General features: G+C 71.8%; 42 protein-coding genes (2 of these 42 cut by a window edge). 20 read left to right on the top strand and 22 right to left on the bottom strand.

Annotated elements, in window-relative coordinates; translation table 11 throughout:
* A protein-coding gene (locus MUN78_RS02415) for a glycosyltransferase (protein ID WP_244728563.1) crosses the window boundary here: on the top strand, nt 1–586 show its final stretch. Its footprint begins 1,319 nt before the window's first position; 586 of the gene's 1,905 nt are visible here — the last part of the coding sequence; the start codon falls outside the window, past its left edge; the stop codon is at nt 584–586.
* Between the two features lie 48 nt (nt 587–634).
* On the opposite strand, the gene MUN78_RS02410 is transcribed toward MUN78_RS02415, so the two are convergent.
* From MUN78_RS02410 to glf, 3 genes are all read right to left on the bottom strand, one after another.
* Nucleotides 635–2,677 (bottom strand): acyltransferase family protein, encoded by a 2,043-nt coding sequence (locus MUN78_RS02410; protein ID WP_244728561.1) that lies wholly within the window; start codon nt 2,675–2,677, stop codon nt 635–637.
* A 74-nt stretch (nt 2,678–2,751) separates the two neighbouring features.
* Entirely contained in the window at nt 2,752–5,418 is a 2,667-nt protein-coding gene (locus tag MUN78_RS02405) for an S-layer homology domain-containing protein (protein ID WP_244728559.1), read from the bottom strand.
* A 118-nt stretch (nt 5,419–5,536) separates the two neighbouring features.
* Entirely contained in the window at nt 5,537–6,676 is a 1,140-nt protein-coding gene (gene glf / locus MUN78_RS02400; protein ID WP_244728557.1) for a UDP-galactopyranose mutase, read from the bottom strand.
* 86 nt (nt 6,677–6,762) lie between these two features.
* Here glf and MUN78_RS02395 point away from each other — a divergent pair, with 86 nt between their 5' ends.
* Entirely contained in the window at nt 6,763–7,257 is a 495-nt protein-coding gene (locus tag MUN78_RS02395; protein ID WP_244728555.1) for an META domain-containing protein, read from the top strand.
* A 43-nt stretch (nt 7,258–7,300) separates the two neighbouring features.
* Here MUN78_RS02395 and MUN78_RS02390 read toward each other — a convergent pair whose 3' ends face one another.
* A complete protein-coding gene (locus MUN78_RS02390) occupies nt 7,301–8,254 on the bottom strand; it encodes a Gfo/Idh/MocA family protein (RefSeq protein ID WP_244728554.1) in 954 nt (317 codons plus the stop codon).
* A 116-nt stretch (nt 8,255–8,370) separates the two neighbouring features.
* Between MUN78_RS02390 and MUN78_RS02385 the strand changes: the two genes are divergently transcribed.
* Entirely contained in the window at nt 8,371–9,273 is a 903-nt protein-coding gene (locus tag MUN78_RS02385; RefSeq protein WP_244728552.1) for an LpxD N-terminal domain-containing protein, read from the top strand.
* A 15-nt stretch (nt 9,274–9,288) separates the two neighbouring features.
* Here MUN78_RS02385 and MUN78_RS02380 read toward each other — a convergent pair whose 3' ends face one another.
* Nucleotides 9,289–9,963 (bottom strand): GCN5 family acetyltransferase, encoded by a 675-nt coding sequence (locus MUN78_RS02380; RefSeq protein WP_244728550.1) that lies wholly within the window; start codon nt 9,961–9,963, stop codon nt 9,289–9,291.
* Between the two features lie 99 nt (nt 9,964–10,062).
* Here MUN78_RS02380 and MUN78_RS02375 point away from each other — a divergent pair, with 99 nt between their 5' ends.
* The 4 genes from MUN78_RS02375 to MUN78_RS02360 are packed head-to-tail and all read left to right on the top strand — an operon-like array spanning nt 10,063 to nt 14,831.
* Complete coding sequence (locus MUN78_RS02375; RefSeq protein ID WP_244728548.1) at nt 10,063–11,295, top strand: glycosyltransferase family protein; 1,233 nt, start codon at nt 10,063–10,065, stop codon at nt 11,293–11,295.
* A complete protein-coding gene (locus MUN78_RS02370) occupies nt 11,279–12,451 on the top strand; it encodes a glycosyltransferase family protein (protein ID WP_244728546.1) in 1,173 nt (390 codons plus the stop codon). The genes MUN78_RS02375 and MUN78_RS02370 overlap by 17 nt, the downstream gene beginning before the upstream one ends.
* A 2-nt stretch (nt 12,452–12,453) precedes the next feature.
* Entirely contained in the window at nt 12,454–13,617 is a 1,164-nt protein-coding gene (locus MUN78_RS02365; protein ID WP_244728544.1) for a glycosyltransferase, read from the top strand.
* On the top strand, nt 13,614–14,831 hold the full coding sequence (locus MUN78_RS02360) for a glycosyltransferase (protein ID WP_244728542.1): 1,218 nt from the start codon (nt 13,614–13,616) through the stop codon (nt 14,829–14,831). Before MUN78_RS02365 ends, MUN78_RS02360 begins: the two co-directional genes overlap by 4 nt.
* Nucleotides 14,832–14,844: 13 nt before the next feature.
* On the opposite strand, the gene MUN78_RS02355 is transcribed toward MUN78_RS02360, so the two are convergent.
* Genes MUN78_RS02355 through MUN78_RS02340 form a run of 4 tightly spaced genes read right to left on the bottom strand, consistent with a single transcriptional unit; the run spans nt 14,845 to nt 18,031 of the window.
* A complete protein-coding gene (locus MUN78_RS02355) occupies nt 14,845–15,855 on the bottom strand; it encodes a 3-oxoacyl-ACP synthase III family protein (protein ID WP_244728540.1) in 1,011 nt (336 codons plus the stop codon).
* A gap of 37 nt (nt 15,856–15,892) precedes the next feature.
* Nucleotides 15,893–16,654 carry an SDR family NAD(P)-dependent oxidoreductase gene (locus MUN78_RS02350; protein WP_244728538.1) on the bottom strand — a complete coding sequence of 254 codons (762 nt, stop codon included), beginning with the start codon at nt 16,652–16,654 and terminating at the stop codon, nt 15,893–15,895.
* Nucleotides 16,651–16,869 carry an acyl carrier protein gene (locus MUN78_RS02345; protein WP_244728536.1) on the bottom strand — a complete coding sequence of 73 codons (219 nt, stop codon included), beginning with the start codon at nt 16,867–16,869 and terminating at the stop codon, nt 16,651–16,653. Before MUN78_RS02345 ends, MUN78_RS02350 begins: the two co-directional genes overlap by 4 nt.
* A 10-nt stretch (nt 16,870–16,879) precedes the next feature.
* Nucleotides 16,880–18,031 carry an acyltransferase family protein gene (locus MUN78_RS02340; RefSeq protein ID WP_244728534.1) on the bottom strand — a complete coding sequence of 384 codons (1,152 nt, stop codon included), beginning with the start codon at nt 18,029–18,031 and terminating at the stop codon, nt 16,880–16,882.
* A gap of 80 nt (nt 18,032–18,111) precedes the next feature.
* On the opposite strand from MUN78_RS02340, the gene MUN78_RS02335 reads away from it, so the two are divergent.
* Complete coding sequence (locus MUN78_RS02335; protein WP_244728532.1) at nt 18,112–19,197, top strand: glycosyltransferase family A protein; 1,086 nt, start codon at nt 18,112–18,114, stop codon at nt 19,195–19,197.
* Here MUN78_RS02335 and MUN78_RS02330 read toward each other — a convergent pair.
* Nucleotides 19,178–20,413: a cation:proton antiporter domain-containing protein gene (locus MUN78_RS02330; RefSeq protein WP_244728530.1), complete on the bottom strand. Its 1,236-nt coding sequence runs from the start codon at nt 20,411–20,413 to the stop codon at nt 19,178–19,180. The two genes, MUN78_RS02335 and MUN78_RS02330, sit on opposite strands and share 20 nt — an antisense overlap.
* A 108-nt stretch (nt 20,414–20,521) precedes the next feature.
* On the opposite strand from MUN78_RS02330, the gene MUN78_RS02325 reads away from it, so the two are divergent.
* Nucleotides 20,522–22,282: an alkaline phosphatase family protein gene (locus MUN78_RS02325; protein ID WP_244728529.1), complete on the top strand. Its 1,761-nt coding sequence runs from the start codon at nt 20,522–20,524 to the stop codon at nt 22,280–22,282.
* Between the two features lie 196 nt (nt 22,283–22,478).
* A complete protein-coding gene (locus tag MUN78_RS02320; protein WP_244728527.1) occupies nt 22,479–24,563 on the top strand; it encodes an acyltransferase family protein in 2,085 nt (694 codons plus the stop codon).
* Nucleotides 24,564–24,570: 7 nt separating this feature from the next.
* Here the strand turns inward: MUN78_RS02320 and MUN78_RS02315 are convergent, their stop codons facing one another.
* On the bottom strand, nt 24,571–26,364 hold the full coding sequence (locus tag MUN78_RS02315; RefSeq protein ID WP_244692835.1) for an ABC transporter ATP-binding protein: 1,794 nt from the start codon (nt 26,362–26,364) through the stop codon (nt 24,571–24,573).
* Between the two features lie 39 nt (nt 26,365–26,403).
* Nucleotides 26,404–27,516: a DegT/DnrJ/EryC1/StrS family aminotransferase gene (locus MUN78_RS02310; protein WP_244728525.1), complete on the bottom strand. Its 1,113-nt coding sequence runs from the start codon at nt 27,514–27,516 to the stop codon at nt 26,404–26,406.
* Nucleotides 27,517–27,688: 172 nt separating this feature from the next.
* Here MUN78_RS02310 and MUN78_RS02305 point away from each other — a divergent pair, with 172 nt between their 5' ends.
* From MUN78_RS02305 to MUN78_RS02270, 8 genes are all read left to right on the top strand, one after another.
* Complete coding sequence (locus MUN78_RS02305) at nt 27,689–29,809, top strand: acyltransferase family protein (protein WP_244728523.1); 2,121 nt, start codon at nt 27,689–27,691, stop codon at nt 29,807–29,809.
* Between the two features lie 48 nt (nt 29,810–29,857).
* Nucleotides 29,858–30,556, top strand: a complete 699-nt coding sequence (locus MUN78_RS02300; protein WP_244728521.1) for a glycosyltransferase family 2 protein — start codon at nt 29,858–29,860, stop codon at nt 30,554–30,556.
* Between the two features lie 7 nt (nt 30,557–30,563).
* Nucleotides 30,564–30,950, top strand: a complete 387-nt coding sequence (locus MUN78_RS02295; RefSeq protein ID WP_244692831.1) for a DUF2304 domain-containing protein — start codon at nt 30,564–30,566, stop codon at nt 30,948–30,950.
* Entirely contained in the window at nt 30,950–32,947 is a 1,998-nt protein-coding gene (locus MUN78_RS02290; RefSeq protein ID WP_244728520.1) for a DUF6541 family protein, read from the top strand. Before MUN78_RS02295 ends, MUN78_RS02290 begins: the two co-directional genes overlap by 1 nt.
* A 32-nt stretch (nt 32,948–32,979) precedes the next feature.
* Complete coding sequence (locus MUN78_RS02285; protein ID WP_244692829.1) at nt 32,980–33,717, top strand: LbetaH domain-containing protein; 738 nt, start codon at nt 32,980–32,982, stop codon at nt 33,715–33,717.
* 37 nt (nt 33,718–33,754) lie between these two features.
* Complete coding sequence (locus MUN78_RS02280; protein ID WP_244692828.1) at nt 33,755–34,621, top strand: ABC transporter permease; 867 nt, start codon at nt 33,755–33,757, stop codon at nt 34,619–34,621.
* Nucleotides 34,605–35,747, top strand: a complete 1,143-nt coding sequence (locus MUN78_RS02275) for an ATP-binding cassette domain-containing protein (RefSeq protein WP_244728518.1) — start codon at nt 34,605–34,607, stop codon at nt 35,745–35,747. The genes MUN78_RS02280 and MUN78_RS02275 overlap by 17 nt, the downstream gene beginning before the upstream one ends.
* A 78-nt stretch (nt 35,748–35,825) precedes the next feature.
* Nucleotides 35,826–38,168, top strand: coding sequence for an LGFP repeat-containing protein (locus MUN78_RS02270; RefSeq protein ID WP_244728516.1), 2,343 nt, complete (start codon nt 35,826–35,828; stop codon nt 38,166–38,168).
* Between the two features lie 46 nt (nt 38,169–38,214).
* Here the strand turns inward: MUN78_RS02270 and MUN78_RS02265 are convergent, their stop codons facing one another.
* From MUN78_RS02265 to MUN78_RS02250, 4 genes are read right to left on the bottom strand one after another with little or no spacing between them, the layout of a single operon-like run.
* Nucleotides 38,215–39,759 (bottom strand): polysaccharide pyruvyl transferase family protein, encoded by a 1,545-nt coding sequence (locus MUN78_RS02265; RefSeq protein ID WP_244692825.1) that lies wholly within the window; start codon nt 39,757–39,759, stop codon nt 38,215–38,217.
* Between the two features lie 11 nt (nt 39,760–39,770).
* Nucleotides 39,771–43,358: a bifunctional glycosyltransferase/CDP-glycerol:glycerophosphate glycerophosphotransferase gene (locus tag MUN78_RS02260; protein ID WP_244728514.1), complete on the bottom strand. Its 3,588-nt coding sequence runs from the start codon at nt 43,356–43,358 to the stop codon at nt 39,771–39,773.
* Between the two features lie 49 nt (nt 43,359–43,407).
* The gene (locus MUN78_RS02255; protein ID WP_244728513.1) at nt 43,408–44,973 is read right to left on the bottom strand and encodes a polysaccharide pyruvyl transferase family protein; all 1,566 of its coding nucleotides are present in this window, start codon (nt 44,971–44,973) and stop codon (nt 43,408–43,410) included.
* 20 nt (nt 44,974–44,993) lie between these two features.
* Nucleotides 44,994–46,355 carry a bifunctional cytidylyltransferase/SDR family oxidoreductase gene (locus MUN78_RS02250; RefSeq protein ID WP_244728511.1) on the bottom strand — a complete coding sequence of 454 codons (1,362 nt, stop codon included), beginning with the start codon at nt 46,353–46,355 and terminating at the stop codon, nt 44,994–44,996.
* A gap of 207 nt (nt 46,356–46,562) precedes the next feature.
* On the opposite strand from MUN78_RS02250, the gene MUN78_RS02245 reads away from it, so the two are divergent.
* A complete protein-coding gene (locus MUN78_RS02245; protein WP_244728509.1) occupies nt 46,563–47,981 on the top strand; it encodes a LicD family protein in 1,419 nt (472 codons plus the stop codon).
* 8 nt (nt 47,982–47,989) lie between these two features.
* Complete coding sequence (locus tag MUN78_RS02240; RefSeq protein WP_244728507.1) at nt 47,990–48,244, top strand: hypothetical protein; 255 nt, start codon at nt 47,990–47,992, stop codon at nt 48,242–48,244.
* Here the strand turns inward: MUN78_RS02240 and MUN78_RS02235 are convergent.
* The 6 genes from MUN78_RS02235 to galE all read right to left on the bottom strand — a co-directional run.
* A complete protein-coding gene (locus tag MUN78_RS02235) occupies nt 48,220–51,909 on the bottom strand; it encodes an FG-GAP-like repeat-containing protein (RefSeq protein WP_244728506.1) in 3,690 nt (1,229 codons plus the stop codon). The genes MUN78_RS02240 and MUN78_RS02235 overlap by 25 nt on opposite strands.
* Nucleotides 51,906–52,847, bottom strand: coding sequence for a glycosyltransferase (locus MUN78_RS02230; RefSeq protein WP_244728504.1), 942 nt, complete (start codon nt 52,845–52,847; stop codon nt 51,906–51,908). Before MUN78_RS02230 ends, MUN78_RS02235 begins: the two co-directional genes overlap by 4 nt.
* A 466-nt stretch (nt 52,848–53,313) precedes the next feature.
* Nucleotides 53,314–54,291 (bottom strand): glycosyltransferase family 2 protein, encoded by a 978-nt coding sequence (locus MUN78_RS02225; RefSeq protein WP_244728502.1) that lies wholly within the window; start codon nt 54,289–54,291, stop codon nt 53,314–53,316.
* Between the two features lie 49 nt (nt 54,292–54,340).
* Complete coding sequence (locus MUN78_RS02220) at nt 54,341–55,939, bottom strand: sulfatase-like hydrolase/transferase (RefSeq protein ID WP_244728500.1); 1,599 nt, start codon at nt 55,937–55,939, stop codon at nt 54,341–54,343.
* Between the two features lie 5 nt (nt 55,940–55,944).
* On the bottom strand, nt 55,945–57,378 hold the full coding sequence (locus MUN78_RS02215; RefSeq protein WP_244728498.1) for an LCP family protein: 1,434 nt from the start codon (nt 57,376–57,378) through the stop codon (nt 55,945–55,947).
* A protein-coding gene (gene galE, locus MUN78_RS02210; RefSeq protein ID WP_244728496.1) for a UDP-glucose 4-epimerase GalE crosses the window boundary here: on the bottom strand, nt 57,375–57,671 show its 3' portion. It continues 717 nt past the right edge of the window; the window shows 297 of its 1,014 coding nt (coding positions 718–1,014); the start codon falls outside the window, past its right edge — the gene reads right to left on this strand; the stop codon is at nt 57,375–57,377. Before galE ends, MUN78_RS02215 begins: the two co-directional genes overlap by 4 nt.

The following is a 57,671-nucleotide window of genomic DNA, read 5'->3' as shown; positions in this document are numbered from 1 at the left end:
GGACATCAAGAAGCTGCTGAACATGCAGTACTACGCGACGCAGCTCGCCGTCGACGGCATGCGCTCCGTGCTGCGGGGCCCCGACGGGCTCCACGACGCGATCGCGCGGGACATGCCGGCGGCCCGCGCGCGCGCCGCGGACTTCCCCGAGACCCGGGTCTACCGCTCCGGGGATCCCGACACCCCCGTCGCCCGCGGCGGCCGGGCCCTGCCTCGGCTGACGCGCGCGCGGGACTACCCGACCGGGCTGCGCCTCGGCGTCTTCACGGCCCGCATGGTGGCGGAGCACTGGCGTCGCGCAGAGAGCGAACGCGACGCGCTGACGCCCGAGCTCGAGTACGCCAAGCACGACGCGCTGTGGTGGAAGATCCCGGCGCACCGCAGCGTGGTCGTCGGCGCCGCCGACGGCAGCGGCAAGATGTGGTACCGCCACGACCGCGCGAAGTTCCGCCGGCTGCTGCGCGAGGCCAGGGAGCTCGCCGGGCAGATCGAGAAGAACTGGGATCGGCTCGCGGCGGAGTACCGCGCCGCGCTGCCCCGGATCACCTCGGTGGAGGAGTGGCGGAAGACCTTCGAGGGCCGCTGAACGGCCCCCGATGAGCCGGGCCGCCCGCCGGGCGGGTCCGGCTCGTGGTCAGCTCCGCGCGGGCAGGAGCGGCAGGAGCCGCTGCGCGAACCACGGGACCAGCGTGCCGGCGAACGATGCCGACAGATGGTCGTCGTCGAAGTACACGTTCGTGCCGCCGATCACGGCGTGACAGCTGCCCTCCGTGCAGAGCAGCTCGCGGAGGTCCACGACATCGACGCCGACCAGGTCCGCCGCCCGCAGCAGCCAGTCCTGCCCGGTCGGCGGCGTCCAGGCGCACGGATCGACCGCGCCGACGCCCGCGGCTTCGACGCACTCCGGGCCGTCGATGGCCTCCACGCCGTCCGCCGCGGTCCCCCGCGGCATGCCGGGCACGTCCCTGAGGACGACGACCTGCTTCCCCGCGTCGACGAGACGTTGCAGCCGGTCGACCGCGGCGTCGTTGTAGCGCGGGTTCGGCTTGATGCGGGAGGAGAGCAGCACGACGTCCACCGACGGATCCTGGACGATGGCCTCGGTGCGGTCGGCGCCCCAGTCGATGCAGCTGCGTCTCGCCGCCGGGTCCCTGACCACGTCGTCCCGCTCGAAGCCGGTGCACCCGGTGCGGCCCACGGCCCGGAAGTCCCACCCCTCGCGCTCGGCGATCTCGGCGATCGGCTGCATCAGGTGATTCGCGTGCGAGTCCCCCATGAGCACGACGCCGAGACCGGCCCCGGGGAAATCGCAGACGGTCTCGAGCCCGGTGCCCATCTCATGCGACGAGCACCGTTCCTCGCCGTCGATCCAGGTCCGATAGCTGTCGGAGCTCGCGCGCGTGAAGTCGATCTCCTCGGTGACGCGGTAGGGATCCGCGCAGCCGTTCATGACGGCGTACGCGCCGAAGCAGCCGTCGACGTCGGCGGTGCGCGCCGCGATCCGCTCGCGGTACCCGTGCTCCTGCGCGGCCGCCACCGCGTTCGGGGCGATCGCCAGTGCGCCGACGAGCGCCATGCCGACGAGCATGAACGCGAAGGTCGGCGCGCGGCGGGCGAGGGCGCCGGGCGCGCGACGGACGGGATCCTCGACGAGATGCTTCGTCAGCACGGAGAGCAGGAGGGTCGCCGCGAGGATCGCGCCCGCCCAGTACCAGCCCGGCGCTCGTCCGAGCTTCGCGGTGACGACGACGATGAGCGGCCAGTGCCAGAGGTAGATCGCGTACGAGGCGTCTCCGACGAACTGGACCGGGCGGAAGCGCGCGAGGCGCTGCGGCGTCCAGCTCAGGCCCGGATCGCCGAGCCAGATGAGCGCGGCGGCCGCGCCGACCGGGAAGAGGGCGATCCATCCGGGGAAGGGGCTCTCCCCCGTCAGCGCGAAGGCCGAGACCACGATGATGAGGAGCGCGAGCCAGCTCAGCGCGCCGTTCACGGCGCCGCGGAGGCGACTGGCGGGCAGCATCGCGACCAGGCCCCCCAGCGCGAACTCCCACGCCCGCGTGGTGGTCATGAAATAGGCCGAGGGCTGCGAGCGCGCCGTCTCCACGACGGAGAAGAGCAGGGAGAGCACGAGCACCGCGCCCAGCGCGTACGCCACGGCGCGGCGGCGGTCGATCCTCCGGGAGCGGCCCGCCGCCCAGACGGCGAGGACGATGAGGATCGGCCAGACGATGTAGAACTGCTCCTCGACCGAGAGCGACCAGTAGTGCTGCACGATCGACGGCGCGCTGTCGGCGCCGAGGTAGTCGACGGAGTTGGCCGAGAGGAACCAGTTCAGGCCGTAGATCGCCGCGAAGCCGATCTCGGCGAAGTTCTGGAGGCGCAGCGACGCCGGCATCAGCAGGTGCACCGCGAGCGCCGAGACGAGGAGCACGAGGAAGGCGGCGGGCAGGAGCCGGCGCACGCGCCTGGCCCAGAACTCCGAGAGCCGGACCCTCCCGGTCCGCTCGACCTCGCGGAGCAGGTGGCCGGTGATGAGGAACCCGCTGATCACGAAGAACACGTCGACGCCGATGTACCCGCCGGGGAGCAGGGACGCGCTCAGGTGGAAGACCACCACCACGCCGACGGCGAGGGCCCGCAGACCCTGGATGTCGGTGCGCATGCCTCGCTGCGCCATGCTTCCCCTTCTCTTCGCCCGACACGGAAGATCGCGGTGGGCCGGCGCCGCCGGCCCACCGCGATCCCGGGCGACTAGTGCTTCAGACGGTACAGGAACGCGGCCATCGCCGCGCGGCTCACCTTGTCCGAGGGCTCGTAGTAGCGCTTGCCCGACTTCACCGTGCCGGTCGAGAGCCCCGAGTCGTACATCCAGGAGATCTCCTTGTAGAAGCGGGATCCCTTCGGCACGTCCGCGAAGCGCGCGGTCGACGGCGCGGAGTAGCTCGGGGTCTCGAGGCGGAAGATGAACGCCGCCATCGCCGAACGGCTCACGCCGTCGTTCGGCTTGTAGTAGCGCTTGCCGCCCTCGCGCGTGCCCGTGGAGAGGCCCGAGGTGTACATCCAGGCGATCTGCCGGTAGAACTTATCGCTCGTCTTCACGTCGGCGAAGGGCGACTTGGCCGGCGGCTGGTACGTCGCAGGCACGTTCTCCATGCGGAAGATGAACGCGGCCATCGCGGAGCGGCTGACGTTCGAGCCGGGCAGGTACTTCTGCCCCTTGCTCGTCGTCGTGCCCGTCGAGATGCCCGAGGACTTCATCCAGTTGATCTCGGTGTAGAACTTGCTGCCGTAGAGCACGTCGATGAACGGCGGCGAGACGACCGTCCTCGCGCCGGCGGTCGAGCCCTTGCCCGACACCCAGCCCGAGGCCGTCGGCCGCACCTTCACCGTGATCTGCGCGCCGATGTCCGCGGTCTTCGTGCGGTACGTGGAGCCCGTGGCGCCCGAGATGGCCTTGCCGTTGCGCAGCCACTGGTACTTCTCGGTGATCTTCGTCGGCGCCGTGCCGAAGGTGACGGCCCAGCTGCCCGAGAGGTTCGCCTTGAGCTTCTTGCCCGCGATCAGCGAGCCGCCCTCGACGATCGAGGTCGAGACGGCCTTGCCGCCGTCCTTGAAGCCCTTGTACTCGACGCGGACCTTCGCGGTGCTCGCCGTGGTGGAGACCGCCGTGACGCGCACGGTGTTGCCGTGCGGCATGAGGTTCGCGCCGGCCTTGAGCACCTGCTGGCGGTTGCTGCCCGACCAGCGGGAGAGCACGGCGGAGCGCTTCGCGCCGGAGGAGGCCGAGACGGCGTAGCCCTTCATCACGCGCACGCCCGTGCTCGAGAGGTAGCCCTGCGTCGAGAAGTTGTACCACTGGCCGTCGGCCCACGGCACGGCGCTGTCGGTGCCGGCGCCGTTGCGGTACTCGACGAAGAAGGGCACGCCGGGGCTCGGGCTCGACACCCGGAGGCCGCGGAGGCCGCTCGTCGCGCTCGCGGCGTTGATGGTGAACTCCTGCACGGCGCCGCCCGAGGTCGTCACCGACTTGAGCGAGGAGCTCGAGGTCAGTCCGAGCATCTTCTTCTGGGGGATCGACAGGGCGCCAGCCTTCGAGCCGTAGTCCTTCCAGTACGGCCCCATGACGTCCCACGTGTCGCCGTACTCGCGATCCGAGCAGTTCGAACCGGAGACGGGGCGTCCCGTGGTCGAGCTCGTGCTCGAGTCGACCTTCGGGCTCGTCGTGCACACGCGGGCATCCGCATGGCCGAGGCCGAGGTTGTGGCCGATCTCGTGGGCGACGACCGAGTTCAGGTCGCTCACGGGCTTGCCGGAATTACGCGCGCCCAGGTCGATCCAGGTGGCACCGCCGCTGTGGAGGCTGCGGATCGAACCCATGCCGACGGCTCCGCCGCAGTTCTGGTTCACGAAGGCGACGAGGTGGCGTCCGCTGCTCAGGTACAGGTTCGCATCGTAATACCCCATGTCCCAGATGGCCTGGTTCCAGAGGCTGGAGTAGCTGCAGCGACTCGCACTCGGCGACATGCTCTTGTAACTCGCCACCGGCATGGAGCTGATCTTGCCGCCGGTCTGGCTCTTCCAGTAGCCGGAGGAGTAGGAGATCACGCTCTCGAGCTGCGCCCGCGTGGGCGCGGTGCGCGCCGAGCCGCCGAAGTAGCGCACGTCGACGGGGTGGCTCTTCGTCGCGACGGCGTCGGCGGTGACGTCGCCGGCGAGCCGCGCGAGCGACTCCTCGGTGTCGCTGCCCGTGCCGGTGGCCGCGAGCGGCGCGTCGGCGAGGTCGGCGGCCTCGTTCGCCACGCGGCCGAGCTCGCCGACGGTGAGCTCGCCCGGCTCGTCGAGCCGCGCCTGCACGGCGTCGACGGACGCCTCGGGCAGCGCGACCGTGCCGGTGAACGCCGCGCCCGGCTCGAGCGATCCGCCCGAGCTCGCCGCGTCGACCGCGATGAGGCCCGCCTGCTCCGTCGCGACGTAGACCGCACCGGCGGTCGCACCGTGGGGTTCGCCGACGGTGCCGTCCTCGTGCACGTCGACGGGGCCCGATTCCTCCGGTACGACGAGGATCGTCCCCGTCACCTGCAGCGACTCGGGGGCCTCCGTCACCGGCTCGGCCGACTCGGCCCCGGGCTCGACGGCCTCGGGCGCTTCGGCCTCGGGCTCCACCGGTGCGGGATCCTCGGCTCCCGGATCCTCAGCGCCCTCGGCGGAGCCGGTCCCCTCGGATCCTGCCTCGGCCCCGGTCTCGCCGGTCCCCTCCGCCTCGGAGTCCCCGTTCTCCGACGGATCGGCGCCGTCGGACGGATCGGTCGTCGGTGCCTCGACGGCGGGATCCGCCGGCGGCTCGGTGAACGCCTGCGCGGGCGAGGCGCTCAGGACGAGCAGCAGCGCGAGCGCGCCCCCCGCCAACGGTTTCAGCATGGATCGCACTGTGGCTCCTTCGGGCTCATGAATCGGCGATTTCCCCCCGCCACAGCTTAGGGGATGCTGAACGCCCGCTGGCAATCCGCTCCGGCTCCGGAGCGGCCTCATGCGCCGCTCAGAGCAGCTCCTCCAGCTTGTTGTTGAACATCGACAGCGCCGATCCGATGGCCATGTGCATGTCGAGGTACTGGTAGGTGCCGAGGCGCCCGCCGAAGAGCACCCGATCCTCGCCCTCGGCGAGCGCGCGGTAGCGCAGCAGCCGCTCGCGATCCTCGGGGGTGTTCACCGGGTAGTACGGCTCGTCGTCGCGGCTCGCGAAGCGCGAGAACTCCCGCATGATGACCGTCTTGTCCTTCGGGTAGTCCCGCTCGGGGTGGAAGTGGCGGAACTCGTGGATGCGCGTGTAGGGGTACTGCGCGTCGGGGTAGTTCATCACCGAGGTGCCCTGGTAGTCCCCCACCGGCACGACCTCCTGCTCGAAGTCGAGGGTGCGCCAGGAGAGCTCGCCCTCGGCGTAGTCGAAGTAGCGGTCCACGGGACCGGTGTAGACGACCGGCACCGTGCCGACGATCGCATCCTTGTTGAGGGGCTGCGACGCGTCGAAGAAGTCGGTGTCCAGCCGCACCTCGATGTTGGGGTGATCCGCCATCCGCTCGAGCCAGGCGGTGTAGCCGTCGGTCGGGAGGCCCTCGTGCGTGTCGTTGAAGTAGCGGTTGTCATAGGTGTAGCGCACGGGCAGGCGGCTCACGATGTCGCCCGAGAGCTGCTTCGGATCCGTCTGCCACTGCTTCGCGGTGTAGTCGCGGAAGAACGCCTCGAACAGCGGCCGGCCGATGAGGGCGATGCCCTTCTCCTCGAAGTTCTGCGCCGTCTTCACGTCGAACTCCCCGGCCTGCTCGCGGATGAGCGCCTTCGCCTCGTCGGGCGAGTACGCGGCGCGGAAGAACTGGTTGATCGTACCGAGGTTGACGGGCAGCGGGTAGACGACGCCGTCGTGGTGCGAGTACACCTTGTGCTGGTAGCTCGTGAAGCTCGTGAAGCGGTTGACGTACTCCCACACCGTCTCGTTGGAGGTGTGGAAGAGGTGCGCGCCGTAGCGATGCACCTCGATGCCCGTCTCCGGCTCGGCCTCCGAGTAGGCGTTGCCGCCGATGTGCGAGCGCCGGTCGATGACGACGACGCGTTTGCCCGCGCTCGCGGCGCGCTCCGCGATGGTGAGTCCGAAGAAGCCTGAGCCGACGACGAGAAGATCCATGGGATCCAGCTTAAAGGCTGCCGGGATGCCCGCGGCGCCGTCGCCTACACTGGGTCGCGGAGCCGCACGCCAGCGAAGGAGCGTCCATGCCACGGAATCTCGCGCACGCCGTCGGGGTGATCGCCGCCGGCGCCCTCGCATTCGGGGCGGTCGCGCTCGCCGCGGGGCTCAGCGGAGCGGGGCTCGGCGGAGCGGGAGCACCCGCCGACGACCCGGCGCGCCCGACGACGGCGCCCGAGGCGCAACCGCCGGGCGAGGACGCCGTCGTGCCCCAGGAGGGGGCGCTGCTCGGCACCTGGCGCGCCCCGCTGCCGGCGAACCAGGACGCCTTCGCGGAGTTCGCCTCCGACGGCCGCTGGGAGGCCTCGGACGGCTGCAACCGGATGGAGGGGACCTGGCGCCTCGGCGTCGACGGCGAGCTGCGGATCGACAGTTCGGGCGTCATGACCCTGATCGGCTGCGACAACGTGCCCATCCCGACCGCCGTCGCCGGCGCCGTCGCCGTGAGCTTCGTCGGCGACGACGGACTCGTGCTCATCGCCGCTGACGGCTCGGAGACGGAGCTCCTCCGCACCGAGTGACCGCACCGGCGGCGTCCGGCGCGCGCCGGACGCCGCCGCTGCGTCAGCCCTGCGCGAGCGCCGATGCGATGATGCGATGCGCGGGGAGGATACTCCGGCGCTCCTCATCGGCGTCGACCGTCCCCTCGACGAGATCGACGAAGTGATCGAACTGCGCCGCGAGGGGCTCGGGCCCCGAGACCTCCGGCACCTCCATCTCGGTCATCTGCCGGAATCCGACGCGCCCGTCCGTGCTCTCGATGTTCGTGTGGCGGTACTTCGTGACGCTGCGCAGCAGCAGGTCGACCTCCACCATGGAGTCGAGCGACTGCACGGTCATGCGGCGCACCTTGCGCTGGCCGATGCGGCTCGCCGAGGCCGAGGCGATGCCGCTGCCGGGGAAGCGCAGCGTCAGATCGATGACGTCCTCCGCTCCGGGAAGCGACTCGGGGTGGAAGTACCCGAGCTCGGCGCTCACGGACTCGGGCGTGGCGGCGCCGTAGAGGTTCGAGACGAGGTCGGCGTCGTGCACGAGCATGTCCCAGGCCACGCCCGTCTTGATGCGCGACCAGTACGGCGAATGCCGCTCGGCGCGGACGTAGACGGGATCCTCGATGAGGGCCTTCGCCGCGATCACGCCGGCGTTGTAGCGCTCGAGGAACCCGCACTGCACGGGCACCCCGCGCCGCTCGGCCGCGGAGAGGATCTCCTCGGTCTGCTCGAGGGAGGGGCAGACGGGCTTCTCGATGAGCACCGGCAGGCCCGCGTCGAGGATCTGCTTCGCGATGTCGTAGTGGTACTCGGTCGACGCGGCGACCACGACGGCATCGGCGGCGCGGAGCGCATCCTCGGCCTCGGGGTACCACTCGCCGCCGTACTGCTCGGTCGCCGCGCGTCCGCTCGCCTCGAACGGGTCGACGATGCCGACGAGGTTCGCACGCGCCGAGGAGGAGATGATCCGCGCATGGTTGCGCCCCATCGTTCCGGCTCCGAAAAGGACGATGTTCGGGTTCGCCATATTGCTGTTCCTCCAACTACGGACTGCCGATCCGCGCGCATCCGAGCCGCGCGGTCCCCCTCCAGTCTAGGTCCCCCGTCCGCTGCGATTCGAGTCGGGCGCACTACAGTGGTGACATGACTGCTCTTCATGCGCAGGCTCTCGCCGCCGAGCTCTCCGCAACGCTTCTCGGCGAGAACCTGGCCGTCACGACCCCCGCTCCGCTCGTCGATGCGACGGCGGGCACCCTCACCTTCGTGGGAGATACGCAGAGGTTCGAGGCCGCGTTCGACGCCGCCGCGCGCACGGGGGCCGTAATCCTCGCCCCCGTCGGCACGTCGCTCCCCGAGGGCGCGAGCGGTGCGCTCATCCTCGTCGACAATCCTCGCGCGGCCTTCGGACGGACCGTCGCGCGGCATTTCGCGCCGCGCACCGAAGCCGGCGTGGCGCCGACGGCGCGCGTCGATCGCACCGCCGTCGTCCACGAGACCGCGCACATTGGAGAGTACACGGTGGTGCGCGCGGGGGCCGTCATCGAGGCGCACGCCGAGATCCGCGATCACGTCGTCATCGGCCGGGACGTGACCGTCGGCGAGCACGCGCTCGTCAAGAGCCACGCCGTGATCGGCGAGGAGGGCTTCGGCATCGAGAAGGACGAGCACGGCAACAATTTCCACGTGCCGCACATCGGCTCCGTGCGACTCGGCGCGCACATCGAGGTGGGGAATTTCACCACGGTGTGCTCGGGGACGATCGCGCCGACCGTCGTGGGCGACTATACGAAGATCGACGACCACGTGCACATCGCGCACAACTGCCGCATCGGCCGCAACGTGATCATCACGGCCTGCGCGGAAGTCTCCGGCAGCGTGACCATCGAGGACGACGTCTGGATCGGCCCCAACGCATCGGTCATCCAGGGACTGACGCTCGGCAAGGACGCGCTGCTCGGGATCGGCGCCGTCGCGGTGAAATCCATCCCCGAGAACGAGGTGCGGATCGGGAACCCTGCGAAGCGTCTCGGCGACAACAAGCGCTAGCGGGCGCGGGGCGGGTCAGTAGTTCTCCGCCGGCACCTTCTCGAACCACCAGAACGGGTGGGTCAGCACCTGCATGAGCGGTTCCTTGCCGACCCACATGCCGAAGTGCCCCTCGCGCCAGCGGCCGCTCGAGTCGCTCAGGTACTTCATGTGCGGCATCATGAAGCGCTCCTCGTAGGCGTGGTACGCGACGCTGTCGCTCCAGCGTTCGAGCAGCGCGTTCGCGAAGGCCATCCCGCCCATGCGCGCGGGCTCGTGCGAGCTAAACCCGCCGAGCGGGCGGCCGACCGCCGCCTCGAAGACCGCGCGCTGGCGATCCGCCCACTCGTGGTTGTCACCGCCCAGCCAATCGCACAGCCCTCCCTCCAGGTGGAGCTGCACCTCGTGTCCGAGCTGTTCCATCTCCTGGATGAACTGCAGGGACTGCAGACTCATGAGGTTGTATCCGCGGGCGTGCACCCGCAGGAAGATCGTCGAGGAGCAGCCCGCCTCGGCGTCGATCCGGGCGACGCGCATGGCCTGCTCGATGGTGTTGTCGATGTCGTGCCGCAGGATCAGGTGCCGCGGCTGCGGGTCGTCGAGGTACTGCGCGAAGCTCGTCACCGCGTAGCCGGCCTCCCGGTACGCCCGGAGCGTGTCGGCGTAGGACTTCAGCGAGTAGTCGTAGGTCTCGGCCGCGGCGGTCGTCATGATCCCCCATGATAGCGGGGCGTCCGGCGCGGATGATCCCCATCCGCGCCGGGATAGGATGGCCCGCATGGAATCGATGCGAGCAGGCCAGCGGGTCGCGTGAACCGCAACAGCCTGCCGTCCTGGGTCAACCGGGCGATCGACCGCATCGCCGATGCGCCGATGAGCCCGATCGGGCGCCTCGCCGCCCGTCGGCTCGGCCGGCCCGCCCCGCGCGGAAGCGTGCCCGCGACGAGTTTCGAGGAGCGCCCCGTGCGCGTGCTCATCGCCCCCGTTAATTACTCGGCGCAGGGCACCGCGTGGGCGCGTGCGCTTGAACGCTCGGACGCGGGCATCTCCGCGCGCAACATGGCGATCGATGTGCCGGGCGGTTTCTCCTTCGACGCCGACCTCGTCGTCCCCGTCGGCACCTACCACAACGATCCCGAGTGGCAGCGCCGCCAGTTCGCGGCGGCGTCGCGCGCCACGCACGTGCTCATCGAGGCCGAGGAGCCTCCGTTCGGCCGGTTGCTGGGGCGCTCGGTGGAACGGCAGGCGGAGGCGCTCGGCGAGCGGGGCGTGGACGTCGCCTACCTCGCGCACGGCACCGACGCCCGTCTGCCCTCGCGGCACATCGAGGACAACCCGCTCTCCTATTACGCCGATCCGGCCGTCTACCTGCCGCGCGCGGAGGCGATCGCGGCGCGCAACATCGCACTGCTCGAGCGCAGCGGGCGCCCCCTGTTCGTGTCCACTCCGGACCTGCTCGCGGACCTGCCGAACGCCCACTGGTGCCCGGTCGCCGTCGATCCGCTTCGCTGGGCGGCGCCGCAGCGCGTCGAGCGCGCCCCGGGTACGCCCCTGCGCGTCGTCCACGCACCATCGGTCGCCGCGTACAAGGGGACGCAGCTCGTCATGCCCGTACTGGAACGGCTGCAGGACGAGGGGCTCATCGAGTTCAGCCTGATCCAGGGCGTCCCGTCCCGGGAGGTGCCGGCGCGCTTCGCCGAGGCCGACGTGATGCTCGACCAGTTCCGCGCGGGCTCCTACGGCGTCGCCGCCTGCGAAGCCATGGCGGCAGGCTGCCTCGTCGTCGGGCAGGTGTCTCCGCGTGTGCGGGAGACGGTGCGCGCGGCGAGCGGGAGGGAGCTCCCCGTGATCGAGGCGACGCCCGGCAGCCTCGAGCAGGAACTGCGACGGCTCGCCGCGCACCCCGATCTCTCCGCGCTCCGGACCGACGGCCCGGCCTTCGTCGAGGCGGTGCACGACGGGCGCTTCGCCGCGCGGGTGCTGAGCGAGCATTGGATCTCGAACGCCGACCGAAAGGAGCACCCGGATGCACCCGGCCGCTGAACGCGCGTGGAAGCTCATCCCGAAGCCTCTGCAGGATGCGATCGCCTCGGGCGTCGATCGGATGCAGGGGGTGCAGCCCCCGCCGCCGCCCGTGCCGGACCCGAGCAAGCCGATCCGTCTGCTCGTGGGCCCGGTGAACTACGCGGGCCAGGGCTATCGCTGGTCCCGAGCCGTCGAGAGCACGGGCCGGGTCTCGGCCCGCAACTACGTCCATGAGGCCAACAATCCGCTGCGCTACGCCGCGGATTACACGGTGACCTGGCGGACGGCGGAGCATTCCCGGGCCTGGCAGGGCGCAATGCTCGACGCGCTCAGGCGCGACTACACGCACGTGCTCATCGAGGCGTGCTTCCCCATCCTCGGAGGGATGTTCTCGGGCGACATGCGCCGGCAGATCGAGCTGCTGCAGGACGCGGGGCTGCGCGTCGGATTCGTCGGACACGGCACCGACGTGCGCTTGCCCTCGCGGCACGCCGAGCTCGAGCAGTGGTCCTACTTCCGCGACAGCGAGTGGGTGGATCCCGCGCTCGTCGAGCCCGTGGTCGCGAAGAACCTGCAGCTCATCGACGAGTTGCAGCTCCCCACCTTCGTCTCGACGGCCGGTCTCCTCCTCGACCTGCCAGATGCCCACCTCCTCGGGGTCATCATCGATCCGGGGAAATGGGCGAACGACGTCCCCGTGCTGCAGCGCGAGCGGCTCAAGGTGGTGCACGCCCCGACGAACCCGATCCCGAAGGGCACCACCTTCGTCACCCCGGTCGCCCGCAAGCTCCACGAGGAGGGCCTCATCGAGTACGTCGAGCTGCGGGGCATCCCGAACGACGAGATGCCCGCGGTCTTCGCCGACGCCGACGTGGTGCTCGACCAGTTCCGCGCGGGCGACTACGGAGTCGCGGCCTGCGAGACCATGGCCGCGGGCAGGATCGTGCTGGCGCACGTCAGCGATCAGGTGCGCGACGAGAGCGAACGGCGTGCCGGGGTGCCGCTCCCCATCCCGGAGACGACGGTCGAGAACCTGGAGCAGACGCTCAGGGACATCGCCGCCCGCCGTGAGCACTACCGGAGCATCGCGGCGCAGGGCCCGGAGTTCGTGCGGCGCCTCCATAACGGCGACTTCTCGCGCGAGGTGCTCATGCGCGAGTTCCTGGAGGCGTGAGCGTGCGCGTCGTCATCGCCTCGCGCATCTACCGGCCGGAGCCCGCCGCGGCGTCGTTCTTCCTCGGCGGCGTCGCCGACGCCCTGCGCGCCGCGGGGGCCGAGGTCGAGGTGCTGACGGCGAAGCCGCTGCCCGGGCAGGGCGACGGCTCGCGCGGCGAGCGGATCCGCACGTTCCCGGTGCTCCGCGACCGCAACGGCTACGTCAAGGGATACCTGCAGTATCTGAGCTTCGATCTCCCACTCGTCGTCCGGCTGCTCACCGTCCGTCGCGCGGACGTCGTCTTCGTCGAACCGCCGCCGACGACGGGCGCCGTGGTGCGGATCGTGTGCGCGCTCCGCCGGATCCCGTACGTCTACGACGCCGCGGACATCTGGTCGGATGCCGCAGGGCAGGCGACCGGTTCGGGCCTCGTCGTTCGGGTGCTGCGCGCACTGGAGCGCTTCGCGATGCGCGGGGCCGCCCGCATGGTGACCATCTCGCAGGGCGTCGTCGACCGCGTGCGCGAGCTCGGCGTGGGCACCCCCGTCGAGGTGACCGGCTTCGGTGCGGACACCACCGTGTTCCGCTACCAGGCGGCACCGGTCGAGCCGGTGTTCGTCTACGCCGGCACGTACTCCGAGCTGCACGGCGCCGACGTGCTCGTCGACGCGTTCGCCGCCTTCGCCCGAACACACGAGGGGTACCGGCTGCGCTTCATCGGGAACGGGACGGACGAGGCGGGCATGCGGGCCCGCGCTCGGGCGCTCGGGGTCGCCGATCGCGTGGAGTTCGCCGGGCCGGTCGCGGCCTCGGAGCTCCGGCCCCAGCTCGCGCGCGCCGTCGCGAGCCTCGCGACGCTCAGACCCGGCGGGGGCTACGAGTACGCCTTCACCTCGAAGGCCTACTCCTCGCTGGCGACCGGCTGCCCCGTGATCTTCGCGGGGCCGGGGCCGACGGGGCCGTTCATCGATCGCGCGGCGCGAGAGGTCGTGGCGGGACGGGCCGTCGACTACGACGCCGAGGCCATCGCCGCGGCCATGCGCGCAGCGGCCGATGCCCCCGCGACCGCGGCAGAACGCGAGCGGCTCGCCGACTGGGCCGGGGTGCACCACTCGATGCGGGCCGTGACGGAGCGCGTGGCCTCGACCGTCATCGACGTCGGAGCCGAACGGCGGGCCTCGTGAGAAGCGCGCTCGGGCGCCTGGCCGGCTGGGCCGTCGCGCACCGCGATCGGCTCCCCCGATGGGCGCAGCGCCTCATGGAGTCCGCGGCGCGAGACCCCGACGGGCCGATGGGACGGCTCGCCGGACGCTTCCTCGGCGGCGGCGAGGCGCCCGTGACCGCGGTGCCGGATGCCGCAGTGCGCGTCTACATCGCCCCGACCAACTACTCCGGCCAGGGTCGGCTCTGGGCGGCGTCGCTCGAGCGGGCCGATGCGCGCATCGCCGCCCGCAACATGGCCGTCGAGCTCCCCGGCGGCTACGCCTTCCCGGCGGACACGCTCGTGCCGATCGCGACCGTCAACGCCTCGGCCGACTGGGCGGAGGCCGAGTGGGAGGCCGCTCGACGCTTCACGCACGTGCTCGTCGAGGCGGAGCGCTCGATGTTCGGCAAACGGTTCGGCCGATCGCTCGAGCGCGAGATCCTGGCGCTCGAGGAGGCGGGGGTCTCCGTCGCCTACCTCTGCCACGGCACCGATGTGCGAGACCCGGACCGGCACCGCGAGCTCACCCCGTGGTCGCCCTACCCCGAGGACCCCCGCGCGGGCATCCTGCGGGCCGACGCCCACGCGAATCTGGAACTCCTGGGCCGGTTGCGGCGCCCGACCTTCGTCTCGACGCCGGATCTCACGGCCGACGTGCCCTGGGCGCACTGGTGCCCGGTCGTCGCCGACGTCGAGCGATTCGCGAGCGGGGCACCGGTGCTCGCCGGTCCGACGGCGCAGATCATCCACGCATCGAGCAATCCGCTGCAGAAGGGCAGCGATCGCATCGAGCCCGCGCTCGCCCCGCTCATCGACGCCGGGGCCGTGCGGTACCGGCTCATCAGCTCGACGCCCGCGGCGGAGATGCCCGCGGTGTTCGCCTCCGCCGACATCGTGCTCGACCAGTTCCGGATCGGCTCCTACGGTGTCGCCGCCTGCGAGGCGATGGCCGCCGGCCGCGTGGTGGTCGGCCACGTGCTCCCCTTCGTGCGCGAGCGGATCGCGCAGGACCTCGGCCTGGAGCTGCCGATCGTCGAGGCGACCCCCGACACCCTGCGCGACGTCGTCACCGGCCTCCTCGACGATCCGGATCGCACGCGCGAGATCGCCGCGGCGGGGCCGGGGTACGTCGCCCGCGTGCACGCGGGAGACGCCAGCGCCCGGATGCTCATCGAGCAGTGGATCGAGGCGTAACGGGCGCGGACGCCTACCACGTGACGATCAGACCGCCCCAGGACAGGCCGACGCCGAAGCCGAGGAGCATGACCCGCATGCCCGGCCGCAGCGCGCCCTGCCGCTCCGCCTCGGCGAGCGCGATCGGGATGCTGGAGGAGACCGTGTTGCCCGTCTCCGCCAGCGCCACGAAGAACTTCTCGGTGGGCACCTTGAGCTTCTTGCGCAGATGCTCGAGCATGAAGGCGTTGGCCTGGTGGAAGACGAACAGATCGATGTCGTCGAGCCCCAGCTCCGCCTGCTCCAGGATCGCCTGCACCGACTCCGGCACGACGCGCAGCGTGAAATTGAAGATCTCGGGGCCGTCCATGAAGAGGTCGTAGCCGCTGCTCTCGAGATCGCGCGCCGCGGGGGCCGACTTGGGGGCGATGTCCGTGCCGCGGCGCAGTCCGCCGTGCGGCACCACGAGGTGTCCGGCGCCGGTCCCGTCGGTGCCGTAGGTGATCGCGCCGATGCCCTCGGTCTCCGTGTCCTCCGCGGCGACGAGCGTCGCGGCGGCGCCGTCGCCGAAGATCGTGCGCACGCTCTTGTCGGCGGGGTTCACGAACTTCGTATAGGTGTCGGCGGTGATGACCAGCACGCGGGACGCCTGCCCCGATTCGATGAGCCCCTTCGCCTGCCCCAGCGCGTAGACGTAGCCCGAGCAGCCGAGGTTCAGGTCCGCGGCCCCGGAGTTCTGCCGCAGTCCGAGACCGGCATGGACGATGCACGCGGTGGTCGGCAGGAAGTAATCGGGGCTCTGCGTGCAGACGATCACGTAGTCGATCGTCTCGGGATCGATGCCGCGTCGCTCGAGCAGCGCCCGTCCGGCCGCGATCGCGAGATCCGAGGAGAACTCGTCCTCACCCGCGATATGCCGGCGGTGGATGCCGGTCTTCGCGGAGATCTTCTCGACGCTCCACTCGGGGAACTCGGCCGAGAGATCCTCGTTCGTCAGGACCGCTTCGGGAAGGTGGGATTCGATCGCGACGATACGTGCCTGCATGCCCGCAGTCTATCCCAGCCCCCGCCGGCGACGGAGCTCAGTGCGCGGTGTATCCGCCGTCGACGACCAGCGTGGTGCCGGTGGTCCAGCCGGAGGCCGGAGCGAGCAGGTAGAGCGCGGCGTTGGCCACGTCCTCCACCGAGCCGATCCCGAGCGGATGCGCGGCTTCGATGGCCGCCCACGCGTCGTGACCAATCTTGCGCCGAAGACCCTCGGTCAGCGGCGTCTCGACGATCCCCGCGGCGACGCTGTTGACGCGGATGCGCTCAGGGGCCAGCTCGAGGGCGAGCGAACGCCCGAGCGAGGAGACCGCGGCCTTGGTTGCCGCGTACACGCTCACGCCCGCCTCGCCGACGAGCCCGGCCGCGGATGACATCAGCACGATGCTCGCCCGCTCGGCGCGCACCTTCGGGCTGCGGAACGCCTTCGCGAGCAGGATGCTGCTCGTCACATTCGCGTCCAGAAGGCCCGTGATCTGCGCCGTGGTCACCGCTCGGAGCGGCGTCGTGGCGTGGACACCGGCGGCGTGCATCAGCCCGTCGAGGGGGCCCAGATGTTCGACGGCCGCGCGGAGGACCGCGGGGATGCCGGCGTGCTCCGAGAGGTCGGCAGGCAGGACGACGTGCCCCTCGCCGTCGAGCAGCGCACGGGTCTCATCGAGCGCGTCCTCGCGGCGCGCCACGAGCGCGACGCGCGCACCGGCGCGACTCGCGCGGATCGCGGTCTCCCGCCCGATGCCCGACGACGCGCCGGTCACGAGGAGGGCGCTGCCATCCAGACCGAGGAAATCGAAGCTCACGATGCGGCGGACACGAGCGCGTGCAGATCCTCCACCGTCTCGGCCCGGGCGAGCGCATCGGCGTCGAGCTCGACCCCGAGACGCTCATCGATCGCCGCGATGAAGCCGAGCCGGGCGAGGGAGTCCCATCCCTGCGCTTCGAGGGTCTCCGTCTCGGTGATCGCATCGACCTCGAGGGTCTCGGCCACGAGTTCGAGCAGCGTCTGTCTGTCCATGGCCTTCAGCCTACTGCGTCGCCGCGCCCGCGTCCTGCCTCGCGCCGGAGTCCGCGCGATCCTGCGCGTCCTTCCACTTCCGCATCCGGCGCTCCAACGGGCGCTCGACGAAGTGGTGCAGCGCCCAGGCGAGCACGATGGTGACCGCGAGGAGCCCGGCGAACCAGCCGAGGTTGCCCCAGCTCGCCTCCTGGTACCCGAAGACGCGCAGCGCGAGGTAGATGGCCGTCGCGTGCACGAGGTAGAAGGCGAAGGACCATTCGCCGAGCTTCACCTGCCACCGCGTCTCGAAGAGGAAGCGCCGGCCGTTCACCGTGCGCACGGCGAGCGAGACGATCGCGAGCCCCACGGCGACCGTGAACAGCTCGTTGCCGAACGCGGCGACGTGCGCGAACGCGGGTCGCACCGTGCCGATCGCGATCGCGGCGACGACCACCGCCATCGACCCGACACCGATGAGCGGATGGAGCCGCGGGCGCCACCCGGAGCGCATGGCCCAGGCGAGCGCCATACCGAGCAGGAATTCCGGTACGCGGACGAGGGGCATCGGCACGTGGACGAGCCAGGATTCGGGCCAGAGCACCGCTCCGGCGCGGTAGGCGAACGCCCACAGCACCGCGGCCGCTGCGAGGACCAGAGCGCCGCGCTTCGCGAACGGCACGAGGACGCGGGAGATCCAGGGGTGCACCGCGTAGAAGAGCATCTCCACCGTCAGCGTCCACGCGGCGGGGTTGCCCGAGAAGAGGATCGCGGGGTTCGCCCACCAGCCCTGCAGCACGACGACCGACAGCAGGAGGATTCCGAGGTCGAACGGCTTGAGGAAGCTGCCCTCGGGCACGGGACCGAGCGTGTAGAAGACGGGGATCGCGATGAGCAGGGCGACGATGTGCGCCGGCCAGATGCGCGCGAAGCGCCGCCAGTAGAACGTCGACGTCCGCACCCCGGGGCGCATCGACCAGGTCAGCACGAAGCCCGACAGGACGAAGAAGAAGGTGACGCCGAAGTAGCCCTGGTCGAAGAGCAGGTTGATCGGCCCGGGGAGCGGCGCGAAGACGCGCATGTGATAGAGGAAGACGAGGAACGCCGCCCACCATCGCAGTCCGGTCAGCACGTCGAGTCGCGGCGTGGGCGCGGCGAGCGTCGCGGTCGCGGGAGATGTCACTGCGGGTCCAATCCGGTTGCGGGAGCGCAGTCAACCCTACCCGAGGCCGATCCCGAACCCGCTCCCGGTAGCATCGAGGCATGACCGAGCCGCTCGTCGACCTCACCATCGCCGTCCACTCGGAGACCCGCCCCATCGCGCGGGCCGTCTCCTCCGTGCTCGATCACACGCGGGCGCCCGTGCGGGTGAATGTCGTGGCCCACAACATCGACCCCGGGATCATCCGCCGCAACCTCGGCGACTACGCAGCGCATCCGCAGCTGCGGCTCCTCGAGCTGCGCGACGGCATTCCCTCCCCCGCCGGCCCCATGAACCACGGCTTCGCGAGCTCCACGGCGCCCTTCATCTCCGTGATGGGCTCGGATGACGAGCTCGCCCCCGGCGCCATCGATTCCTGGCTCGCGCTCCAGCAGCGGACGGGAGCCGAGGCGGTGCTCGCGCGGATCCGGCTCGACACCGGCCGCACCGACCCCTATCCGCCTGTCCGCAACGGGCGCCGCACCGAGGGGCTCCACGCGCGCAAGGATCGTCTCGCCTATCGCAGCGCCCCGCTCGGGCTCATCGACCGGCGCCGCTTCGGCGATCTGCGGCTCACCGAGGGGCTGCCGTCGGGTGAGGATCTCACGTACTCGCTGACCGTCTGGTACACCGCGGACCGTCTCGCCTACGACCTGGCCGGACCGCCCTACATCATCAACGGCGACGCGGGCGACCGCGTCACCTTCGCTCCCCGGCCGATCGCCCGGGACTTCGCCTTCCTCGACGAGCTCGAAACGCTCCCCTGGTTCGCCGCCGCCTCCCGCCCCGAACGGGTCGCGATCGTCGTGAAGCTCATCCGCATCCACGTCTTCGACGCGATCTTCGCGCGCGCCCGCACCCCGGAGGATCTCGAGGCGAACCGCGCGGGGCTGCTCGCCCTGCTGGATCGCTTCGAGGGGCTCGCCCCGGGGGCCACCGCCCTCCTGTCTCGCGCGGACCGGGCGGTCTTCGACGAGCTCCGCAGCGCGGCGGGCACGCCGGAATCGCTCGCGCTCGCGCTCGACCGGCGGCACGTCTACATGTCCCTGCCGACGCTGCTGCCGCGCAATCCCCTCCGCGCGTTGCACCGGCAGGCGCCCTTCCGCACGCTGTTCTCGGGCTTCCGCATCATGAACGGCGCGCACTGATCCCCGCGGGGTCGGGCGCCGCCAGGGCGCCCGCGAGCCGGCGGCCGAACAGGCTGTGGAGCACGACGCTGCCGAGCACCACCACGATGAGCACGTAGAGGGCGATATTCGCGTCGTCGTCGCGCATCGCGTTGAAGGCGAGGAGGCCGAACACGATGCTCGACGTGCCGCGGGGCCCGAGCAGCCCGAGCGCCGCCTGCTCCCGCAGGGTCGACCCGCTGCCGAGGAAGGCGAGCAGCACCGGGACGATGCGCAGCAGGGTGAGTGCGAGGAGCGCGAACAGGATCCAGCTCCACTCGACCGGCGTGACGAGGATCAGCGAGGCGACCGCGCCGAACACGAACCACATGACCAGGGAGCTGAGTACGCCGAGATCGTCGGCGAGGGAGAGCTCGGCGTGGGGGATGTTCTTGCGGAAGCCGCGCCGGCCGAGCCTCGCCGGCTTGTAGACGAGCCCGGCGATGAACGCCGCGACGAAACCGTTGCCGTGCAGCGGCAGGGCGCAGGCGTAGGTCACGACGGGCACGAGCACCATCGCGATCCGCAATCCGCTCGGCGTGGCCCAGCCGCGGCGGGCCCCGAGGCGCGCTCCGAGGCCCGCCGCACCGCCGATGATTCCACCCACGAGGACCGCGTAACCTGCGGCGGGGATCGCCTCCTCGAGCGCGCCGAGCGGGCCCCCGTTCGTCTCGGAGAGCCCGAGCACGATGAGGGCGAAGGCGAAGATCGGCGAGAAGATGCCGTCGTTGTACCCGCTCTCGACGGCGAGGGCGTGGCGCGTGCGGCGCGGGAGCCTCGGGTCGCGCAGCAGCTCGGCCGCGGGCGCGAAATCGATCGGCAGCACGATGCAGGCGATCGCCAGCACCGCGAACACGGAGGTGCCGAGCAGCGGCACCCCGACGACCACCGCGAGCACGATCGAGACGGGCAGGGCGATGAGCAGGAGCCGCAGTACAGGCCCGCGCGCTCCCGCGAAGAAGCCGCCGCGCACCTCCGTCGCGTCGACGAAGAGCAGCAGCGCGAGAATGAGCTCGACGATGTGCTCGGCGAGCTGCGTATTGAGCCCGGTCTCGATGCTGTCCTGGAACGCGAAGCCGATCGCGATCCCGCTGAGCACCATGACGACGGGACCGGAAAAGTGCCACCGCTGCAATCGCGCGCCGACGAGGGACCAGGCGAGGATCGCGACCGTGCAGCAGACCAGAAGTGGGATCACAGTACGACTGTAGAACAGGCCTCGCGCGCAAGGCGCCCGAAGCCATAGATTGGGGGAACCGTGGCCGCCCCGGCCCGCGCACCGCAGCGACGAGAAAAGAGGAGCCGCATGGCCTCGGAGGAGATCGAGGACGCGCCTCGAACGGGCGTTCCGGGGACACGGCCGAGCCGCCGCAGTTTCCTGAAGACCGGCGGACTCGTCGCCGCGGGGGTCGCCGCGGGCGCAGGCGGGGCCGCCGCGGTCGCCGCCGCCGTCGGCAGGCCCGACCCAGGGACGCCCTACATCCCCGAGCGCTTCGACATCCCGAAGCCCCGAACCGAGCCGGGCTTCGACCACCTCGTCGTCGTGATGGGCGAGAACCGCTCCTTCGACAATCTGCTCGGCTATCTCTACACGCCCGAGGATCCTCCCCCGGGCGGAACGTTCGCTGGCCTCGCCTTCGGCGACTACGCGAACACGGCTGAGGACGGCACCGTGATCCCCGCCCACGTGTACGCGGGGTCGACGGACTATGTCATGGGGCGCCCCGATCCCGATCCCGGAGAGGAGTATCCACACGTCAATACGCAGGTGTTCGGACGGATCGACTCCCACAACCGGGGCAAGGACGTGGGCGAGCTCACGGAGCCCTACCATGCCCCCGAGCGCGGCACCCCCGCCGATATGTCCGGCTTCGTGCTCGACTACGAAGCCGACTTCGTGCATCGCAAGCGGCGCGCTCCCATGACGCACGAGCGCGAACAGATCATGGGCTCCTTCTCCCCCGAGATGCTGCCCGTCCTCTCGACGCTCGCGCGCGAGTTCGGCGTCTTCGACCATTGGTTCTGCGCCGTGCCCAGCCAGACCTTCTGCAACCGCAGCTTCTTCCACGCCTCGACCTCCCACGGCTTCGTGACCAACAAGCACGGCGGCGGCTACCTCAAGTGGCTCGGCGCGGCCGAGACTCCGACCGTGTTCAACCGGCTCGAGGAGGCCGGGCTGAGCTGGCGGATCTATTTCGACGAACTGCAGCTGATCTCATTCACGGGCGTGCTCCATGCACCGGTACTGCGCGAGTTCTGGAAGACCGACCGCTTCGCGACCATGACGCAGTTCTACGAGGACGTCGAACGCGGCGCCCTCCCCGAGTACGCGTTCGTCGAACCACGGATGATGTTCAACCACAACGACTTCCATCCGCCCGTCGGCCGTCTCCACGAGGGCGACGAGGGCGGCGAGCACGTGTACAACGGTGCGATCTCGGACGCGCGGGCGGGCGACGCGCTCGTGCACGAGATCTACACCGCGATCCGCAACTCCACCTCGGAGACCGGCTCGAACTACCTCAACACGACGCTCCTCATCACGTTCGACGAGCACGGCGGCACCTACGACCACGTCCCGCCGCCCGAGGCCACGCCGCCCGACGGCAGCGGCGCCGGGGAGATGGGCTTCCACTTCGACCGTCTCGGGTGCCGGGTGCCGGCGATCGTCGTCTCGGCGCACACCGAGCGCGGCAGCGTCTTCAGCGAGGAGATGCATCACGGCTCGCTCGCCGCGACGCTCGCCGAGCGATTCCAGTTCCCTCCCCTGACCCGACGGGACGCCGCAGCGCGCTCCATCGCCGACGCCTTCAACCGCACGGTGCCGCGGCACGCGGCGGACTGGCCGCAGACGACGCCTTCCTACGTGCACCCGAATCCGGAGGCCCATCCGGCGAGAGCGCACGCCTCGCGCCCGCTGAGTCCGCCGGCGCACGGGCTCATCGGCCTGCTGATCCACCATTTCGGCACGGCGGACGAGCAGGCCTCGCCGCCGCAGACCTTCGGGGACGCCTACGAGATGCTCCTCAAGTACGGTACGGGGCTCTTCGGCGCGCAAGCCTCCTGATCGCACGCCGCGCCGCTCGACGGCGAGTGCGCCGACGATTCGTCGAGCCGAGGCGACGGGTGCTCGGCGCCCGCCGGTCCCCGCTATCCTCACAAGGATTTCCGACTAGGCTCATGAGAATTCCCCGCATTGCCCATGGGGATCCTTCACCGCACCCGGATGCGCCCTCTCCCCTCCACGAACTCCGAAAGCCAGCATGACCGTCACCCCGTCGTCCGCCCGGCCGCGAGAGCGCCGCTTCCGCCCCGAGATCGAGGGGCTCAGGGCGGTGGCCATCGGGCTCGTCCTGATCTATCACCTGCAGGCGCCAGTGCTGCGCGGCGGGTTCATCGGCGTCGACGTCTTCTTCGTCATCAGCGGATTCCTCATCACCTCGCATATCCTCGGCGAGGTCGAATCGACCGGCCGCCTCTCGCTCGCCGCGTTCTGGGCGCGCCGCATGAAGCGCCTACTGCCCGCCGCGGCGACGGTGCTCGTGGCGACCGCGCTCGCGAGCTGGGTCCTGCTCCCGCAGACGAGCTGGCGCGCCGTCGGCGGCGATGTGTCGGCGGCCGCGCTCTCCCTCGTCAATTGGCGCTTCGCCTCGGAGTCGATCGCCTACGACGCGCAGGGTCAGGGCGTCTCGCCCGTGCTGCACTTCTGGTCCCTCTCCGTCGAGGAGCAGTTCTATGTGCTCTGGCCGGTCGCCCTGGGCCTCGCCTATTGGCTGTTCCTGCGGGGCGGCCGACCGCGCCGCGTGCGGGTGATCAGCGCGATCGTCATCGGCCTGATCGCGCTTCCCAGCCTCGTCTGGTCCGTCGTGCACACCCCCTCGGACGCCGACGTCGCCTTCTTCGTCACTTCGACCCGACTCTGGGAACTCGGCGCGGGCGCTGCCGTCGCCGTGGGGGCCGGATTCTGGCATCGCATCCCAGTCGCCGTCTCCGTCGTGCTCGGCTGGGGCGGAGTGGCGAGCATCGCCTGGGCTGCGATCGCGTTCGACGACACGATGCCGTGGCCGGGCTCCGCGGCCCTCGTCCCCGTGCTGGGGACGGCAGCGGTCATCGTGGCGTCTTCCGCGAGACCGCGCGCCTTCGATGCCGCGCGACTGCTCGGCTGGCGGCCGGTCGCCTGGGTGGGTGGGCTCTCCTACTCCTGGTACCTCTGGCACTGGCCGGTGCTGGTGCTCGCGGAAGCGCGATTCGGCGAACTCCGACTGCGCTACCGCATCCTGCTCGTGCTGGGCTCCGGCCTCCTGGCCTGGATCAGCCTGAAGTGGATCGAGAACCCCGTGCGACGCTCCCGCCGCCTGAGCGAACGGCCCGGATTCATGCTGTCGGTGGGTGCGAATCTCTCGCTCATCGGCATTCTCGCCGGTCTGCTCCTCTCAGCGGCGGTGCCCGCGCGGACGGACGCCGCCGCGGTGGATCCGAATGCTTACGGCGCACGCGCGCTCACCCTGGATCCCGGCGGTCTCGTCGAACCCCACGAGGTGCAGGAGCACTCGGCTGCGCTCGTGCCCGGCCCGGCGGCGGCACTCGATGATCTTCCTCGAGCGCAGCGCGACGGCTGCGTTACCGGCGCGCGGAGTCCGGAGCTCATCGTCTGCACCTCCGGCGACCCCGAGGGGGCGCTCGACGTCGCGGTCGTCGGGGACTCCAAGATCCTGCAATGGGATTCCGCCGTCGCACGGATTGCCGAGGAGCGCGGTTGGCGGATCACCACGGCCTACAAGGCGGGGTGCCCCTTCGCCGAGCCCGCGTGGGCGGACACGGAATTGGCGGCGCGCAGCTGCACCGCGTGGAACGCGGAGGCGCTCGACCTCCTGCTCGAGGAGCGCCCCGACGTGGTCATCACCTCCAGTCTGAGAGTGCTGGACGGCTCGCAGGACGGAGACCCCGCCCGCGGCGTCGCTATGCTCGGCGCCCGCTGGAGCGAGCTGCAGGACTCCGGGATCAGGGTCGTGCCGATCCTCGACAATCCAAGCCCCGGCTTCGAGGTCGCCGACTGCGTCGCCCAGCATCCTGAGACGCTCTCGGCATGCGCATTCGATCGGGACGCCGCGATCGCGGCCTCGGGCGTGCGGTGGCAGCTGCCGGCAGCGGCCGCGACCGGCGTCGACGTCGTGGACATGTCCGACGTCGCATGCCCGCCGGCGAACGCCTGCCCCGCCGTGATCGGCGACGCGCTGCTGTACCGGCGGGGCACCCATCTCACGGACTCGTTCGTCCTCTCGACGATCGACATCCTCAAAGCCAGACTGGTCCCGGCGGTCGAGGCGGGAGGGAGCGGCGCGGCGTAGGCCCCGGCTATGCCACCTCGCGGGCGAGCCCCGCGAGGGCGACCTGCTCGCCGAAGGCGGGGTGCGCGCGGGCGACCTCGCTGAAGGTGCCCTGCGCCACGATCCGCCCATCGTCGAGGTAGCAGACGCGGTCGTAGTCCTTGATCGTCGACAGCCGGTGCGCCACCGAGATGAGCGTGACCTCGCCCTGCAGGCTGCGGATCGACTTCGTCACCTCGTCCTCGGTCTTGGTGTCGAGCGAACTGGTGGCCTCGTCGAGCACGAGCACGAGCGGATCGGTGTACAGCGCGCGGGCGATCCCGAGCCGCTGCTGCTGCCCGCCGGAGAGCGAGACCCCGCGCTCGCCGATGCGCTCGTCGATGCCGCCGGCGCGGTCGGAGACGAGCGAGCCGAGCTGCGCCCGCTCGAGGGCGTGCATGACGCGCTCGCGGTCGATGTCGTCGCTCCAGGTCAGCGCGACGTTCTGGGCGATGGTGCCGTCGAAGAGCGCGACGCGCTGCGGCACGTAGCCCACGCGCCCCCGCCACTGGCGGAGCACCGACTGCAGCGGCTCCCCGTCGAGCTCGATCGCGCCGGCCGAGGGCTGGCTGAGGCCGAGCAGCAGATCGATGAGCGTCGATTTGCCCGCCCCCGACGGCCCCACGATGCCGACCGAGCTGCCCAGCGGGATGTCGAGGGACATGCCGCGGATCACATCGGCGTCGGCGCCCGGATAGCGGAACCGTACGTCGTCGAGGCGCAGCAGGCGGGGGTTCTCGGCGAGCTCGGCGGTGTCCGCCGGGGTCTGCGAGGTCTCGATGTCCCGTTCGGAGGCGATGAGGTCGTTGACGACCTCGCGGGCGCCCGGCAGGCTCGCGGTCGCCTGCACGACGCCGCCCTGCAGTCCGGTGAGCGCGGGGATGAGCCGGAATCCGGTCGTCGCGAAGAGCGCGACCGAGGCGAGCGCGGCGGCCATGCCGCCCGTGAAGTAGGAGAAGCCGCCGATCAGCGCGATGCCGCCGAGGAGCGCCGCCTCGTAGGCGAAACCGGGCAGCACGCCGAGGAACGAGCCGTTCGCGCGCGCCCGCGTGCTGCGCCGGCGGTTGTCGGTGACGAGATCGGCCACCTCGCCGAGCCGATTGCGCAGGCTCAGCTCCTTGAGCGCGTCGATCATCTCGGTCATCAGGTTGGCGACGCGGTAGCTGAAGTCGAGATTGACCTGCCCGGCCTCGAGCGCGCGCTTCGTCACCACGAAGTGGACGAGCAGCATCACGATCGACAGGTAGACGAAGGCGATGACGGAGGCCGCGGGATCGGCGACGACGAGCACGCCGAGCACGAGCACGAAGGTGAAGAAGGAGCTCGGCACCCGCATGAGCGGCAGCACGAAGCCCGCCATCGCGTTCGCGATGCCGGCGTCGGCGATACGGGTGATCTCCGCGACCGATCGTTTCGAGCGCTCCTCCCAGCTCGCCCCGATGTACGCGCGGAACAGGCGGTCGCCCACCTCGAGTTCGTACTTGGCGAAGCGGCGGGTGGCGAACCACTGCAGCACCACGTTGAGCACCGACTTCAGCAGCATGAGCCCGAGCGCGATGAGCACGAGCAGCGGCACGGTGCCCGGCTCCACCGTACCGATGACCGGCAGGCTGATCGCCTTGCCCGAGATCGCCGAGGGGAGCACGATCGCGAGCAGCGACATGCCGATCGCGTCGAGCGCCGTGATGAGGCTCGTGGCGATGATGTAGCCGAGGTAGTAGCGCTGCGCGCCCTCCGGGAGGAGCGGGAGCAGCTGCCGCAGCGTGATCCAGATCTGTTTCATGATGCCGACGGGCGATCCGCGAACGCGGACGGGCCCGGTCTAGGCCCCCGCCCGCAGCACGGCGGTCACGCCGGAGACGATGCGCTCGAGGTCGCCCTCGGAGAGCGAAGGGTGCACGGGCAGCGACAGCACCTCGGCCGCGGCGCGCTCGGTCTCGGGCAGTTCGAGCCCGGGGGCGAACTCCGCGAGCGACGGCAGGCGGTGGTTCGGGATCGGGTAGTACACGCCGGAGCCGACGTTGTACTCCGCGCGCAGCGCGTCGCGGAGCCGGTCGCGCTCGGCGGCGTCGACGCGGATCGTGTACTGGTGGTAGACGTGCACCGCCTCCTCGGCCACATAGGGCGTCGTCACGCCGTCGAGGCCCGCGAGGCCCGCATCCAGCGCGGCGGCGTTCGCGCGCCGCTGCGAGGTCCACGCGTCCACCTTCGTGAGCTGCACCCGGCCGATCGCCGCGTGGATGTCGGTCATCCGCGCGTTGAAACCGACGACCTCGTTGGCGTACTGGGTCTCCATGCCCTGATTGCGCAGCAGGCGCACGCCGCGCGCCAGCTCCTCGCTCGCGCAGCTCACCATGCCCCCCTCGCCCGAGGTCATGTTCTTGGTGGGGTACAGGCTGAACATCGCGAAGTCGCCGAACGTGCCGACCGGGCGGCCGTCCCAGGAGGCGCCGTGCGCCTGGGCGGCGTCCTCGTAGACGGCGAGCCCGTGCTCCTCGGCGATCGCCGAGATCTGGTCGACGAGGAAGGGGTGGCCGTAGAGGTGCACGGGCATGATGCCCTTGGTGCGCGGGGTGATGGCGGCCCGCACGGACTCCGGATCGAGCGTGAAGGTCAGCGGATCGATGTCCGCGAAGACCGGGGCGGCACCCGTGAGCGCGACGGAGTTGCCCGTCGCGGCGAAGGTGAAGGAGGGCACGATGACCTCGTCGCCGGCGCCGACCCCCGCCGCGAGCAGCCCGAGGTGCTGCCCGCTCGTGCCGGAGTTCACGGCGACCGTCGCGCGGCCCTGCACGAAGTGCTCGGCGAACTCCTGCTCGAAGGTCGCGACCTCCGGCCCCTGCGCGATCATCCCGGAGCGGAGCACGCGGTCGACGGCCTCCCGCTCGTCGTCGCCGATGATGGGCCTGGCAGCGGGAATGAAGTCTGTCGACATGGAGGATCACCTTTCGCGCGGACCGTGGGAATGCCGCTCGTCATGTGCCAGGATACTCGGCCTCCGCTCCGAAACCGCCCCCGCGGCGGGGCGGGCCCCGGCGACCGCGGCGCGAGCGCGCTGTTAGCCTGGGCTCCGCGCCCCGGCGCCCGACGCACTCGAGGAGGTGACGATGCCGAGCATCGCACGCGAACGCGCGCCCGAGAGCGAGCGCACGCGCCGCGGCATCCGGCTCGACATCCAGGGGCTGCGCGCGCTCGCGGTCGCCCTCGTCGTCGGATACCATCTCTTCCCCGAACGGCTCTCCGGCGGCTACCTCGGCGTCGACGTCTTCTTCGTCATCAGCGGCTACCTCATCATCGGCCATCTCCTGCGGGAGCTCGACCGCACGGGCCGGATCCGGATTGCCCGGTTCTGGGCGCGCCGCGTGCGCCGGCTCATCCCCGCGGCGCTCCTCGTGCTCCTCGTCTGCGCGGTGCTTGCGGTGGCGGTCATGCCCGCCATCGTGCGGGTGCAGAACCTCGGCGACATCGGCTTCGCCGCCGGCTACCTCCTCAACTGGCACCTCGCGGCCGGCGCCGTCGACTACCTCGACGCCGCCAATCCGCCGTCGCTCGTCCAGCACTACTGGTCGCTGTCGGTCGAGGAGCAGTTCTACCTCGTGACGCCGCTGCTCATCGCGGGCGCCGCCCTCCTGGCGGCACGGCTCCGCGGCGATCGCCGCCGGCTCATCGCGACGGTGCTCGCCGCGGCCTTCGCCGCATCCCTCATCCACTCGATCGCGCTGACCGCCGCCTCCCCGCAGGAGGCGTACTTCGTCACGACGACGCGCGTCTGGGAATTCCTCCTCGGCGGACTCGTCGCCATGCTCCCCGCGGCCCGGCTCCCCGGCGCCGCGAAGCACGCGCTCAGCCTCGCCGCCCTCCTCGCGATCCTCGCCGCGGCGTACGGCTTCGACGCGGCGACCGCCTTCCCGGGCTGGATCGCGCTGATCCCGGTCGCCGCGACGGGCGCCCTGCTCTGGGTCGGGGATTCCGCGACCGGCCTCGCCCCCCAGCGGCTCGCGCATGCCCGCCCCGTGCAGTTCGTCGGCGACGCCTCGTACGCGATCTACCTGTGGCACTGGCCGCTCATCGTCGTCCTCGACGCGACGCTCGGGGCCGATCCCGCGGCGCCGCTCGCGCACTGGCGTCTCGCGCTCATCGTGCTGCCCGCGACGCTCCTCCTCGCCTGGGCCACGAGGCGCTTCGTCGAGGAACCCGTGCGGCGCGCCCGCGGGCCGCTCGAGCGACCGCCGGTCGTCTTCGGCGGCATGGCCGTCGCCGCGGGGCTCGTCATCGCGCTCTGCGCCGCGCAGATCCTCGCGGCCGAGGCGGACACCGATCGGCGGCGCGCGGAGATCCAGGCGCTCCTCGACGGCGACGCCCTGGGCGGCGCCGCCGCGGGCGAGGCGCGCTGCGTCGGCGCCGGCGCGCTCGTCGCCGACTGCGCGGCTCCCCACGCGCGCACTCCGGCGGTCGACCCCGCCTTCGCCGAGGCCGACAAGCCCTGGTACTGGTTCACCGACGGCGACGGCCGCGCGTACTGCACCGAGACCACGGTCGGCACCTGGACGGAGCGCTCCTGCGACGTCCCCGCAGCCGATCCGGGACCGGACGCCCCCGGGGTCGTCGTCCTTGGCGACTCGCACGCCGAGCACGTGTTCGCCCCGATCCAGCGCGTCGCGGCGGAGCAGGGCTGGGACCTGCGGCTCGAGAGCCGCGCCTCCTGCGGACTGTTCGCCCGCCCCGCCGCGGGCGACGACGCGAACGCCGCGCGCTGCGCGGAGTGGGGCGAGCGGCTGCGCGGCGAGATCGCCGCGGACCCCGAGGTCGACACGGTGCTCGTGAGCCTCCGCACCGAGCTCTACGATCTCCCCGCCGAAGCCGCCGAGGGCCTCGCGGAACTGCGGGACGCGGGCAAACGGGTCGTCGTCATCCGCGACGTGCCCGTCGTCGGAGTGCGGGGCCCCGACGGCGCTCCGCTCACGGGCCCCGAATGCGTGCTCGCCTCCGGCCAGGGCGACGATCCCTGCACCTGGACGAACCCCTGGCCCGAGGACTGGCTGATCGAGACCGCCGTCGCGCTCGGGCTCGACATCGTCGACACGTACGGCATCATGTGCCCCGAGGAGACCTGCCACATGGTCACGGGCGATCTCGTGATGTACACGGACGACAACCACCTCACAGGCATGTTCTCGCTCTCGCTCGCGCCCTGGTTCGCGAAGACGCTGGCGCCGATCGTCGACTGACCCGCACGGCTCGGCCGATCCCTTCCGCGGATCTGCCAGAATGTTCGCATGACCTTCGACCCCGCGACGCCCGGCGCGCTCGCCAACGCCGACACCTGGGTCGTCATCCCCCTCTACAACGAGGCCACGGTGATCGGCGGCGTCATCGCCGATCTGCTGCCGGTCTTCCCGAACGTGGTCTGCATCGACGACGGATCCGGCGACGGCTCCGGGGCGGTCGCCCGTGCCGCCGGGGCGCATCTCGTCACGCATCCGATCAACCTCGGGCAGGGCGCGGCGCTGCAGACGGGCTTCGCGTACGCGCTCGAGCGGGGCGCCGGCTACGTGGTCACCTTCGACGCCGACGGCCAGCACCGCGTCATCGATGCGCAGGCCATGCTCGCACGATCCCGCGCCGAGGACGTCCCGATCGTCTTCGGCTCCCGCTTCCTCGACGACCGCACGAAGCCCGGGCTCCTGAAGAAGATCGTGCTGAAGACGGCCGTCTGGGTCACGAACCTCACGACGCGCACACGGCTCACCGACGCCCACAACGGGCTCCGCGTCATCCGCGAGGACGCGCTACGCCGCATCAGACTCCGGCAGGATCGCATGGCCCACGGCACCGAGATCGTCGTGCAGCTCGGCCGGACGGGCCTGCCCTACGTCGAGGAGCCGGTGGAGGTCATCTACTCCGACTACTCGAAGGCGAAGGGGCAGTCACTGCTCAACTCCGTGAACATCCTCGTGGATCTCATCATCCGATAGGGGCGCCATGATTCTGTTCCAGATCCTCCTCGTCGCGATCGTCATCGTCGCGGCCGCGCTCGCCTTCCGGTTCCTGCCGGGCGAGCGCTCGCTCGCGCTGAAGCGGATCATCGCGATCCTCTTCGTCCTCGCCGCAGCCGCGGCGATCCTCTTCCCCGGCCTGCTCACGGCGGTCGCCAATTTCTTCGGCATCGGCCGGGGCACCGATCTCCTGCTCTACCTCTTCATCATCGCGATGCTCATCTTCGCGACCGCGGTCGTGCGGGCGAAGGCGCGCAGCGACGCCCGGGTGACGGAGCTGGCGCGGGCCGTCGCCCTGATGGAGGCGCGACTGCGGGACGAGCGGCCGGCGCCGGGCGCCGGCGGCGGCACCGACGAGGACGCCGCCCGGTGATGGCCTGGCTCGCCTTCGCACTGCCGCTCGGCGCGGCGATCGCCGTCATCGCCGTGCTCGGCCTGCCCGCGGCGTTCGCGCTGCGGCTGCGGGGACTCACGATGCTCGTCGTCGCGGTGCCCGCGGCGTTCGCCGTGCTGGCGGTCGCGAGCATCCTGGCCCCGCTGATCGGCATGCGCTGGTCGATCCTCCCGGCCCTCGCGGTCGCGGCGGCGCTCGCGGTCCTGCTGCGGCTGCTCCGGCGCTGGCTCGGCGCGCCGCCGCGCGGCGAGGCGGAGCGCCGCCGCGGCGCGAGCTCCTGGCGGGACTTCTGGATCGGCCTCGGCGCCGCGGCGATCGGCGGCGGCGTCATCGCGATCACCCTGATCGCGGCCATCCGCACCCCCGGCGCGATCTCGCAGACCTTCGACGTGAACTTCCACCTCAATGCGGTGCGCTACATCATGGACGGCGGCTCCGCCTCGCCGTTCACGATGGACCTCACCTCCCCGGGGCAGCCGATCTTCTACCCGACGCTGTGGCACGCCTTCGTCACGCTCGTCGCACAGCTGTCGGGGGCCGCGATCCCGGTCGCCACGAACGCCGTGCTCCTCGTCGTGTCGGCGGTCGTCTGGCCGATCGGGGCGCTCGCCCTCGGCCGCGCGGTCGCGGGGCCCGGGCTGCGGGTCACCCTCATCACCGGCGCCCTCCTCGCCGCGTTCCCGAACTTCCCGCTCTTCCTCGCGGGCTACGGCGTGATCTACCCGAACCTCTTCGCCTACGCGCTCATGCCGTTCCTGCTCGTCGCGGGACTGCAGCTGCTGAACCTCGGGCCCGCGCGCCGCGCGCTGCCGATGCCGCTCGGCACCCGGTGGCTCCTCCTCCTCGGCGCGCTCGGTGCCGCCATCCTCGCGCACCCGAACGTGATCCACGGCGCGCTCGTGTGGGGGGCGGTCCCCGTCGCCTTCGCCGCGATCCGGGCGCTGCGCGGCCGTCCGGTGCCCGGGCCCGCGGGACTGCTCGTGCGGCCGCGTACCGCGCCGGCGCTGCGCCGCGCGGGAGCGATCCTCGGGGTCGTCGCCTTCGCGGCGGCCGTCGTGCTGGCCTGGGTCGCGGGCCGCACCACCGACACGGCCTGGCAGGGCTTCTACGGCCCGCGCAGCGCGGCGCTCCAGCTGATCGGCGGCACCCCGCACCTCGAGGGGCACGCCTGGACCGTCTCGCTGCTCGTGCTGCTCGGCGCCGTGGTCGCCTGGCGGCACCGCGGCCTCCGCTGGGCGCTCGGCAGCGCCGCGGCCCTCGCGCTCTTCTACTACATCGCCGACGCCTTCCCCGCCGCCGAGTGGCGCACCTTCTTCCTGAGCCCCTGGTACAACGACCCCAGGCGCCTCGCCGCCCTCGTCCCCTTCGGCGCGCTGCCGCTCGCGGTGCTCGGTGCGCGCGCCGGCTGGGCGATGCTGCGGCCCGGGCTGCGGCGGATCGCGGCGCTGCGCCCGCCAGCGGCGCGGCGACGCGCCCTGCTCGCGACGTTCGGCCTGCTCTTCCTCCTGGCCGCCGGCCAGGCGGGGACGCTGTCGGCCGAGCAGTACGTGCGCACGAGCTACGACACGCGCCCGCAGGAGACGCAGCTGCTCAGCGACGACGAGCGGCGACTGCTGGAGCGGCTCGACGAGGAGGTGCCCGCCGGCGAGGTCATCGCCAACGATCCGCTCAACGGCAGCGCGCTCGGCTACGCCCTCGCCGACCGCGAGGTGCTCTTCCCTCATTCCGGCGGCATCTACGACCCCCGCGGCTACGAGCTCGTCGACTCCCTCGTCGGCGACCCCGCCGCGGCCTGCGAGATGTCGCGGGAGCTCGAGGTGCACTACGTGCTCGACTTCGGCAAGCAGTACGTGCTCGAGCCGTCGACCTCGCGCGCGATCCCCTTCGCGCAGATGAAGCACCTGGACCGCTCGCCGATCCTGACGGAGCTCGACCGCCAGGGCGACGCCGTGTTGTACCACATCGAGGGCTGCTGAGCGGCCCCGATCCCGACCCCCAGGAGAGCCCCATGAATGACATCAGCCCCGCCGCCTACATCGGCGAGGAGGTCCGCCTCGGCGCTGGCGTGCGGATCGGCCCCGGTGCGGTGCTGCTCGGCCCCTGCACCGTCGAGGACGGGGTCTGGATCGGCCCGGGCGCGCAGCTCGGCGCGCCGCCAGAGGTGTCGAGCCTGCCGCAGAACGCCGCATGGGCCGGGGATCTCCGGCACGCGGGCGTGCGCATCCGCGCGGGCGCCGTGATCCGCGAGGGCGCCGTCATCCATCAGGGGACGCACCGCCCGACCACCGTGGGGGCGCGCAGCTGGGTGCTCAACCGCGCCTACCTCGCGCACGACGTGCAGCTCGGGGAGGACGCGACCGTGTCGGCCGGGGTGTCGATCGGCGGGCACTGCTCCATCGGCGACCGCGTGAACATCGGCATGAACGCGGTCGTCCACCAGCGCCGGGTCATCGCCCCCGGCGCCATGATCGGCATGGGAACGCCGGTGACCCGCGACGTCCCCCCGTTCGCGAAGGTGTACGGCACCCCGCCGCGCCTCACCGGCGTCAACGCGGTCGGCGTCGAGCGGGCGGGCCACGACCGCGCCGTCGCGGCCACGCTGCTGCGGGTGTACGCCGCCGGCGACGCGCTCGCGACGGCTCGCGCGCTCCCCGACGAACTCGCCGGCCTCGCGGACGCCGTCGCATGGTGGCAGGCGCAGGGCGAGCTGCGCCCCGTGCTCATGGACGTCCCCGAACCGGCGTAGCAGGGTTCCCCAGCCGGACGAAGTAGACTATCCAGTCGTGTCATACCAAGCTGCGCTCACCGACCCGGAGTTCACCACCCCGGGCAAGAGCAGGGGGCTGTGGGATATCTTCCACCACCGCTACCTGCTGTCGTTGCTGCTGAAGAAGAGCGTCGCGACGCGGTACTACGGCTCCACCCTGGGGTGGATCTGGTCGTACGTGCAGACGATCGCGCACTTCCTGCTCTACTACCTCGTCGTCGGACTCGTGCTCGGCGTGCACCGCAGCGTCGAGCTCTTCCCGGTCTACCTGTTCTGCGGGCTCATCACCGTGAACCTCTTCAGCGAGGTGCTGCGCAACACGACGAACGCGATCACCGACAACGCCTCCCTCGTCAAGAAGATCTACCTGCCGCGCGAGCTCTTCCCCGTCGCCGCCGTCGGCTCGGCGATCACCCACTTCCTCCCGCAGGCCGCCGTGCTGCTCGTCATCTGCATCTTCATCGGCTGGACCGTCACCTGGATGCAGATCGCGGCCTTCCTCCTCGGCTTCGTCGTAGTGATCGTCTTCGCGCTCGGCCTCGGGCTCTTCTTCGGCGCGCTCAACGTCGCCTACCGCGACGCGCACAACGTGGTCGCGCTGATCCTCATGTTCGCGACCTGGTCGTCGCCGGTGCTCTACCCCTCGGAGATGGTGCGGAGCATCGCACCGGACTGGATCTACCAGATCTACATGCTCAATCCCGTCACCGCGACGACGGAGCTCTTCCACAACGTCTTCTGGCTCCCGCTCGTGCCCGGGGCAGATCGGCCGGATCATCTGATGCTGAACGGCGTCATCGCGCTCGGGATCGCGCTCGTCACGCTGGTCGTCGGTCAGCTCACGTTCCGCAAGATGGAGGGGACCTTTGCCCAGTACCTCTGAGGCCGCCGAGCCCAAGCCCGCGATCGTCATCCACGACATCAGCAAGACGTTCAAGATCCGCCACGCCACCTCGGTCAAGGAGAGCGTCGTCGCCGCGCTGCAGCGCAAGGAGCTCAGCTCGAAGTTCACCGCGATCGACGGCCTCAGCCTCGAGGTGCCCGAGGGCCAGTCGATCGCCCTCCTCGGCCGCAACGGCTCGGGGAAGTCGACCACGCTGAAGATGCTCTCCGGCGTGCTCCGCCCCGATACCGGCTGGATCCGCACGCGCGGCCGCATCGCCGGCCTCCTCGAGGTCGGCGCGGGCTTCAACCCCAATCTCACCGGCCGCGACAACGTCTACCTCAACGCCGCCATCCTCGGTATGAGCAAGGAGGAGACGGAGGCGCGCTTCGACGATATCCTCGAGTTCTCCGAGATCGGCGAGTTCATCGACACCGAGGTGAAGTTCTACTCCTCAGGCATGTACTCCCGCCTCGGCTTCGCCGTGGCGGTGCACACCGAGCTCGACATCCTCCTCGTCGACGAGATCCTCTCCGTCGGCGACGCCGCGTTCCGCAAGAAGTGCACCGAGCGGATGAAGCTGCTGCGCGAGCAGGGCAAGACCATGTTCGTCGTGAGCCACAACGCGGGCCAGGTCCGCCAGCTCTGCGAGCGCGGCGTCGTGCTCCACCGCGGCAAGGTGGTCTTCGACGGCGGCATCGAGGAGGCCCTCGAGTACGTCAAGCCGGGCTCGGGCAAGCTCGACGGCGGCACCGCGGTGAGCTACCCGGTGCGCGGCGCCATCAAGCGCGTGTACGAGCGCAGCCGGGAGAAGTACGGGAGGCCGCTCTTCGGCGCGACCGAGGTCGAGGCGAACGGCGGCGGCCGCTACCAGCGCTTCGAGAAGGGGATCATCACGGAGTCCGACGCGCTCGGCAAGGCCTTCGGCCTCACCACGGGCGCCTTCCTCACGGACTACCTCGCGCACGACGGCCCGGACGGCGCCTGGGGATTCATCGCCGGGGCGCCGCGCGGCCTCATCGCGCAGGGGAACCGGCGCGTCGAGTTCCAGCACGGCTCGGCGACCTTCACCACGGACGACGGCGTCGCCTTCGTCCCGCACGCGCCGGCGTCAGAGCCCCGCTGAACCGCCGCGCGTTGATGCGGCTCGCCGTTCCGGGGTAACGTGGTCCGGGAACGTCCCAGGAGAGACCGAGGTACGCGGGTGGCACGGAACGACGCACAGGCGACGCGGGGACGCGGCCGGCATCTGCTCCCGGCGGTGCTCGCCCTCATCCTCGGCGTCGCGGCGGTCGGCGCGGCGCCGCTCGCGCAGCCCTCGGCGGCGCAGGCGGCATCGGCGCAGAACTTCGATGCGGGCAACATCATCTCCGACGCGCTGTTCTACGACGGCGACGACATGTCGGCCGCCCAGATCCAGTCCTTCCTCGCGCAGCGGCTCGCCGCGACCCCCGACGGCCGGTGCACGATCGGCGACCCGGGGCGCGCGGCCTGGTCGCCCTGGGGCAGCACCTTCATCGCGAGCGTCTGCCTGAAGGACGCGACCTTCACGACCGCCTCGCGGGCGGCCAACGCGTACTGCAAGGCCTATGCGGGCGGCAGCAACCAGAGCGTCGGGCAGATCATCGCGAACGTCGGCAAGGCCTGCAGCATCAGCCCCAAGGTGCTGCTCGTGATGCTCGAGAAGGAGCAGAGCCTCGTCACCGACACCTGGCCGACCGCGCGCCAGTACGACTTCGCCATGGGCTACGACTGCCCCGACAGCGGCCCCAACAACTCGGCCAACTGCAACAGCGGCAACGGCGGCTTCCCCGCGCAGATGTACCGGGCGGCCTGGCAGCTCCAGGTCTACAAGAGCCACCCCACGAGCTACAACTACCGGCCGTTCCAGACGAACACCATCCAGTGGCACCCCAACCCCGGCTGCGGTACCTCGCAGGTGCGCATCCAGAACTGGGCGACGGCCGCGCTCTACATCTACACCCCCTACCGCCCCAATCAGGCGGCGCTGAACGCCGGCTGGGGCACGGGAGACAGCTGCTCGTCGTACGGCAACCGCAACTTCTTCCTGTTCTATCAGAGCTGGTTCGGCTCGACGCAGGTGCCCGTCCTCGGAGGCATCAAGGTCATCTACGACCGCAACGGCGGGGCGAACGGGAGCTACGGCCTGCCCCTCGGGGCGCGCAGCTGGGTCTCCCAGAACGGCGGCGGCTGGCAGCAGCGATTCGAGGGCGGCCTCATCACGGAGTCCCGCGCGCTGAACCGCACCTTCGGGCTGCCGAACGGCGCCTTCCTCACCGCGTACCGGGCGATCGGCGGCCCGGCGAGCGACTGGGGCTTCGTCCGGGGCAACGCCACGGGCACGGTCGCGAACGGCACCCGTGCGCTGAACTTCCAGCACGGCACGACCATCTACACGCAGGCGCTCGGCGCGAAGTACATGCCGAGCCGCATCCACCACTTCTGGAAGCTCGGCGGGGGCGCCACGGGGCCGCTCGGCTACCCGGTCGGCGCGGCGACGCAGCCCACGAGCACCTCGGGCATGCAGAAGTTCGAGCGCGGCACCCTGATGGTCTCGGGCAGCCGCAGCGCCGTCGTCACCCCGACGCAGCTCTCGCAGTGGACGAAGCTCGGCGGCCACGCGAAGCTCGGCTACTACACGAGCACGATGAAGGGCGGCGACACCTTCCCGCGCCGCGCCACCGAACGCGGCGTCGTCTACTTCGTGCCGGGCGGCAGCTTCATGATCGCCACGGGCGAGTTCTCGAAGGCCTACGCGGCCTCCGGCGGGCCGAGCGGCCCGTGGGGCATGCCCGCCAAGGCGAAGCGCGCGCTCGCGGGCGGCGGCAGCATGATCACCTTCGCGAACGGCGTCGCCGTGCATTCGAAGGCGACCGGGGTCGTGTTCATGACGCGGTCGGCATACGACGACTGGATCGCCCGCGGCGGGCCGAGCGGCGCCCTCGGCTACCCCACACGGTCCACGCAACTCACCGCCGGCGGCAGCGTCCAGGTCTACGCCGGCGCGACCTTCTACTACGGTCCGGAGAAGACCGTGAAGCTCGCCAACGGCCAGTTCACGGCCGCCTACGCGGCAGCGGGCGGACCCGCCGGCTCATGGGGCTGGCCGACCACCGGCAAGCGCACCTTCGCCGACGGCTCGAGCACGGTCGGCTTCGCGCACGGCACGGCGAAGCACGTTCCCGGGAAGGGCGTGACGTTCACGCCCTCCGTGCCGGCGGGCGACCCGCCCGACCCGGTCGAGGATCCGGGCGACGGCGTCGACGGCAGCGCCGAGGGCGGTGCCGACGGGACCACCGAGGGGGCCGCCGAGGGCGGTGCCGACGGGACGACCGAGGGGGCCGCTGCAGGCGGTGCCGACGGTGCGGCCGACGCTGACGGTCAGGGCGGCGCCGCAGCCGATGCGGGAGCCGACGGCCGTGCGAGCGCTGAGGGGGCGGACGCCTCGGCCGCCGGATCCACGTCGTCCGACGGCAGCGCGGTCTCCGCGACGAACGGCGCGCTCCCGGCGCCCTCGGCGGACTGATCGCGGCGTCGCGGGCGGCCCCGCTCGCCGCGACGCCCGCGACGGCTCAGCCCCTGCGCAGGCGCCGGCCGAACCGCCCGAGCGCGTCGGCGACGCGGGCCGACTTGCGGTTCTCGCTCCGGGTGGCTCGCTGCTCGAGCTCGGTCGCGCGGCCCTGCAGTTCGGCGATGCGCTGACGCAGCTCGTGCTCGCGGCCGCGGAGCCGATTCTCGCGCGCGTCCGCCCGCGCCCGGAGGGCGCGCAGATCCTGCTGCGCGCGCTGCAGCCAGACTGCCTCCTGGGTGAAGCGGTCGAAGAGCGGTGTGAGCAGTTCGACCTCGCGCGACCATTCGCCCTCGGGCACGTAGCTCTCGATCTCCGGGATGTCTCCCGGGCTCCGCCACGCGCCCGTGCGCGCGCCCGCCACGATGGCGTCCCACCAGGACTCCTGATAGCTCGACGAGACCTGTTGTGCCCGCTCGAGATGCCGGCGCAGCGCCTCGCCCCCGGAGAGCAGCTCGGAGCAGGCATCCGCGGCCAGCCGCCACTCGGTCACCGGCACGACGCAGCGCTCCAGCCCGACGTTGCCGAGCGAGCCGCGCATGCGCACCGAGGAGTAGTAGGAGAGCGAGATGCTCGCCGTGGGCGTGAGCACCTGGGGACCGAAGACCGTCGGGTGGTAGCGCGTGGAGAGCGAGAGCAGGGACCGCCGCGTGATCTCGACCGCCACGCGGGCCATGAGCATGGGCATGGCGCGCAGGCGGCCCGTGCGCGATGCCGCGACGATCGCGTCGTGCCCCTCGCAGTCCTTCTTGACGATGCCCGGCTCGAAGGTGCCGTTGTGCGGAACGAGCACGACGTCGACGTCGTGGCGCTCGACGAGCTCGTCGAGCAGCTCGGCGGCCTGCCGCCGGTACTCGGACACCCCGAGCGCGGTGGTGCCCGGATGATCCGTGAAGCTCGCGATGATGAAGCGCTCGGGGAGGCCGAGCGCGTCGACTTCGGCGCGCACCGCGTCGTCGATCGACAGCAGTGCGGCGTCGTCGAGGGTGTGCACCACCTTCTCGGGGTCGTCGGTCAGCGTCCGCAGGTATGCGTACGTCGTCGCCTCACGCGCGCCGAAGCAGACGGCGTAGTCCAGGATCTCCTGCACCATCGCGCGATCGACGGGCCGCAGCGACGGGCCGACCGTCTGGCTCGTCACGAAGAGCGGCGTGCCGAAGTGCTTCGCGATCCGGGTGAAGGCGAGGCGCTCGTAGAGGTGCTGGATGTGGGAGGAGTTCATGTTGCCGCCGCCGGCGATCACGGCGAAGTCCGCGTCGGCGATCGCGGCGTAGATCCCCTCGTGCGGGGCCTCGCCGCGCTCGAGCCGCTCGGTGAGCCGCGCCAGCACCCGTTCGTCCTTCTCCCGCCCCCAGGAGCGGAGGAAGCCGATGCGCTTGACGGTCGCGACGCCGTACATCCGCTCGGTCACCTCGGGATGGCCGGCGACCACGGTGATGTCGGTCACCCCGCGCCGCTGCAGCAGCCCGACCGCGGCCTCGGTCATGGCCTCGTCGCCGAGATGGTACAGGCTCCGCCAGCCGACGTCGCCGATCACTACGCACTTCATGTCCGCCCCGTTCATGCATCGCCCCGCGGTGCGAACACCGCGTCGACGAGTCGTTCGGCCGCACGGCCGTCTTCCAGTTCCATATAGGTCCGCAGGAAGCGCTGCCGCGCCTGCTCGAAGTCGCGCGCGACCTCCCCCGACCGCCTGATGCCCGCGACGAGGTCGGCATGGCTGCGCACGTGCGGTCCCGGCGAGGTGTCCGCGTAGGGCGCGAAACTCTCCCGGCCGTCGAAGTACCGCTCGAGGTCGGGGACGAAGTAGAACGTCGGCTTGCCCGTGAGGGCGTAGTCGAATCGCAGCGAGGAGTAGTCGAGCACTCCGACATCGGAGGCGAGGATCAGGTGGTTGATGTCGGGGTAGTCGGTCACGTTGATGAACGCGCTCGAGTGCTCCGTGCCCACGCGGGCGTTGAACGGGTGGCCGCGCAGCAGGAAGACGTAGCCCGGGCCGAGGTCGCGCAGCAGCCGCTCGGGGTCCAGGAAGTCGACCATCTCCGCCGTCATGTCGTCCACAGACAGGTAGTCGCGGAAGGTCGGTGCGTACAGGATCGCGGTGACCCCCGGCGCGATGCCGAGCTTCCTGCGGGTCTCCTCCCGAAGCTCGGACGCGCGCTCGTCGAGCAGGGCGTCGTTGCGCGGGTATCCGATCTCGAGCACCTCGGTCGCCGCATCGTCGTCCGGCCGGAAGAACTCGCGCAGGAAGGGCGTCGCGTACGCCGCCGGCGAGACGAGGTAGTCCCACTCCTCGGCGCGGCGGAAGAAGGACTCCTGGCGCTCGGCCGTGAAGCCGAGCTTCTCCCACCAGCGCCGTCCGTTCATCTTGAAGGGGTAGCCGTGGAACGTCTCGATGAGCACCTGGCCCTCGGGCTTGCGGTACCAGAACGGCTGGTGCACGTTGACCATCACGTAGTCCGCGGTGCCGAATGCCTCGTAGTACTCCCGGCTCTCCTCGAGCACGACCCGGGCACCATCCGGGGTCCAGACGGAGTGGTCCCTGACGGCCCAGATGAGGTCGAGATCGCTCCCCCGCCGCTGGAGCTCGCGGTGCACCGCGAGCGCCGAGTCGTTCGCCGCCTCGCCGTACAGGTTGCGGAAGAGGACGGAGCGGGGGCCCGAGGGGCGCAGCGTCGCGAACCAGTCGCGCAGGCGCCAGCGGTCCCCGCCGCCCTGCTCCTCGTCGCGCAGCGGCGGTTTGATCTCCAGGCTGAGGAGCCCGCCGCCGGTCTTGCGCACGCTGACGCGCGCCTGCGCGTGGTCCGCGTCGATCGGCAGTCGCGCGACGAGCTCGGCGGAGAGGTACAGCGGGATCTCATCGCCGCCGGAGGTGAGGCCGACGACGGCGCAGCGCCCGGAGCGCAGCATCACCTCGCCGAGCCCCCAGGGGTCCTGATGCAGCTCGATCTCGACGCGGGCGCCGCCGTCGCCGCGGACGACCCGCCCCGCGATCTCGGTCGAGGCGATCTGCACGCGGACGGACTCCACGGGCGCGGCGAGGTGCCGATCGCGGATGCGGAGGGCGATGGCGTCGTCCTCGAGCGCGAACTCCGTGACGAGCGCCGCCGCCGCGAGATCGACGATCATCGTGCTGCCCGAGCGCTCGTCCCGGCCGTGCGGCCGGGGCGTCACGTAGACCCTGCGGTCGCCGCGCAGCTCCGCCGACGGCTCGCAGACCACGTCCAGCGGCGCGCGCTCGGCGCCGAGCGCCAGCAGTTCGTACTCCGCCGCGCCGACGTCGGAGCGGGGGCGGCCGGGCAGGGAGAGCCGGCCCGTCCAGCGGTCGCCGGCGCCCCTGACGAGCGCGCCGCGCGCGCGGTGCAGACCGAAGCGGTCGCCGCGCCGCACGAGCACGACCTCGGAGAGGGCGTGCGCGCTCCGCAGCTCGAGTGAGACGTCGCCGCCGTCCGCCGTCGACGCCAGCAGCCGCACCTCCGGCTCGCGCACCGCGATCCACGCCTCGTTCTCGGCATCGCTCTCCATCGCCGCGTAGCGTCCCTCGCCCACGGGTGCGGGCACGGCGAAGGTGGTGCGCCAGTCGACCCGGAGCCCGCCGCTGCGCCGCAGCTCGCCGCAGCGCATCTCGAACTCGAACCGGTGCTCGCCGATCTCGTCGAGGAGCGCGGAGGGCACCTGCGCCACGACGCCGCAGACGGACATGTCGGCGTAGCGCCTGGTGTGGCCGAGCGCCGCCCAGGCGTCCGTGCGCCGGCTCGCCTCGAGCCGCGTGCGGCGCCCCGAGGGCGCGACGAGGAAGGCCTCGAGCTCGGTCTCCTCGACGTCCATGCGCAGGCGGTCGATGTACACGAGCGCCTCGAGGGCGAAGCTCTCCGGCCCCGGCCGCAGGAAGCGCGCGGCGGCGCGGAGGGAGGTCTCCTCGGTGCTGTAGAGGAAGGCCCGCTCCGGCAGCACGGCCGCGAGCTCCTCCTGGAGCGGCAGCCGGGCGACGATGCGCTGGCCCTGCACGGCGCCGGCGAAGTGGTCCCGCTCCCAGCCGCCGGCTTCCAGGAAGCGCAGCGCGAGCTCGCGCTCGTCGCGCACACTGAGCCCGATCATCACCTTCTTGCGCGCATCGACGTCGCGCCACATGCCGTCGTCCGCGTTGTCCGTGAGGAGCGAGAGGAACGTCCTGAACTGCTCCCAGGCCGCCTCGTCCATCTGCCTGATGTTCGGCAGGAACTCCCCGAGGTTGTTGTTCATGATCTGCAGCACGCGTTCGCGCACCGCGTCCTCGTGCCCGAAACGGCGCAGCTCGGCGATGGAGTCGCGCACCGCGACCGCGTGATCGGCGATGTTGCGGGCCGTCGTGACCTGCTGACTGATGGAGGACTGGTCGCCGCGGATCCGCCAGTTGAGGCTCACGCGGGAGAGCACATCGAAGCGCCGCGCCGCCGCGTAGGCCGCCATCGACAGCGCCTGATCCTCGTAGAGCAGCCCCACGGGGAACGCGAAGCCGTGCGCGTCCCAGAAGCTCCTCCGGTACACCTTGCTCCACGCGACCGCGTTGACCATGATGTCGGGGAACTCGTCGAGCGTGGTGCCGAGTCGGTCGACGCTGTGCGCGCTGCGGATCCACGGAGCCGCGGGCGGGAAGCCGCCGTTCTTCTCGCGGCGGTAGGGCATCACCGCGAAGTCGGAGCCCGAATCCGCGAGGGCCTCCATGGCGTCGGAGTAGGCGTGGCGGTCGACGAAGTCGTCGCTGTCGAGGAACGCGAGGAACTCGCCGCGGGCGTGCGCGACGCCCGTGTTGCGCGCGGCGCTCAGGCCGCCGTTGGCCTGGCGCACGATCTGCACGCGGGGATCGCGCCGCGCATAGCGGCGCGCGATCGCGTAGCTGCCGTCGGGCGAGCCGTCGTCGACCACGACGATCTGCACGCGGCCGTAGTTCTGCTTCAGCAGCGACTCGAGGCACTCGCCGATGTACCGCTCGACGCCGTACATCGGCACGACGATGCTGAGCATCCCCGGGACGCGTGCCGAGGACACGGCCATCCGCGCGCGGTTCGCGGCGCCCAGCGCGAGCCGCCCCGCGGCGCGCACCCGTTCACGCGCGGGGAGCAGGCCGGGGCTCCCGAGGAAGTCGATGACGGTCGAGCGAAGGGTCATGCGTGGTCTCCGATGGGCGAACGGGTGGGATCTGGTACGGCGCGGCGGATCAGGAGCTCCGCCCCGCGCCGCGGATCCGGCGTGCGGCGCGACGGATGATCGAGTGCTCCGGGATCCAGGCGAAGCGCCGGGTCGTCAGGCGGCGCAGCTCCTCCAGCTCTGCGGCGAGGCGCTCCTGCGCCGTCTCGAGCTGCGCGGCGCTCCGCTGCAGCTCGGCGAAGCGCCGCTCGGCATCCCGCGTCTCCGTGCGCGCGCGGTCGATCTCCTTGCGGAGCACCCGCGGCGTCGGCTCCCAGTTCGCGTGATCGCGGCGCGGCACGAAGGGCGGCTCGAAGCGGCCCTCGAGGCGGTACTGGTCCGTGTCGATCCCCTGCCACAGCCAGTGCAGGCGCCCGATCACCGCGTCCATGCCGTCGGCGTGGAGGCTGCGCACGGCGCCGCCGTAGGAGATCTCCGCGAGCTCCTGCGCGTAGCCGGGGTTCTCGTTCCCCGGCGCGTGGATGTGGTCGAGCCCGTTCGCCGCGAGGAAGGCGGTGTACCGCTCGAGGTTCTCCCGCTGCACCGCGTGGAACCCCGTGTAGTCCGCGTCCTCGTAGAGCGCCTCCGCCCGGATCTCCTCCGCGGTCTCCGGGAGCTTGACGACGGGGATCCGATGGTACTCGGCGAGCTCGAGGGTGCGGGAGTCGTGCGAGACGACGACGGCGGGCGTGCCGGCCGTCAGGGCCGCGATGTTGCCGTGGATCCGGCCACCGAAGGAGAAGTCGCGCTCCGCGAGGTACGCGCGCCAGGGGGCCGGGTCGAGGAAGAGGCGCAGCCGGTCCTCGCGGTAGACGGGATGGTCGACCGTGCGCGGGAAGTGGTGGGAGATGCCGCCCTCGACCGGCTCGCCCCACATCAGCAGCGCGAGTTCGCGGTGCTCCTGCTGCACGTAGTGCAGGTCGGGGAAGCGCTGGCGGTGCAGCGCGAAGGCGCGCCCGAAGACGTCGACGCTCGGCACCGCGTTGAAGGCGAGCGCCGAACCGGCGGTCAGCGCCGGGACGCGCTTCTCGATCCGGTACTCGGATTCCTCGAAGAGCGACGGGCAGCCGATCACCTCGACGTGCTCCGCGCCGAAGCCGAGCGACTCCAGGTAGCCGCGCGTGAACTCGCCGCGTACGCCGACCTTCGCGGAGCGCGCGAGCACGGCGCGCATGAACCGCACGACCGAGTCGTGCATCGATGCCGGCAGATCCTCGAAGCCCTCGCCGCTCGTGCGGGCGAGCTGCGCGCCGACGCCGATGACGGTCACGGGGATGTCGAGCCGTTCGATGACGGCGCTCAGCCGATCGAGCACGGGGATGAAGGAGGGGCGGAAGGCGTTCGCGAGCGGGATCGCGAAGTGATCGAACTCGTCGTTGATCCGCGCGATGTGCGCCGCGTCGACCGTCGCCTTGTCGGTGGTGAGCGCATCGGCCACGAGCGAGTGCTGCGGCACGTTCAGGGTCCGGTAGACGGCGTTCGAGAACAGCAGATTGCCGACGTTCGCTCCGAAGACGCCGTTGCGGCTGCGCTGGAACGCCGCCTCCGGGCTCAGCACGTCCTCGGGGCGCTTGCCCGCGCGGATCAGGATCTTCATCGTCGTCTCCCGTGACGCGGCTACAGCCGCACGTTGATCGTCTGTCCGGTGGCCGTCGAGCAGATCGTCCGCAGCGTCGCCTCCGCCACGGCATCGGCGCTCAGGAGCGAGCCCTCGGGCTCCTGCCCGAAGGCCTGCGTGCGCATCGGCGTGGCGGTGCGCTGCGGGTTGATCGCGTTCACTCGCACGCCGCGCGGGGCCCACTCCTCCGCGAGCGCCTGCGTCAGATTGACGATGCCGGCCTTGGTCGCCGAGTACATGCTGTAGCCGGCGCGGCCGCGGGTGTACGAACTGGAGGTGAAGAAGGTGAGCGAGCCGCGCGACTCGCTGAGCTTCTCGAAGCCCTCCTTCGCGATGAGCGCGGGGGCGACGAGGTTCGTGTTGACGGTCTGCAGGATCTCGTCGCTCGCGGCCTCGACGAGGTCGGAGATGCGGAGCACCCCGGCGGTCACCACGATGTGATCGATCCGACCCTCCTCGGCGTAGATCTCGTCGAGGGCGCGCCGCACCGTCTCGCGGTCCGTGACGTCGGTGCCGGTCTCGGAGCGGCTGAGGCCGTGCATGCGGGCGCCGGCCGCGCGGCCGAGCTCCACGATGCTCTCGCCGATCCCGTAGCTCGCGCCGAAGACGACGACGACGCGATCGCGCATCGCGGAGAGCTGGTCCTCGAGCGCGACGGCGGGGGTGGTCTGCAGCTGGAAGATCTTGTCGGCGATGTGCACGTCGATGGGGTCGGTCACCTTCATGTTCTCCGGCGTGCCGTCGACGACCTTGATGCGCACCTCCGGCAGGTAGGTGAACACGACGCCGCAGTCGTCCGTCGCGGAGAAGTCGGGATCGTCCGCCGCGGCGGCGTAGGCGCGGCGGAGCACCTCGGCCCGGAACGCCTGTGGCGTCTGCCCGCGGCGCAGCTCCGCGCGCCGCGGGATCGCGGCGATGCAGTCGTCCTCGTCGACCTGGATGATCGTGTCGGCGGACGGGATCGCGGTGTCGACGGCGTCGAACTCGTCGAGCGCGCGCACGCAGTCCTCGATGATGCGGGCGTCGATGAAGGGCCGCACGGCGTCGTGGAAGAGCACGCGCGGATCGCCCTCGATGGCGGCGAGCGCGAGCTGCGTCGTCTCGTTGCGGGTGCCGCCTCCCGGCAGGATCCCGGTGAGCTTCGTGCCGGGGCGGTCGCGCAAATAGTCGAGCTCGGAGATCGTGTCCGCGTTCATCATGATGATGATCTCGTCGATCAGCGGGCTCGCCTCACAGGCCTCGAGCGTGTGCTCCACGATGGGCTTGCCCGCGATCTTCAGCAGCTGCTTGGGGATGCCCATGCCGACCCTGGCTCCGATGCCGCCCGCCAGGAGCACCATGATCGTCTTCTCAGTTGCCACGCGTTTCCTTCACACAGTTCCGCGCAGGCCGGATGACCCCGGAAGGGCTGCCCGCGCGCGATGGTCCGTCCTCGAGTCTAAACCACGCCGTTCAGCCGAACGTGAGTAGGCTGGTCTGTCAATGGCCGCCCGTGCGCGGCGGAGTGGAGCGGTGTGAGGGTAACGCGCGACGGGATCGATCCGTCCCGGGCTGACGCCGGACGGACGGTGCACCTCGAGATCGACGGCCGGCGCGTCTGGTCGGTCTCGATTCCGGATGCCCTGCTCGTGCCCTGGCCCGACGCCCTCCGGCAGCGGCTGCGCGGCAGCGCCGCCTGCCGCGTCGTCGACGCGGCAGGCGGCGCCGAGCTCTGGAGCGGCCGCGTCGTCTGGGGCGGTGACGGCGCGCCGGAGCTCGTCGATCCCGCCGGCCGGCCGCTCGCCCTCAACAAGTGGGGCCTCATGCGGCCCTCCTTCGAACGCGACGGGCGGATCCGCGAGCGCGTGGCCGCGTTCGCCGCGGAGATCCTCGGGGTGCTGCAGGAGGAGGGCTTCATCGCCTTCATCGTCGGTGGCACGCTCCTCGGCGCCGAGCGCTCGGGCGAGATCCTCCCCCACGACGACGACGCCGATCTCGCCTACCTCAGCCCGCACGAGCACCCGTCCGACCTCGTCGTCGAGAACGAGGGGCTCCGCGAGCTGCTCGTCGCCCGCGGGTACCGCGTCCGCCGGCACAGCTGGGCGCACCTGCAGATCCTCACCGGCGAGGAGGCCGACGTCGAGTACTACGTCGACATCTTCACGGCGTTCTACCGGGACGGGCTGTTCCACGAGCCGATCCACGTGCGCGCCCCCGGCATGGAGCACGCCATCCTGCCCCTCGGCGAGCGCGAGCTGCACGGCCGAGCCTTCCCCGCACCGCGCGACCCCGACGCCTGGCTGAGCGCGTGCTACGGGCCCGAGTGGCGCACCCCGGACCCGACGTTCTCCTTCGACACCCCGCTCCCCACGCGACGGCGCTTCGACGCCTGGTTCGGCAGCTACAACCTCGGCCGCAACCCCTGGGAGGAGCGCTACGGCGAGGGGGGCGGCGGTCACGAGAGCGCGCTGATCAGGCCGCACGTGCGGGCCGCGGGCGACGCGGTCGTCGACCTCGGCTCCGGCGGTGGGGAGGATCTCGCGGCCTACCGCGCCGCGGGACTCCGCGCGGCCGGTGCGGACTACGCCCGCAACGCGCCCGCGGTGCGCGAGGGTGCGGCGCTCGTGAATCTCGTGGACTACGTTGAGGCGACCCGCTTCCTGACGGCGTCGCTGCGCGGGCTCGGATCCGCGGCCCGCCCGGTGATCGCCGCCAACCACCTGCTGGCGTGTCAGGACCCGCGCGGCCGGGAGACCGTCCTCGGCCTCATCGCCCTGGCGCTGCGCCACGGCGCCCGGGCGTTCTCGGCCGACTACGAGGAGCTCGGCGCGTACGCGTTCACGGCTCCCCGCACCTGGCACCTCGAGGAGCGCGTCCTCGCGGCCGAGGCCGCGGCCGTCGGCCTCGCGTGCACGACGATCGAGCGCGGCGCACGCGCAGACGAGGACGGGGTGCTGCGCAGCATCGCCGTCACTGAGTTCCAGCTCGCCGCGGCGAGCGGAGAGTGAGGATCCCGATGGGAAGAGTACGCGCACTGCTCGGCCGGACCCGCCGCCGGCTGCTGGGACTGGAGTCCCTCGCCGGAGAGGTGGCCGATCTGCGCGAGGCGGTCGAAGCGCAGGACCGGCGCATCGCCGAGCTCGAGCGCGAGATCGTCGAGGTCCGCTCGGACAGCCGGCGCATCGCCGAGCTGCGGATCCTCGTGGAGGACGCGCTCCTGCGCACCGCGGTGCCGGACGATCCGGATCAGCCGCCGGTCTCCAGCCGGTAGAGGAAGGCGGCCATCGCCGCCCGCGAGACGGAACCGCTCGCCCCGAATCGGGGCTTGCCCGTCGGCTGCGCCGTGCCCGTCGCGAGCCCCGCGTCGTGCATCCACGCGATCTCCGTGTAGAAGCGATCCTCCGGCCGCACGTCGGCGAACGGGGAGACGCTCGGCGGGGTGAAGCCCTGCGGAGCCTCGAGCCGGTACAGGAACGCCGCCATCGCTCCGCGCGTGACGGGGGCGTCGGGTCCGTAGACCGCGCCGGCCGCGGTGGGCGTGCCCGTCGACAGCCCGGCATCGTGCATCCACGCGATCTCGCGGGAGAAGCGGTGCGTCGTCGGCACGTCGACGAAGGGCGACCGTGCGGGCGGGCGGTAATCCTGCATGGCGGCCATGCGGAAGAGGAAGGCCGCCATGGCGGAGCGGGAGACCTCCGCCGCCGGGCGGTAGACGGGCGTGCCGGACGGCTGCGGCGTGCCCGTGGAGAGGCCCGAGGTCGACATCCACGCGATCTCGCGGTAGAAGCGGTGCGTCGTCGGCACATCCGCGAACGGGGTCGAGGCGGGGAGCGCCGGCACTCCTGCCACCTTCACGACCGCGGAGACGCGGGAGGCCGTCGTGTACCCGCGCTTCGTCCCCGTGACCGTCACGGTGATCCGATGTCCGACGTCCGCGTCGGTGACGCGGTACGCGGCCGACGTCGCACCGCCGATGGGTGCGCCGTTGCGATGCCAGCGGTACGCCAGCGACACGGTACCGGGGCCCCACGTCCCGGCGCGCGCCTGGAGCGTCGACCCGGGCGCCGCCGTTCCCGAGACGGTGGGGACGACGGGCGTCAGCAGGCCGGGCGCGACCGTGTATGCGGTCGAGCGCCGGCTCACCGGCGCGTAGCCCGGCTTCGTCCCCGTGGTCCGGATCGAGATCCTCGTCCCGAGATCCTCGGGGGTGAGGGTGTAACTGCGGGCGGTCTTCCCCGCGATCGCCTCGCCATCCCTGAGCCACTGGGAGGAGAGGGAGACCGGGCTCGGCTGCCAGCTGCCGAGGGCGGCCGTCAGCCGCTCGCCGACGCGCACCTGGCCCGAGACCGTCGGGGCCGGGGTGCGGATCAGGGTCTGCACGCCGATGGCGCGCGGATGCGCCGCGACGCGCCAGCCGGTGGCGGAGTACCCCATGGCCTGCAGTTGCAGGCTCGCGCCGCCGAAGCCGGATCCCGTGCTCAGCGCGACCCGCAGACCGCTGTTGCCGAAGGCGGCGATATCGGCCCGGCCGTCGCCGTTCACATCCGTCACCATTCGCGGCTGCCGGTCCGATCGCCAGGACGCGGCGCCGAAGGCGTCGCTCCATCGCGTCGGCGCGGCGAAGCCCGATCCCGTGCTCAGGGCGACCGTCACGCCCGACGCGCCGAAGCCGACGACGTCCGCACGACCGTCGCCGTCGACGTCCGCGAGCGTCCGCGGGTTCTCCCCGACGGTCCACCCGCTCGCCGTGCCGAAGCCCGCGCGCCAGCGCGTCATCGCGCCGAGGCCGGAGCCGGTGTTCAGCGCGACGTAGACGCCGTCCGAGGCGAAGCCGACGACGTCGGGCCGACCGTCGCCGTTCGCATCGGCGATCGTGCGCGGGTGGTGCGCGGGGCCCCAGCCGGAGGTGGTGGCGTAGCCCGGGGACCACAGGCGCGCACCGCCGAAACCGCTGCCAGTGCTCAGCGCGACGTACACCCCGCTCTTGCCGATGCCGACCACGTCGGCGCGGCCGTCGCCGTTCATGTCGACGAGCCAGCGCGGCGTCGCATCGACGGTCCATCCGGTCGCCGTGCTGAAGCCGGAGTACCACTTCGCCGGGGCGGCGAAGCCCGAGCCGGTGCCGGTCGCCACGTAGACCCCGTCCGAGGCGAAGCCGACGACGTCGGGCAGGCCATCGCCGGTGACGTCCGCGAGCGTGCGCGGGTGGAACTTCACCGACCAGCCGCTCGCGGCCCCGAATCCGCTGCTCCAGCGCTGCGACGCGGCGAACCCCGAGCCGGTGCTCAGCGCGACGTGCACGCCGTCCTCCGCGAAGCCGACCACGTCGGAGCGGCCGTCGCCGTTCACGTCGACGAGGGTGCGCGGATGCGCGAAGACGCTCCAGCCGTTGCCGGTGCCGAAGCCGGGGGTCCAGGTCTTCGCCGGCCCCATCCCGGTCTTCGTGCGCAGGGAGACCTGCACGCCGCTCGGCGCGAAGCCGACGGCGTCGGGGAGGCCGTCGCCGTTCACGTCCGAGTTCCACGGCAGCATCTGCTGCGTGTCGTCGATGCCGTCGCCGTCGGAGTCCGTCATGAGAACGACCGTCGCCGAGGAGACCGCGCTGCTCGGCCGGTAGCGGGGCCGCTGGGCCGACACCTCGACGGAGATCGCGGCGCCGACGTCGGCGAGCACGGGGCGGTACGTCGCGCCCGTCGCCCCCGCGATCGCGGCGCCGTCGCGGAACCAGCGGTACGCGTAGCCCGACGGGGCCGGCGACCATCCCGATCCCGATGCCCGCAGCTCGCCGCCCACCATCGGGATCCCGCTGATCGAGGCGGCGCCGGTCTTCGTGAACCTGGCGCCCATGTCCGCGATGTGGATGTAGCCCTGGAACGCGCCGGGGGCGACGGTGCGGGTGCTGTAGGCGCCGGCCCAGCCGGCGTTGTACTCCTCGATGACCACGTTGCCGTTGTCGAGCACGTCGGCGACCCAGGCGACGTGGCCGAACGCCGAGGCGCCGCTGTAGTAGGGGCCCGACCACGCGACCGCGCCGATCTCCGGGGTGGTGTCGACGCGGATGCCGACGCTCCGCGCCGAGTCCGCCCACTGGCCGGCGTCGCCCCAGCGCACGAGCCCGAGGTACTGGTTCGAGAAGGGGATGCCGTTCGCGGAGTTCAGGCGCCACGCGACGAAGGAGGTGCACTGCCGGTAGGCGAAGTTCCACTCGTCCCAGATGCGGTCGTCGACGTACGGCCACGGCAGATTCCTGTACCTCGCCGGATAGTCGTCGCCGCGCAGCGCCGTCGCCGCCTGGGCGAATGCGCGCATCTCGGCGAGCTCGCGGCCGTCGGCGGGCCTGGCCGTCTCGGGCCCGGGCGAATTCGAGGCCAGGCCGCCGTTCGGCCCCCGCGGGCCGTCCGGCTCCGCGTCGGGCGCGTCCGGAGCGCCCGGATCGGGCGCCTCCGGTGCGCCGTCGGCGGCGGCCGATCCCGCGGCGGTACCCGCGGCCGAGGCATCGGACGGCCCGCCGGCGTCTGCGCTCGCGCCGGCATCCGCGCCGGCGGAACCCGAGGCGTCACCGCCCGCCGCGCCGTTCGCACCGGCAGCGGCGGACGCGTTCGCGGTGCCCGAGGCGTCGGCGTCCGCCCCCGCATCGGCGCCCCCGGCGGCGTCCCCATCAGCGGCGGCACCGGGACTCCCCGAGGCGTCTCCTCCGGCATCGATCGCCTCGACGGCCTCGACGGCGAGGACGGTGTCGACGGCGAGGGCGAGGGCGGCCGTGTCGGACGCGGGCGCATCCTCGGCGACCATGGGCGCGTCGGACGCGGCCGTGTCGGGCACAGATGCGTCGGACACTGGCGCGCCCACGGCGTGCGCGGGCGGCGCGGGGGCCGGGGCGCCGAGGCCCACGGCCGCGACGAGCACGAGCGCCGTCACTCGCGCGGCGGTGATCATCGGCCCTCCGGCGACGACGCGGGCGGCGCGTCCGGGGCGCCGGATACGCCCGACGCCGGCGGGGCGACCGGGGCGGCGGCGCGATCACCCGGCATCCCGCCGCCGATGAGCCGGCGGAACAGTACGCGCTTCACTCCCGCGGGGAGCAGCCGGTAGAGGCCCTTCATCGTGACGTTGCGGAGGTACTCGGCGCGGGTCACGAAGCCCATCCGCAGCAGCTCGCGCTGGAGGCGCCACTCCGTCCTCGCCTCGGCCCACCCGCCGCGGCGAGCGAAGGCGCCGGCGCCCACGCGGTAGCGCACGAGCGGTTCGGGGAGGTTCTCGACCCGGGCACCGGCGTCGATGAGGCGGATCCCGAGCCAGTAGTCCTCCATCTTGCCGAAGGGCTCGTAGCGGCCGACCCGCTCGAGGGCGGCCGTGCGGTACATCATCGTCGGATGGTTGAAGGGGTTGTGCGTGCGTGCGTGCTGCCGGATCCGCTCCGCGCCGACCGGGGGCACGCGGCGGCCGACCGGCCGCTCCGGATCCTGCTCGAACTCCACCATGCCGGTGCCGACGAGGTCGTACCCCTGAGCGATGAGCTCCCACTGCCGGGCGAAGCGCTCGGGCTCGGAGACGTCGTCGGCGTCCATTCGGGCCACCACGGGGAAGCGGCACGCGTCGAGTCCGCGGTTGAGGGCGACCGTGAGGCCGCGGTTCTCCGGCAGCACCACGACGACGACGGGGACCGGGCTCTCCCGCTCGATCCGCGCGAGCTCCGCGGCGAGCGCGTCGGGGACCGGACCGTCCTGCACGACGACCGCCTCGGCGGGGCGGAGCGTCTGGCGGTCGACCGAGCTCTCGAAGGCGAGGCGGAGGAAGTCGGGATGGTCGCCCGCGTACACCGGCAGGAGCAGGGAGAACTCCGCCTGGCGGGATGCGGGTGCGGGATCGGCCATAGTGCCCTCAGCCTAGTCGCTCCCCTCGTCCGCGCCCGCGATGCGACGCGCCTCGCGACGAGCGCCGCGGCGAGCGCCCGCGCCCCTCACGTCACTCCCGCGCCCGCCCCTCACGTCGCTCCCGCCCCTCACCTCGCTCCCGCCGCGACCCCGCGCCCGCGCCCCTCCGAGAAGGCCCCGCCCCGCTTGGAGCCCGCGCCCGCCCCGCCGGAATTCACGCGAAGCGGGGGCATTCCGCACCGACACCCCCGTTCGCGTCATCCGCTCGGGGTTCGGGAGGCCGATGCGGGGCTCGGGGGTCGGCCAGGGGGTCGAGGGCCCGGGGCGCCGGGCCCGGGCCACGCCCACCGGGGTCAAGGCCGGGGCCCGGGGACGGGGCTCGCGCGCCGGGGTCGGGGGCGGGGCACACGCACGGGGTCGGGGCACGCGTAGCGGGCTCGCACGCCGATACGACGCGCGCGCGGAGCTACCGCGAACCCAGCTTGGACATCCGCTCGACCTCGATCATGGCGTCCACCGGCACGCCGGCGTCGCGCAGCACGACGCGGGAGGGGCGCGGCGCATGGGTCCAGCCGTCGCGCCACCCCCGCCGGAGGCACTCGCGCAGCTGCGCGCGATCCGCGGAGGCCCGGAAGGTGCGCAGCCAGCGCCGGGCCGTCGCCGCGGAGTACAGCAGCTTCTCCCACGGGGCGAGCGCCCGCGAGCGCCGGAACACCCACAGCTTGTTGCGCACCTCGTAGTAGAACCGCGCCCCGGGATCGGCGTCGCTCGACCCCCGCTTCGCGGTCTTGTGGGTGACGACGGACCCGGGGACGTACAGCCCGCGGGCCCCGCGGAGCAGGCGCGCCGAGAACTCGAAGTCGTCGTTCCACAGGAAGTAGTCCGCGATCGGGAGCCCGACCTCGCGCACCCGGGCCGCGCGCAGGAACGCCGAGACGAAGGAGATCGAGCGGATCTCCATCGCTCCGACCTCCGCGGCGCGTCGGCGCTCGTCGGCGTCGGCGCGGATCTTCGCCTTCGGCGTGTTCATCGGGTGGTCCTCGCCATCCGTCCACACGACGCGCGAGCCCATCACGGCGAGATCGTCCTGCCCGGTCTCCCGATAGCGCTCGTGCGCCGCCAGGGCGCCCGCGAGCGCGTCGGGCCCGGGGACGGTGTCATCGTCCATCACCCACACCCAGTCGACGTCGTCCTCGGCGACGGCGGCCGCGATCCCGACCGCGAACCCCCCGGCGCCGCCCGTGTTCTCCGTCAGCCGCACGAAGCGCGCCTGCGCCCCCCAGGCCTCGAGCAGCTCGGCCGCGACCGCGTCGGAGCCGTCCGTCGAGGCGTTGTCGACCACGACGAGGCGGTCGACGGGACGGCTCTGCGCGGCGAGCGCCTCGAGCGACTCCCGCAGCAGCTCCCGCCGGTTGTAGGCCACCAGCACGGCGGTCACGCGCATGCGTCCACTCTCCATTCGACCGTCGGATACCGCCCTCCAGTCTAGGCGGCTACGCCTCGGGCTCCGCCCAGAGCTCGCGGTAGAGGTCGACCGATCGGGATTGCACGACGGCGAGGTAGTCGTCGGGGGCGAGATCGAGGATCGTTCCCGCCGGCACCTCGTGCTCGGCGGCGAGCGCCGACACGCCGATCCCCGCGCGGTGGTCGCGGAGCCCGAAGCCGAGGAGCTCGAGGATCGTCGGGTACATGCTCATCTGGTCGATGCGCTCGCGGGCGACGGGCGGCGCTCCGCCCGGCACGCTGAAGCGGTTGAAGATCGTCCGGTCTTCTGCGGCCATCAGCTCCTGCGTGAAGCTCTGCCCCTCCGCGACGAGCTTGAGGTGGTCGCCCATCACCACGACCGTCGTGTCCTCGAGGATCCCCTCCTCCTCCAGGTGATCGATGAAGCCCTCGACCTGCTGCATCGAGCAGCGGGTGATCGACGTCATCGGCGCGGCATCGGCGGTGTCGTCCGCATCGCAGTACTCGTAGACGTGCGGCGACTCGTGCGTGTCGAGTGTGAGGAGCGTGAGGCTGAACGGCTCGCCCGCAGCGTGCAGCTCGCTCACCTCCTGCGCGGCCCGGGCGAAGAGGCGCCGATCCGAGAGCCCCCAGTCCGGGCGGAACTCCGTCTCGCCGAGCTCCTTCCACTCCTCGAGCATCCGCACCTCATCGGTGCCGTGCGTCTCGAGGAAGGCCCCCTTCCCCGCGAAGCGCGAGTCGGCCCCGCCCATGAACACGTTGCGGTACCCCTCGTCCGCGAGCACGTCGCCGAGGCAGCGCGCACCGGGAAGGTACGAGCCGAGGCGCTCGCCGTCCACCGCGCCGAGCGCATTGAGCTCCTGCGGATCCCCGAGCGCCCCGGCCGTGCGCAGCGGGATCCCGCACTGGGTCGCCACGATGCCCGACATGGTCCAGCCGCCGCCCGCGTACTGCTCCAGCGCGGGGACCGAACCCCAGCCGGCGGTGGCCCGCTCGACGGGAGCGAGCATGTCCGTGCCGAAGACCTCGGGGTCCGCGAAGACGTTCTCGACCGATTCGAGGTAGACGAGCACGAGGTTGCGCGGTCCGGCGTCGCCCCGGGATCCCCCGGCGCCGATCCCGCCGATCCCCGCCGCGCGCGGTTCCGTCACCTCGGGGGCGACGTAGTAGTCCCCGAGCCCCACGCCCGTCGCCGCCTCGCGCGCGACGGCGCGGACGTAGTCTCCGGCGCCGATGGTCGCGCCGAGGACGGCGCCGCCCGCCATCGGGACGGCGCAGGCGAGCACGGCGGCCGTCCAGCGCAGGAGCGTCCGTCTCCGCCCGTCGAACCGCCCGTGCCGGCGCAGCACCCTGCGGGTGCGCTCGACCATGAGCGCGAGGAGGAGGACGGCGAGGATCGGCGCGACGAGCCCCGCGATGACGCCGCTCGCGACGAGCTCGGCGCCGCCGGCGCCCTCTCCTGCGCCGCGCAGGTTCGAGAGCAGCTGGTCGACCGAGATCTCGCCGAAGGTGGCGCGCACCCAGAGCCCGATGCCGAAGAGCACGGCGCCGAGCAGCACGAGCAGCCAGAGCAGCCCGATGCCGATCCCCCGGAGGACGCGCCTGCCCCCCGGTCGCTCGGCGCCCACGCGCGCTACTCCGCCTCGTCCGGCGGTGAGGCCGCCGCGACCGCATCAGCCACGAGCTGCTGCACGACCGCGTAATCGGGGTACTCGGCGTCGACCGCGGGCGGCACGAGCTCGACATCGACGGGCGCGTGATCCTTCGCCTTCGTCGCGAGGTCCACGAAGCGCCCGAGCATGGACTCGGGGATGTCGGTCTCGACGAGCTCGGTGCCCGCTGCCGCGATGTCCTGGAAGCGCAGCAGCACGTTCTGCGGGCTCATCTGCGCGAGGATCGCGGCCTGCAGCTCGCGCTGCCTGGCCATGCGGTCGTAGTCGCCGTTGGCCGAGCCGTAGCGCGAGCGCGCGTACCACTGGGCCGTGTAGCCGTCCATGAGCTGCTCGCCCGGTTCGATCCATCCGTCGACGTTGTTCTGGTACTCGTCGCCGCCGATCGGCAGGGCCTCCTGCACGTTGATCGTGACGCCGCCGAGCGCATCGATGATCGCGGAGAAGGCGTCCATGTTCACGAGCACGTAGAACTGCACCTCGAGCCCGGTCGCCCCGGTCACCGCGTCCTTCGTCGCCTCGAGCCCCGGGGAGGAGCCGCGCGCGGCCGCCTCGGGGTAGAAGCCGTCGTAGATGTCCGCGAACTCCGCGGGGAGTCCCTCGGACTCGACGATGACGTCGGTCTGTTCGAGCTCGGCGTAGACGCCGTTGAGGTATCCGGTGAGGCATCCGCCGTACTCGCCGAAGGCGTTCGGACCGACGCAGAAGCCGTTGGGGTGCGGCTCGTGCATCGGCGAGTCCTCGGGGAAGGGCATGCTCGAGAGCTCGCGCGGCAGGCCGACGATCACGGACTGCCCGGTCTCGGCGTCGACGCTCACGAGCGAAATGCTGTCGGGGCGCATGCCCTCGCGATCCTCCCCCGCGTCGGTGCCGAGCAGGAGGATGTTGTACCGGCCGTCGACCGGCTCCACCGCGGCCGCGCCGCTGAACAGGTCGCCGAGGAGGCTGCGCCCCGCGCCGACCGCGGAGGCCGCCCACGCCGCGCCCGCCGTGGGCACGATCGTCAGCAGCACGGAGAGCACCGCGACGGGCACCCGCCAGCCCCGCTGCACCCGCACCAGCTGCGTCAGGCGGAGCGTGTCGAAGCCGAGCACGAGCCAGAGCACGGCGTAGCCGACGAGGAGGATCTGCAGCGCGAGCAGCACGAAGCCGTTGGTGAAGACCGTGAGCGCGGCGACCCTGGCCAGGAGCAGCCCGGCGATCGCGACGATGCCGACGACGAACAGCAGCAGCGTCGCGGCGATCCCGAACCGCCCGAGTCGGCGGTTGCCCGCGAGCAGCTGCGCGCTGCCCGGCAGCAGGAAGCCGATCACGACGAGCCACCGCGCGCGCTTGCTCATCAGCGGCGGCGATCCCTCGTCCGGGTGCCGCAGCGGCCGCTCGAGGTCCATGCTCATCCGGCGTATCCGCCCGGGTTCGCCGACTGCCAGGTCCAGGCGTCGCGGCAGGCGTCCGCGAGCGAGCGGGTCGTGCGCCACCCGAGTTCCGCGTTCGCGCGCGCGGGATCGGCCACCATCTCGGCGACGTCGCCCGGTCGCGGCGGCACGACCTCGTAGGGCACGGCGCGCCCGGCGGCGGCCTCGAAGGCGCGCACCACGTCGAGCACGCTCGAGCCGGTGCCCGAACCGAGGTTGTAGCTCGCGACGCCCGCGGCGATCCGCTCGAGCGCGGCGACGTGCCCCTCGGCGAG

It is taken from the genome of Leucobacter allii, from assembly GCF_022919155.1.
Classification (GTDB): domain Bacteria; phylum Actinomycetota; class Actinomycetes; order Actinomycetales; family Microbacteriaceae; genus Leucobacter; species Leucobacter allii.
Note: the sequence above shows the minus strand (reverse complement) of the source record. Positions and strands in the feature narration are given on the sequence as shown.

Coding starts and splice junctions, on each gene's coding strand:
- MUN78_RS02355 (WP_244728540.1), bottom strand. CDS start 15,855: ATGCAGGCACGTATCGTCGCGATCGAATCCCACCTTCCCGAAGCGGTC.
- MUN78_RS02315 (WP_244692835.1), bottom strand. CDS start 26,364: ATGAAACAGATCTGGATCACGCTGCGGCAGCTGCTCCCGCTCCTCCCG.
- MUN78_RS02260 (WP_244728514.1), bottom strand. CDS start 43,358: ATGACCCTTCGCTCGACCGTCATCGACTTCCTCGGGAGCCCCGGCCTG.
- MUN78_RS02265 (WP_244692825.1), bottom strand. CDS start 39,759: ATGAAGTGCGTAGTGATCGGCGACGTCGGCTGGCGGAGCCTGTACCAT.
- MUN78_RS02395 (WP_244728555.1), top strand. CDS start 6,763: ATGCCACGGAATCTCGCGCACGCCGTCGGGGTGATCGCCGCCGGCGCC.
- MUN78_RS02410 (WP_244728561.1), bottom strand. CDS start 2,677: ATGGCGCAGCGAGGCATGCGCACCGACATCCAGGGTCTGCGGGCCCTC.
- MUN78_RS02290 (WP_244728520.1), top strand. CDS start 30,950: ATGGCCTGGCTCGCCTTCGCACTGCCGCTCGGCGCGGCGATCGCCGTC.
- MUN78_RS02295 (WP_244692831.1), top strand. CDS start 30,564: ATGATTCTGTTCCAGATCCTCCTCGTCGCGATCGTCATCGTCGCGGCC.
- MUN78_RS02230 (WP_244728504.1), bottom strand. CDS start 52,847: ATGGCCGATCCCGCACCCGCATCCCGCCAGGCGGAGTTCTCCCTGCTC.
- MUN78_RS02240 (WP_244728507.1), top strand. CDS start 47,990: ATGGGAAGAGTACGCGCACTGCTCGGCCGGACCCGCCGCCGGCTGCTG.
- MUN78_RS02335 (WP_244728532.1), top strand. CDS start 18,112: ATGACCGAGCCGCTCGTCGACCTCACCATCGCCGTCCACTCGGAGACC.
- MUN78_RS02310 (WP_244728525.1), bottom strand. CDS start 27,516: ATGTCGACAGACTTCATTCCCGCTGCCAGGCCCATCATCGGCGACGAC.
- MUN78_RS02235 (WP_244728506.1), bottom strand. CDS start 51,909: ATGATCACCGCCGCGCGAGTGACGGCGCTCGTGCTCGTCGCGGCCGTG.
- MUN78_RS02305 (WP_244728523.1), top strand. CDS start 27,689: ATGCCGAGCATCGCACGCGAACGCGCGCCCGAGAGCGAGCGCACGCGC.
- MUN78_RS02385 (WP_244728552.1), top strand. CDS start 8,371: ATGACTGCTCTTCATGCGCAGGCTCTCGCCGCCGAGCTCTCCGCAACG.
- glf (WP_244728557.1), bottom strand. CDS start 6,676: ATGGATCTTCTCGTCGTCGGCTCAGGCTTCTTCGGACTCACCATCGCG.
- MUN78_RS02225 (WP_244728502.1), bottom strand. CDS start 54,291: ATGCGCGTGACCGCCGTGCTGGTGGCCTACAACCGGCGGGAGCTGCTG.
- MUN78_RS02285 (WP_244692829.1), top strand. CDS start 32,980: ATGAATGACATCAGCCCCGCCGCCTACATCGGCGAGGAGGTCCGCCTC.
- MUN78_RS02345 (WP_244728536.1), bottom strand. CDS start 16,869: ATGGACAGACAGACGCTGCTCGAACTCGTGGCCGAGACCCTCGAGGTC.
- MUN78_RS02320 (WP_244728527.1), top strand. CDS start 22,479: ATGACCGTCACCCCGTCGTCCGCCCGGCCGCGAGAGCGCCGCTTCCGC.
- MUN78_RS02325 (WP_244728529.1), top strand. CDS start 20,522: ATGGCCTCGGAGGAGATCGAGGACGCGCCTCGAACGGGCGTTCCGGGG.
- MUN78_RS02405 (WP_244728559.1), bottom strand. CDS start 5,418: ATGCTGAAACCGTTGGCGGGGGGCGCGCTCGCGCTGCTGCTCGTCCTG.
- MUN78_RS02370 (WP_244728546.1), top strand. CDS start 11,279: ATGCACCCGGCCGCTGAACGCGCGTGGAAGCTCATCCCGAAGCCTCTG.
- MUN78_RS02215 (WP_244728498.1), bottom strand. CDS start 57,378: ATGAGCATGGACCTCGAGCGGCCGCTGCGGCACCCGGACGAGGGATCG.
- MUN78_RS02300 (WP_244728521.1), top strand. CDS start 29,858: ATGACCTTCGACCCCGCGACGCCCGGCGCGCTCGCCAACGCCGACACC.
- MUN78_RS02255 (WP_244728513.1), bottom strand. CDS start 44,973: ATGAAGATCCTGATCCGCGCGGGCAAGCGCCCCGAGGACGTGCTGAGC.
- MUN78_RS02380 (WP_244728550.1), bottom strand. CDS start 9,963: ATGACGACCGCCGCGGCCGAGACCTACGACTACTCGCTGAAGTCCTAC.
- MUN78_RS02390 (WP_244728554.1), bottom strand. CDS start 8,254: ATGGCGAACCCGAACATCGTCCTTTTCGGAGCCGGAACGATGGGGCGC.